Consider the following 51,149-nt stretch of genomic DNA (forward strand, 5'->3'; position numbering starts at 1 on the left):
CACCGGGGACGCTTCAAGTCACGTCCGGTGACTCCGAAGCCGCCCCACGTCGTGGGTATCAACCTGCCGGAGCACGAAGCAGTCAGAAACTAGCCCGAGTGACTCCACACAGCTTGACACAGAGCGGCCCTGCAGGTTTCCGTATGCGATGTGGAGAGGCCTCGGTCGAGGCTGGTCCTCGCTCAGCCCTGTGGTACGTCCAGCCCGTTCTTCTTCTTGGGCAGGGCACCCAGAGCGATGACGATGATCGCAGCCATCAGCATGGCGGCGCCGATCACCCACATGCCGCCGTTGGACGAGCCGGTGGTCGTCTTGACGAAGCCGGTGATGTAGGGGGCGAAGAAGCCGGCGGTGTTGCCGATGGAGTTGACCAGGGCGACGCCGGCGGCGGCTCCGGCCCCGGACAGGAAGGCGGTGGGCAGCGGCCAGAAGGTCGCCAGGCCGCACATCACACCCATTGCGAAGATCGACACGAGCACCATGGTGGTGAACGGCGAATTCATGAACGTGGTGATCGGGATGGCCACCGCCGAGATCAGCGTGGGGATGGCCACGTGCCAGACGCGCTCACCCGTCTTATCGCCGTGCCTGGCCCAGAACCACATGACCAGCGCACCACAGGCGAAGGGGATCGCGTTGATCAGCCCGACCTCGACGATCGAGAAATCGGTGTTGAAGCGGTCTTTGAAGTCCGAGATGATCGAAGGCAGGAAGAAACTGATGGCGTAGAGGCCGTAGACGATGCCGAAGTACACCAGGGCCAGTGCCCAGACCCGACCGCTGGCCAGGGATTTCCAGGCCGGAACGTGGTACTCGGAGGCGGTCAGGGCCTCCTCATCGTCCATCTGGCGCTGCAGCCATGCGCGCTCATCGGCGGCCAGCCATTTGGCCTCGCGCGGCCGATCGGTCAGGAACCACCAGCAGATGATGCCCAGGATGATGGCGGGCACGCCCTCGAGGAGGAACATGAAGCGCCATCCGGCCAGGCCGAAGAAGGCCTCGTGGCCGTGGGCCATGATCAGACCGGAGACGGGCGATCCCAGCGCCGTGGACAGCGGGATGGCCAGCATGAACAGCGCGGTGGCCTTCGCACGTTCGCGCTTGGGGAACCAGTAGGTCAGGTAGAGGATGATGCCGGGGAAGAATCCCGCCTCGGCGATGCCCAGGACGAAACGGGCGGTGTAGAGCCAGCCGGCCGAGGGGACGAAGGACATGAGGGCCGCGATGATGCCCCAGCTGACCAGAATGCGCGCGATCCAGCGGCGGGCGCCGAACTTGTGCAGCGCCATGTTCGAGGGCACCTCGAGCAGCAGATAGCCGATGAAGAACACGCCGGAGGCGATGCCGAAGGCGGTTGCGCTCAGCTTCAGGTCCTCGGACATGCCCCCGGGCCCGGCGAATCCGATGTTCGTCCGGTCGAGGTAGTTGATGAAGTACAGCAGGCCCAGGAACGGCACGAGCCGCCATGTGACCTTTTTCAGAGTGCGTTTGCGCAGAGCGTCGTCTGTGCTGATCGCCGTCGCCATTGAGAGCTCCAGATCTAGGGGATGTGATCCTGACAATGCGCTTCATTAGATCACAGAAATCCCTGGGCGAAGCTATTCGAGCCCGCAAATCTCACAGTTCGGACTGCTGTGGAACGCCCGAGGCGACCGGCCCGCCAGGGGGCCGGTCGCCTCGGGCGGAACCGGGGGCTCAGACGTCCGGGGTGAACCGGCCGTCCTGGGCCATCCAGCCACCGTCGACCAGCAGCGAATGACCGGTGACGTAGCTGGCGGCATCGCTGGAGAGGAAGAGCACGGGGCCGGCGATCTCGTGCAATTCGCCCCAGCGGCCCAGGGCCGCCTTGTCGGCATAGGCGTTCCACCACTTGGCATCCTGCTTGATCTGCGCGGTCAGCGGTGTGTCGAAGGGACCGGGCAGGATCGCATTGGCGCGCACTCCGGTGCCGCCCAGCTCGCTGGCCAGCGTCTTGACCAATTGCACGACACCGGCCTTGGCCGCGGCGTAAAGGCCCTGCCCCGGTTCGATCACGAGCGCACGGAAGCTGGCGAAGGCGATGAGCGAGCCCCGTCCGGCTGCGGCCATATGCGCGCCGAAGGCCTTCATCAGGCGGTAGGTGCCCTTGAGGTTGATGTCGATCACCCGGTCGAACTCATCGTCGACGGTGTCGAGCACGCGCTTGCGGACGTTCAGGCCGGGCGTGGTGACCAGGATCTCCGCCTGGGAATAGGTATCGGCCAACTGCTGGACCTCGGCGGTGTCCGTGACGTCGACGCCCGCGTAGTGGGACTTACCGCCGCGGGCGGCGATGATTCCGGCGGTCTCCCTGGCGCCCTCGGCGTTGAGATCGGCGCAGACGACCTCGGCCCCGGCGTCCGCCAGTCCGATCGCGGTCGCCTGACCCAGTCCGGAGGCCGAGCCGACGACGACCGCCAGCTTGCCCGTGAGGTCGAAGAGTCCGTGGATGTTGGGAAGATCTGAGGCCGACTGGCTCATCTGCATGCCTTTCGTTGTCTAGCGTCTTTGCCTGTTCTCCGCCAGCCTAGTGCCCGCAGTTGCGGGCAGGACAGCGGTGTCGTGTCCTGAGACGATCCGGCCGGAGTCCAGGTGCACGATCCGACCGCCCAGGGCCAGGGCCTCTTCGGCATCGGTCGTGGCGTAGACGGTGGTCAGGCCCATCCGGCGCAGGATGAGCGCCAGCGTCTTTGCGGTCCGGCTCCGTTCGTCCGGCGCCAGATTGCGCAGCGGATCGTCGGCTATCAGTATCCGGGGGCGGGCGACCAGGGCACGGGCGGCCGAGACGTGGGGCAGCAGCTCCGGGCCCAGACCCGAGGCCCGCTGGTCGAGGTGCTCGACGATTCCCAACCGGGTGGTGGCCGCCAGGACCCGTTCCCTGGCCCGTTCCCGGCCGACTCCGTAGAGCAGGAGGGGAAAGGAGAGGTTCTCCGCCAGGGTCATATGCGGATAGAGGCGGTGCCGGTCGAAGACGCGGTTGACCCCGCGGTGTTCGGCGTCGAGGCCGGTGACGTCCTCCCCGTCGATGAGCACCCGGCCGTTGTGCCGGGGTTCGGCCCCGGAGAGGATGCGCAACAGGGTGGTCTTGCCACTGCCCAGCGGGCCCACGACGCATACCGTTTCCCCCTCGGCGATGTCGAGGTCCACCCCGGCGAGGCCGGGTGCCGGCTGATGGGGGTAGCGGTGCTCCAGGGCTCTGGCCAGCAGCGTCGCCATCGACCGACCTCCCATCCAGGCACGTCTTGAAATGTTATCTATATCTCATTTTAGGGGTTCATCCGTCTTGTACGTCAACACCCGCCGGTCGGCCCGCCCAGGCGACCCGCGCGGGTCGCCAGGGGCTCCGTAGACTTAGAGCATGAGGGTCGGATTGGAAGACGTCGCACGCGCCGCCGGGGTGTCGGTGACGACCGTTTCGCGCGTCCTCGGCGGGCGCGGCACCGTCGCGGCCGGCACCCGTGAGCGGGTCATGGCGGCGCTTACGGCGACCGGCTACCACCGCTCGACCCTGCTCGAACCGAGCGTCGCCCGACTCGTGGCGGTTGCAGCCCCTGCAGCCCCCGAACACTGGCAGTCCGAGGTCTGCCGTACTGTCTCAGCCCATCTGCAGGGCGCCGGCGCCGCGGTGGTGCCCGTCTTCCTCGACGCCGAGGACAGGGGGCTGCAGCAGGCGATCGCCGCAGGGGTCGTTGCCGTGGTCACCCCCACCTTCACCAGTCTGGACGTCGACGTGCCCGTCATCCGGCTGAACGAATCGCGTCAACCCCTTCTCCCGCCCGGGCCGGGAGCCGTCGACGCCGATCTGGTGGCCGCCAGGCTGGACCTGACCGGCGGGCTGAGCCTGGCCTTCGAACACCTGGGAGCATTGGGCCACCGGCGGATCGGCCTGATCTGCAATGACGCCGGAGACCTGGCCGAACTGCTGGCCTCCCGCTTCGTGGCCGAACATCCGGTGCGCGGATACAACGCGGATGCGCCCACCTGGATCGCACGCGCGCCCCGGTCGTTCTCCGGCGGGATCGAGGCGGCCACCCGGCTGCACGCACAGCGCTGTACGGCCGTGATCGTGCAGGGGTCCCTCCAGCTGCACGGCACGCTCGAGGCGATGCGGCGCCATCGCCTGCGAGTGCCCAGGGACCTGTCGGTGGTGGGTTTCGGGGACGCACTGACCAATCGCTTCACGGGCCCGGCGACGACGATGCTCGCCTTCGACATCGCGGGGCTGGCGGGGGCGCTGGCCGGCAGCACCGGCCGGCTGCTGGGTCTGCCCGGGCTGTCGGCGGCCACCGTGCCGCCGAACTTTCGGCCCCAGTTGATGGCGCGCGAATCCTCGGCGGCGGTGCTGCGCGGATGAGCCCGGCCCAGACCAATCCGTCGCAGGGGGCCGGGGGAGGGGGCCCCCGCGCAGGCCGACCCACCCTGGCCGCGATCGGCGCAGCCTCGGGACTGTCGCCGGCCACCGTGTCGCGCGTGCTGCGAGGACTGCCCGGGCCCAGCGAGCGGGCCCGGCGGGCCGTGCACGTGGCGCTGGGCGCTCTGGGCGTGGCCGAGGGCGCGCCGGCCGCGGCGACCGGTCCCGGCCCCGTCGCACTCGTCCAGCGGCGCCCGCTGGCAGCCGAGGTCGACGCCTATGAGCAACTGCAGCAGGAGCTCGTGCGGACCCTGTCCGTGGCCGGCCGGATCGCCCTGCAGGTCTACATCGGCACGGATCTTCCCTGGCGGCCTGGGATGTTGCGCGAGGCGGGTGCCACAGGGGCGATCCTGATCGGCGATGCGGTGCCGCCGGAGTACGCCCTGCAGGTGCGAGAGCTGGGAATCCCCACGGTGCGCATCGGTTCGGCCGGCGAGGAGGGGGATACCGAACAGGCGGGGACGCCCAGCGCCGGGGCGATCGCGCTGGACCGGGCGGCCGGCGTCGCCACTGCGGTCGGTCACCTGATCCAGCTGGGGCACACCCGGATCGGCCTGGCGGTGCCGGAGGCGCCCGGGTCGGCGACCCTGGTCGGGGCGTTCAGGCGGGAACTGGCCGCGGGGCTGCACATCATGGCCTCGCGCGATCAGGCGCCCGTCACCCGGGCCCAGCCCATTCTCCTGGCCGGAACCCGGGCGGCCGATGAACTGCTGGGCGGCGGAGTCAGCGCCATCATCAGCTGTGCTCCGGCCCTGAGCTTCGGCGTGCTCGAGGCCGCGCGGCGGCGGGGCCTGCGGGTGCCCGAGCACGTCTCCGTGGTCACGGTGGGGGAGATGCCCGAGGCCGCGGTGCTGGACCCGCCGATGACCCAGCTGGCGTTTCCCTGGAGCATCATTGCCGAGTCCGCGGTGCGCGAGCTCAGCGCAACGACTCACACACGACCGCTGGTCGTCATCCCCGACCTGGTGCTGCGCCGCTCGGAGGCGCCGCTGCGCAGACGCTGAGCCGGTTGTGGGCTCAGCCGACGCGCTGCGCCCTGAGGCGGGCCAGATCCCCCAGGAACCCGGCGACGGCCGGCGGGTCGGCCAGTCGGCGCCCGGCCGCGCTGGGGCCAGGCCCCACCTTGATCGACACCCCGAGGCGCACCGGCAGATCCGAGCCGGCCACGGCCCGTGACAGATGGGCGAAGGCGTCCTCGTCCGTCACGTCGTCTCCCGCGTAGAGTGCGCCGGTGGCGCCGGTGGCCGCGATGACCCGGTCGAGCCCGCCGCCCTTCGTGCTGTGGCGGACCGCGTATTCGACGATGTCGTGGCCCGGCACCCGGCGCAGGGGCAGGCCGTCCAGCCGCTCGCTGAGCCCGGTGTGGAGCCAGCGGGTCTGCGCGGGGTCGACACCCCGGGTGTGGAACACCCGGGAGAGGGGTTTGACCTCGACCCGCCAGTCGGCGGACAGACCGGCGCGCAGCCGCATGCCGACGAGCTCGTCCTGTACTTCGTCGAGCTGGGCGAGGAGTCCCGCCTCGCGGTCCTGGGGCAGCTCGCCGGAGCCCTCCGGCCCGCCGGCCCCGGACGCCGTCGCGCCGCCGGTCCCGGACGTTGGGGCATCGGCGGGTTCGCCCAAGCCGCTCAGATCGGTCTGGGCGCCATGGGAACCGATGAGCAGGGCGGCCGGATGCGGATCGGCCACCCGGCGCAGACCGGCCAGGTCACGTCCGGTGATGTAGGCGGTATAGGTGTCGTCGAGTTCGGCCAACCGGGCCAGGGCCCGGTGTGCGCCCGGCAGCGGCCGGCTGTCCAGGGGGTCGTCGACCAGTTCCGCCAGGACCCCGTCGAAATCGAGGGCGACCAGCAGCCGCGGGGTCGTGGCCAGCGCGTTCAGTGTTCGGGACCTGAGCGTCGTTCCCGCGGCGTCGAGCGCGAGGGGTTCAACCGCGGCGGTCATGCAGCCGCTCCGAGAGCTCGTCCTGGGTGTCGGCGACGGTGTCGAGTGCGTCGAGGAATTCCTGGGACCAGGCCTGGACGTTCTCGTGGCCGAGCTTGGCGCGCATCGGCTTCATCCGCTTGCGCTGTTCCTTCAGGGGCATCTCGGTGGCCAGCTGGATCGCGTCCTTGAGGCCTGTGATGTCGTGCGGATTGACCTGCACGGCCTGTCGCAGCTGGTCGGCGGCTCCGGCGAACTCGCTGAGCACCAGCACCCCGTCGTTGTTCGTCCGGCACGCCACGTATTCTTTGGCGACCAGGTTCATGCCGTCGCGCAGAGCGGTGACCAGCATGACATCGGCGGCCAGGTAGAAGGCGGTCATCTCCTCCCGCGGATAGGAATGGTGGAAGTAGTGGACCACCTGATTGTCCAAGGAGGAGTACTCCCCGTTGATCCGGCCGACGGCCAGCTCCACGTCCGTGCGGATCTGCTGGTATTCGTCGAGTCTTTCCCGGCTGGGCGTGGCGATCTGGATGAACGTGATGTCCTCGTTCGAGATCCGTTTATCGCCCAGCAGCTCCTCGAGCGCCTTGAGGCGGTGCCGGATGCCCTTCGTATAGTCCATCCGGTCCACCCCCAGCATCAGGATCCGGGGGTCGCCCAGCTCCTCGCGGATCTGCGCGGCTCTGGCGATGGTCGCGGGGTCGGCGGCCTGGGCCTCGAGGTCGGCGGTGTCGATCGAGATCGGGAAGTGCCTGGCCACGGCATAGCGGATGGGTGTGCCCGGATCGTCCTCATCGGTGCCAGGGACGGCCGGGATCCGGATGACGTCGTCCTTCGTCGTCATACCCAACTTGATGCGCACGGCACGGCGGAAGTTCGCGGCATCGGCCGGGCGCTGGAAGCCCACCAGGTCCGCGCCCAGGATGCCGCGCAGGATCGCCGAACGCCAGGGCAGCTGGGAGAAGATCTCCCAGGGTGGGAACGGGATGTGCAGGAAGAAGCCGATGCGCAGGTCCGGCCGCATGGCGCGCAGCATCTGCGGGACCAGGAAGAGCTGGTAGTCCTGCACCCACACGGTCGCCCCGCGCGCGGCCTCGAGCGCCACCCGGGCGGCGAAGCGGTGGTTGACGCGGACGTAGGAATCCCACCAGGTGCGGTGATATTCCGGGGCGACGATGACATCGTGGCACAGCGGCCACAGAGTGGCGTTGGAGAAGCCCTCGTAGTAGTTGTGGATGTCCTCGGTGCCCAGCCGCACGGGCACCAGGTGCATATCGTCCAAGTCGAAGGGGTCGAATAGTTCGTCGGCGGTGCCCGCCCAGCCGATCCAGGCGCCCTCGCGGGCCCGCATCACGGGCATCACCGCGGTGACCAGGCCGCCGGGGGAGGTGCGCCAGACGGGACCGTCTGCGGGATCGGCATCCGCCGATGTGTCGCGGTCGACCGGGAGCCGGTTGGCCACGACCACGAAGTCGGCGCCCTGGGTGGGCGGGTCGACGCGATGTGGCTCGGTGGTGTAGCTGTCTGTGGGACGGACCATGTGTGCACCTTTCGTCTGTGACCATTATCTCCTGTCGGCGCCCGGAAGTCCCGCGCCGGTCGCAGCCCGGCGGGCCGGGTCTAAGAGTCGTGTCAGACTTCGCCGGTAGCGTATGTGGAATGGTACTGACAGAAATCGGCGGATACCGCCTGGAGCGCGAATTGGGCTCCGGTGGCATGGGCGTGGTGTACCTGGGCTACGACCGGGCCGGGCAGCCGGTGGCGATCAAGGTGCTGCACCCCTATATCGCCGGAGACGTGGCCGCCAGGGCACGTCTGGCCCGCGAGGTGCGCACCCTGCGCCGCATCCGTCATCCCCGTATCGCCGAGGTCTACTATGCCGAACTAGACGCGGAACGGCCCTTCATCGTCACCCAGTACGTCGCCGGCCCGACGCTGTCGGCCGATGTGCGGTCCCACGGACCCTTCGACGAGGCGGAACTCGTCCACTTCGGCCATGCCCTGCTCGACGCCCTGGAGGCCGTGCACGCGGCCGGGGTCGTCCACCGCGACCTCAAACCCGCCAATGTCATGATCGCAGACGGCGAACCGATGGTCATCGATTTCGGCATCGCCCAGGCCGCCGACGACGTCCAGGTCACGGCGACGGGCCTGGTGATGGGCACACCCGGCTATCTCAGTCCGGAACTGGCAGACGGGCACACGGCCACCCCCGCGACGGACTGGTGGGGCTGGGGTGCCACCGTGGCCTTCGCCGCGAGTGGTCGCAATCCCTTCGGATCCGGACCCTTGGAAGCCGTACTGGGGAGAGTGGCGATGGGCCGTGCCCAGCTCGACGGCGTGCCCGCGCGCTTCGTGCCGCTGCTCACCGCATGCCTCGACCCGGATCCGGCCGCCCGCCCGGCCGCCGCCCAGATTCTTTCCGCACTGGTCGACATCGAGGCCGGGCAGATGCCGGTCCTCCCGGTCGCCGCGGATGCGCCCACCACTGTGCTGCCCGGGTCCGGGGCCGGATCCGGGGTGCCGGGGAACACGGCCGCGACCCGTGTCGTCCCCGCCGCCACCCGGGTGATGCCGGCCGAACCGCCCACCCGGGTCGCACAGGCGCCGGTCGGGCCCGCGTACCATCCGACCGGCCATGCCGAGCCCGTAGCCCGTGCCGAACCCGGGGGACCCGTCGAACCCGGACGATGGGGCGCGCCGGCACCCGGGATCGAGCCCTACCGGACGGTTCCGGTGTCCGATCCGAGCCGGCCCTGGCCGGGGGAGTCCGAGCCGTATCGCCGGGGCGAACCCTATGGCGCCGGGCAGCAGTACCGGCCGCAACCGCGCCCCTCCAGGGCCAGCGGGGGCTGGATGGTCTTCGCCCTGGCCGTGCTGGCCGTGTGCCTGAGCGCCACGGCGCCCGTCATCGTGCTGCTGGCCGCCTACGCCTGGCAGCTGCTGGCCCGGCCCGCCGCCGGAGTGGTGGCCCGCCGGATCAGGCGCGCATCCTTCTACGGCCCCCCGGGGCGCACCGGGATCGGCGACTTCGTAGGGGTGCCGGGCGGGTTCGTCGTCGCGGTTCTCACCTCGGCGCTCAGTATGATCCTGCCCGTCCTGGCCGCCGGCGCGGTGACCGTACTGGTGAGCTTGGGAATAGTCGACTGGCTGCCCGGCGGCACGGGGGAACACGCAGCACTGCTGGCCGGTGGGGTGACCGGCGGGGTGGTGCTCTGGTTGGGACCCGGTGGCAGGAATCTGCGCAGCGGATCCGCGGGCCTGGCGCGCGGGATAACCGCCGGCAACCCCTGGGCACAGGGGATCGTCACGGTGGTGCTGCTGGTGCTCGCGCTGGTCGCCGCGGTCACCGGGCTCAGCGATGAGACCGTGTACTGGTGGCCCCTGACCGTGGATCCGCTGGAATGGGCGAATCTGGCACAGGGCGGCTTGCGGTAGAGGCACGGGCCACAAAATGATTGCAGGTTCAACAAGTATGAGTATTCGCTGATCCTCGGGCCCACCCGGCCCCCGTATGATGGTGCGCGGACGGTTCCGGCCGTCCACCGATCAAACAACCACTCATCGTGAGGGACAATGGCAAAGAACTCCTCGGCCGACGATCGTCGCAAGGCCGCGCGTGAAAAGGCACGGCAGATCGCCGCGGCCCAGGCGAAGCGGGACAAGACCGCGAAGACACTCCTGTACTCCGGCTTCGCCGTGGTCATCGTCGCGGTGATCGTCGTCGTCACAGTCCTGGTCGTGCGCTCGAACGCCCCGGTCGACTCGCCCAAGGCGATGGCCGGCGGAATGATCGCGGTCGCCCCCGACGGCAAGGACACCTTCAAGGCCGTCGCCCCCAAGGATGCCGACGGCAAGGACGTGCCGGAGGGTCTGACCCCGTTCAAGGACAGTGGCATTCCGGATTCGGCGCCCACGGTCAAGGTCTTCATGGACTTCCAGTGCCCGGCCTGCAACAGCTTCGAGCAGACCAATGGCGCCAACCTCATCAAGTGGGCCGGCGAGAAGAAGATCGCGCTGGAGTACTACCCGCTGGGCCTGCTGGACGACCAGTCGCTGGGCAATAAGTACTCGACCCGCGCCACCAACGCCGCCTACTGCGCCGTGGACTCCGGTCAGGGCGGGAAGTTCCCTGAAATGGCCCAGGCGCTGTTCGCCGAACAGCCGGAGGAGCAGAGCAACGGCAAGACCGATGATGAGCTGAAGGCCATGGTCAAGAAGGGCGGCATCGACTTGGACGCCAAGCTGGCCACGGACCCGGAGAAGACCGTCTCCCAGTGCATCACCGACCAGACCTTCGGCAAGTACGTCGGCAAGGCCACGCAGGACGCCCTGAACGATGGGCTGACGCAGACCCCGCGGATCCAGGTCAACGGCAATGACATCAGCGACTGGTCCGACCCCTCGAAGTTCGCCGAGGCCGTGGCCCGCGGCTGAACCACCCCGGTCGTGCGGGCACTGGGCGGGTCGGGCCGAATGGCGTCCGGCCCACCCGGTGCTCTATGATCGTTTAGTCGGTGCGCTTCCGGTTATCCGGCAGCGCCCCGCCTCCATAGCTCAGTTGGCCAGAGCACCTGTCTTGTAAACAGGGGGTCGTCGGTTCGAATCCGACTGGGGGCTCCACCTCGCACCTGTGCACACAGTGGCAGAGTGCGCACCCGCGCAGACATGGGGCGGCCTTTCCCGTAGGGTGGATATACGACAGTCCGCCCAATGCAAAGGAGCCGGTCATGGACCCGTTAGCCCTACTCATCGTCATCCTGGTCGTCATCGTCGTCGTCGTGGTGGTGCTGGCGATCCTGTTGTTCAGCGGCCTGCGCACCAGTATCTTCTTCACGGTGCACACGCAGGAGAATGTCATCGTCGAGCGCTTCGGCAAGTTCCAGAAAGTCGCCAAACCGGGCCTGAACACCAAGATGCCCTTCGTCGAGACGACCACCCGGCCCATCTCCCTGCGGGTCCAGCAGCTGGAGGTCAACATCGAGACGAAGACGAAGGACAATGTCTTCGTCATGGTCCCGGTGGCCGTGCAGTACGTCGTGGCGGAGGAGAGCGTCGTCGACGCCTACTACCGCCTGGCCAACCCGGAGGAACAGATCCGCTCCTATGTCTTCGACACCGTGCGCTCCTCGTTGTCGACGCTGACCCTGGACACCGCATTCGAATCGAAGGACGATATCGCCACCAGCGTCGAACACCGGCTCTCGGAGTCGATGGCCCGCTACGGTTTCCGGATCGTGAACACCCTGGTCACCGACATCTCGCCGGACTCGCGGGTGCGCGATTCGATGAACTCGATCAACGCCGCTCAGCGCGACCGCGTGGCCGCCCAGGCCCTGGCGGAGGCCGATAAAATCAAGCGGGTGACACAGGCCGAGGCCGAGGCGGAATCCAAGCGGCTGCAGGGCGAGGGCGTGGCGGCCCAGCGCAAGGCGATCGCCATGGGCATCGCCGAGCAGTACGAAATGCTCAAGCAGGTGGGTATCGAGGACACCGCCGAACAGCTGTTGCTGATGACCCAGTACTTCGACACGATGCAGGACGTGGCCCGCAATGGGAAGTCGAATGTGCTGTTGCTGCCGTCGAACCCGGGTTCGTTGGGCGAACTGAACAAGGAGATCCGCAACACCCTGCTCACGGCCCAGGCCGCACGCGAATCCTGAGGTGATGGGGCCCCGGAGGGCGAATCCCATCACATCCGGGGACTTGCAGCTGACAGTCAGTCGGCGCACATGGTATTCCTGAGGAATGATTCTCGACCGTTTCTTCGCGATCACCAAGCGCGGATCGACCGTCGGCCAGGAACTCCGGGGTGGTCTGGCGACCTTCCTGGCGATGGCCTATATCGTCGTTCTCAACCCCATCATCATCGGCACAGCCCAGGATTCCACCGGCGCCTACTTAGGCGGTGGGAGTGAGCCGAACACCGTAGCGGTCGCCGCCGCGACATCCCTGGTGTCCGGGGTGCTGACCATCCTCATGGGGCTGCTGGGGAACTTCCCGATGGCGGTCTCGTCCTCGCTGGGGATGAGCGCCTTCATCACCTACGGGGTCGTCACGATCCCCGGGATGACCTGGGCCGATGCCATGGGCCTGGTGGTCATCGAGGGCGTCATCCTGCTCATCCTGGTCCTCACGGGGTTCCGCAAGGCGATCTTCGACGCCGTTCCCGCACAGCTGAAGACCGCGATCAGTGTGGGTATCGGTTTGTTCATCGCGCTCATCGGGATGATCAACGCGGGCTTCATCCACAAGGGCAGCGGAAACGGCCTGGAGCTGGGACAGGGCGGCTTCCTGTCCGGCTGGCCCATCCTGGTCTTCGTCCTCGCACTGCTGGCACTGTTCGTCATGTGGGCCGCCAAGGTCCGCGGTGCGATCCTGTACTCGATCCTCGGCGCCACCGTGCTGGCCATCGTGCTCCAGGCGGTCTTCTCCATCGGGCCCAAGACCGGCGACGACGGTGAAATCGCCAACCCGACCGGATGGGGCCTGACCGTTCCGGCACTGAACCAGAACTGGTTCAGCCTGCCCGACCTGTCCGTCCTGGGGCGGTTCAACCTGCTGGGGTCCTTCGACCACGTGGGTGTTGTGGTGACGATCCTGACCGTGTTCACCCTGCTGCTGACGAACTTCTTCGACCTGTTGGGCACCATGGTGGGCGTGGCCAAGACCGGGAAGATCTACGATGAAGTCGGTGAGATCCCACGCACGAAGCGGATCCTCGTGGCCGATGCGCTCGGCGCGATCGGCGGCGGGCTGGGCGGGACCAGCGCGAACTCCGCCTTCGTGGAGTCGACGGTGGGTGCCGGCGAGGGCGCCCGCACGGGCCTTGCCAATATCATCACAGGCGGCCTGCTGCTGGTGACGATCGTGCTGGCCCCGCTGGCCGGCATCATCCCCTCCGAGGCCGCGGCCCCTACCCTGGTGCTCGTCGGCTTCCTCATGATGCAGCAGGTCACCGACATCGACTGGACCGACGTGGAGATCGCGATCCCCGCGTTCATGACGATCGTGCTCATGCCCTTCAGCTACTCGATCACGAACGGGATCGGGGCGGGCTTCATCAGCTACTCGGTCATCAAACTCCTGCGCGGGCACGGGCGCGAAGTCCACCCGCTGATGTACGTCACCGCCGCGATCTTCGTCGTCTACTTCGTCTCCGGTCCGCTGGAGGCCGTTCTGTCCTGAGCCCGGGGCCGGTCCTGGCAGGGGAAACACCCCGGCCATGCAGGCGCCACCCCGACTGACTCGTTATCGTAGTGCTGGGCGGGACCTCGCTCCCGTCCGGCAGAAGGTCCGTCCGCGGCCGTTCATCTACCAAGGAGTTCACATGTACAACCCGGTTCCGGTTCCTTCCCGCACACCCGTCCTGCTCACCGGCGCGACAGTCCTGCCGATCGCCGACCGCGCCGGCCGGCCTGTCGAGGCGCTGGCAACCGGCGATGTGCTGCTCGTCGACGGCCGCATCGCCGCTTACGGCCCGGTCGGTACCCTGAGCGCACCGGAGGGCACTCAGACGATCGACGCCACCGGCAAGTACGTGACGCCCGGCCTGTTCGAGGCCCACGGGCACATCGGCATCGACGAGGACGGAGTGCCCGACGCCGGTGACGACACCAACGAATCGATGACCCCGGACGGTTCCGGACTGCGCGCGCTCGATGGGATCAACCCCGATGACATCGGCTTCAAGGACGCCCTGCGCGGCGGGGTGACCGCAGCTCTGATCAAGCCGGGTTCGGCCAATCCGATCGGAGGGCGCTCCGCGGCGGTCAAGGTCTGGGGCCGGATCGTCGACGAGATGCTCATCAGCCAGGACCTGTCGGTGAAGTCGGCGCTGGGGGAGAACCCCAAGCGCTTCTTCGGCAACCAGGGTAAGGAACCCTCGAAGCGCACGGGCGTGGCGCGCGAACTGCGCAGGGCGTTCACCGCCGCTCAGGACTACAGGGCCGCAAAGGAGTACGCAGAGGCCGAGGGCAAGCCCTTCACCCGGGACCTGGGCAAGGAAACGCTGGTCCAGGTACTCGACGGCGAACTCGCCTGGGACCAGCACTGCCACCGTGCCGACGACATCGCCACCGCCATCCGGCTGTCCAAGGAATTCGGCTACCGGGTCGTGATCAACCATGCCACGGAGGGCCACCGGATCGCCGACTTCCTGGCCGCCGAGGGCGTCGACTGCATCGTGGGGCCGCTGATGACCAGCCGGTCGAAGGTCGAACTGCGCAATCGGACGCTGTCGACGCCGGCCGCGCTCGCGGCCGCCGGCGTGCGGATCGCGCTGACCACCGACCACCCGGTGATCCCCATCAACTTCCTCATCCACGAGGCGTCCCTGGCGGTCAAGGAGGGACTGCCACGCGACACGGCGCTGCAGGCGCTGACCATCAACCCGGCGCTGATGTTCGGCCTGGAGGGCCGACTGGGTTCCCTGGCACCTGACACCGATGCCGATGTCGTCGTCTGGTCGGGCGATCCGCTGGACGTGCTCTCGCGCGTCGAACGGGTCTTCATCGACGGCCGGCAGGTCTACACGCACAACGACGCCACCGGCGCCGCCGATGTCGCAGATCCCTACGGTCCCACCCTCGTGAACGTGCCGTGACCGACCGGCCGCAGTCAGAAGCCGGTGAGACGGCGGCCGAGCGGGAAGCAGAGCGTCAGGCCAGGGCAGAGCGGGCGCGCAGCAGGAAGCGCGTTCAGCAGCTGCTGCGCGGCTCGGCCCAGGCCCATGCTGCCCCGCAGACCGCCGGTGGCAAACGCCGTGCCGCCGAGCGGATAGCCCGCCGGGCGGTGGACCGGATCGTCACCGATCCGGACCCCACCACCCAGCCGATCCCGCTGGTGGCCCGGCTCAAGGGGACCGCCTATCAGGCTCCGGTGCAGCCACAGGCGAAGAACGAGGACGAGGCCAGGATGATCCTGGACTTCGCCGTCGACACCGGCCGGATGCTGTTGCGCGCGGGTGCGGGCTCCAAGGACGTGGAGATCGCGGTCATCGCGGTGTGCACCGCGCTGGGCCTGCCCAATGTCGAGATCGACCTGACCTCGGGGGCGCTGACGGTCCACTACGCGGACCCGGAGGGCCGACTGCTGACCGTTGTGCGGGTGACCCGCGACGAGTCCCTGCACTATGCGAAGATCTCCTCCCTACACGCCCTGATCGCCGATATCGTCGATGGCAAGGTCGACTTCGATACGGCGCGCTCCCGCCTCGATGCCATCCGGCGGCAGCCGCGGCCGTATCCGGAATGGTTCATCACCGGTGCCTGGGCGGCCCTGGTCGGGGCGTTCACCATCCTGGTGGGTGGCGGACCGATCTCGATGACCCTGGGCTTCATCATGGCCATCGTGTTCGACGGGGTGGGCAAGCTGTTGGGCCGGACCGGTGTGCCCGGCTTCTTCATCACCGCGGGGCAGTCCCTGTTGGCGACCCTGGTCGCGACGGTCGCCTGGAACTTCGGTCTGGTCTCCAGCCCGCAGTATCTGGTGGCGGCGGGCATCGTCCTGCTGCTGCCCACTCAGAGCCTGCTGGCGGCCGTCGAGGACGCCCTGACGAGTTTCCCGCTGACCGCTGCGGGCAAGTTCGTGGGCGTGTTCATGACCTTCGCGGGAATCGTCTCGGGGATCGCCGCAGGGCTGTCCCTGGCCGCTGCCATGAACCTGCGCGATATCGACGTGCTCATCGACTCGAGTGCGCTCACGGGGCTGGGCACGGTGCTGGCCTCTTTGGCGGCCTCGGGGGTCGTCGCGGCAGCCGGAGCGGTGGGCATGCAGGCCTCCAAGCGGGTGATCCTGCCCGCCGCGGCCATCGGCATGGTCGGATTCCTGTGCAATTGGGGTCTGGGCGGCCTGGGCATCACCGGCGTGGCGAACTCGTTCATCAGCTCGCTGGTCGTCGGTGTGTTGGCCTATCCCGTGGCGATCTGGAGGCGCACCGCTTCGATCGTCTACCTGATCCCCGCGCTCTACCCGCTGCTGGCCGGCCTGTCGATCTTCTCTGCCGCCTACAACATGGTCGGCAGCGATTCGGTCACGGTCGCCTCGGGGTTGTCGGCGCTGTTCCTGGCAGTCGCCACGAATGCGGCACTGGCGGTGGGCGCCGTGCTCGGCGGCTTCATCTGCGCACCGCTGCAGAGTCATCTGCGCAAGCGGATCACCGAATACCGGCAGCAGGCAGCGGAACCGGCCACCTCGGCCTGAACGGCGCATGCGGGCCCGCAGCGGCGTCCGGCACGGGCCTCAGCCCCTGTCCACCCGCCAGTCGATCGGCGCGCTGCCCTGCTGCTCCAGCAGTCCGTTCGCCCGGCTGAAGGGCCGAGAGCCGAAGAACCCGCGGGAGGCCGACAGCGGCGAGGGATGGGGCGAGGTGATGGTCGGGACGCCCGGTAGCTGCGGGGCCAGGGACTGTGCATCGCGTCCCCACAGGATCGCCACGAGTGGGCCCCCGCGCTCCACCAGCGCGGCGATCGCCGCATCGGTGATCGCCTCCCAGCCACGGCCCCGATGAGACGCGGGCTTACCGGGGCGCACGGTCAGGCACCTGTTGAGCAGCATGACGCCCTGCTCGCTCCAGGCGGACAGATCGCCGTGTGCGGCCGGGGCGATACCCAGATCGTCGTTCAGCTCCCGGTAGATGTTGTTCAGCGACCGGGGGATCGGCCTGACGTGTGGATCGACCGCGAAGGACAGGCCTATCGGATGGCCCGGGGTCGGATAGGGGTCCTGCCCGACGATGAGCACGCGGACGTCCGCCAGAGGAGCGCGGAAGGCGCGGAACACGTTCGCTCCCGCCGGCAGATAGCCCCGGCCGGCGGCGTTCTCGGCGCGCAGGAAGTCGCCCATCGCATGGATCCGCTCGGCGACCGGGGCCAGTGCACGGGCCCAATCGGGGGCCATGATGTTGTCCAAGGGGGCATCGTCCATACGCCCAGCCTACTGGCCGTGTGCACAGGCCGTGTGCGCCGGTGCCGTGTCGTGGACGGGCCCGCGGCGTGGCGCGGGCCACTGTGATCCGGCTAGTCTGAGAGGTGGGTCCCATCCCCGGCCCCGCCGGGTCCGGACGGGCCCGCTCACAGAACATCCGGGCGCACGGGCGCCCGCTGAGAGGAGACGAGTCATGGCCGACTTCCCGGTCAAGCAGGACTGGCAGATGTACATCGGCGGCGAATGGGTCGACGCGGTCGACGGCACCCGGGCCGATGTCATCACCCCGATCGATCGCACCGTCGTCATCGCGACGGTCCCCGAAGGCAAGGATGCCGACGCGGACCGGGCGGTCAAAGCGGCCAGGGCGGCATTCCCCGCCTGGTCCGCCCTGCATTTCAAGGAACGCCAGAAGCTGTTGGTGCGCGCCGCCGACGCGCTCGAGGCGCACGCCGAGGAGCTGGCACAGCTGACCTCGGTCGACACCGGCAACGCACTGCGCACCCAGGCGCGCCCGGAGACCACCATCCTGGTCGACCTGTTCCGCTATATGGGAGGTGTCGCGGGCGAGGTCAAGGGCGATGTGCTGCCCACGGCGCCGGACCAGCTGCACTTCACCCGCCGGGTGCCCCTGGGCGTCGTCGCGGGCATCCTGCCGTGGAATTCGCCGCTGATGATCGCGGCCTTCAAGACCCCGGCCGCCCTGGCGGCGGGCAATACGCTCGTCCTCAAATGCGCCGAGGACGCACCTCTGACGATCCTCAAGATGGCCAGGATCATCGGCGACATCTTCCCCGCCGGCGTGCTCAACGTCGTCACGGGCAAGGGCTCCGTGATCGGCGAGGCCCTGACCACCCACCCGGACGTCGACAAGGTCTCGTTCACCGGTTCGACCCGCGTGGGCAAGCACGTGGCGGAAGTCGCCGGCGCCCGGCTGGCGCACTCCTCGATGGAGCTCGGCGGCAAGAGCCCGAATATCGTGTTCCCCGATTCGAACGACGACTACACGCTGTCCCAGGTGCTGTTGTCCACCCGCTTCGCCCGCCAGGGACAGTCCTGCACCATGGGCTCGCGGCTGTTCCTGCACGAGGACATCTACGATGACTTCCTGGCCAAGCTGGTCGCCGAGGTCGCGCAGATGAAGGTCGGCGATCCGCGGGAGGAGTCCACGGACATCGGCTGCGTGATCAACCAGAAGCAGTTCGACCAGATCACGAACTACATCGAGATCGGCAAGTCGATGCCCGGCGTCGACATCGCCTATGATGGCGAGGCCGACATGGAGGTCGGCGAACCCGGCTTCTACCATGCGCCGGTCATCTTCTCCAAGGCCAAGAACGACTGGCAGACCAGCCGCGAGGAGATCTTCGGCCCGGTCCTGTCGGTCATCCCCTTCTCCACGGAGGAGGAGGTCGTGGCGATGGCCAACGACTCCGATTACGGCTTGGCGGCCTATGTGTTCACCCACGATGTGGACCGCGCCCTGCGTGTGGCGGATGCGATCGAGTCCGGCTGGGTGCAGGTCAACCAGGGTGGCCCGCAGATCGTCGGTCAGTCCTACGGCGGGATGAAGACCTCGGGCTTCGGCCGCGAGGCATCCCTGGAGGGCATGTTGGAGGGCTTCACACAGATCAAGCAGATCAACGTCCACATCGCACCCCGGGACTGAGCGTAGGGAGTTCGAGCCCCGTCGTTACTGGCAACAGCTGGTAGCGGCGGGGCTCTTTCGTTCCTGATGCCACCCAGCGCATCTGCTACCACCGAAACAGACGAGCGCTACTCAACAAACATCGGAAACCAGTTTCGAATAAACCCTTCCCTTCATGAGTGACTCGCGCTACACTTGAGGTAGGTCAGGAAACCCGAATCGGACAGCAAAGTCCCGTCAGGTTTTACGGCTCGTCTTCCCCGACACAGTCACAACACGCGTGCGCTGAATACTCAGTGCGGCTTATGACAGCAACGTCCGGACCCGGGTCCGGTACAGGAGGAGGGGAGAGAACATGACCATCGATTCCACCCTCCCACGCGCTGGCTCCCCCGATCCGGATGAACCCGTAGGCTCGTCCGGAAACCGTCAGGGCCTGTCGGGAGGTGGTCCGGCTCAGGAACAGGACTCGGTCGATGGTACCGGGGTGTTCGCCCGTCCGGCTGACCCCTTTTTGACTTCTGAAGATTGGGAGCGTCTACAGGAGATCGCTCCGGAACTCGCTGTTGCGGCTGAGGCCCTCACTGGTCTGGGTGCCGGTGTGGGCACGGATCCCAGCCTTGACGCTTCCGACCTGCTCCTGGTGCTCAAGGGAATCGAACACCTCACCCGCGTGACCACCTCGACCGAGGCTGCTGTTCTGGCGCGGGCCGAACACGAGGTGCCCACTGTTGATTATGGTGCGAAGACTCTTCCTGCCCTGTTGACTCGCCTATTGAGGATTGATGGGGCGACCGCGAGGCGGCGGGTGCGGTTCGCACGCGCGATCGGTGCCGGCCGGTCTCTAACGGGTGCCCGCCTGGAACCGGCCTACCCCCATGTTGCCCTCGCCCTGGCGGACGGGGGTGTGTCGGTGGATCAGGCGCAGGCGGTAATCCGGGAGATCGAGAAAATCCCCCGCCAGGTCCGGCACGTCCACCACGCCACGGCCGAGAGACTACTCGTGGACACGGTGCCGAGTGTTGATGTGGACCAGATTCGTGTCCTGGGTACGCGGATTCGAGCCTACCTGGATCCCGATGGACGCTTCGCCGAGGTTCCACCGTTGGTTGATGAGTATCACGTGACCGTGACTCCGCGGAGGAATGGTGCGTGGAATCTGACGGGTCTATTGGATCCGGTGACGGGTGGGAAATTGCATGGGCTCTTGACGAATCGGCAGGAACCCGGAGCGCCGGTGGAGGACGCGACGGGAGCGGGTGCGGGCACGGTTACTGAGGTCGGTGGACTGGATGCGGTTCTTGCCGACACGGTTTGGGGAGAGGGCGCGGGGGTGCCCGGTGGCGGAGCTGAACCCGGGGCTGGGCTCGATGAACCCGGCTGTGACCTGCCGGCTAGCGCGGTGACGGTTGATGGCCGGCCCACGACGCGGGCGGATCATCCGTTTGGGTATCGGGAGCGGCCCGATGGGGCCAGGCGGCATGACATGTTCGCGACCTTGATTGATCGGGCTGCGGGTTCGGGTCCGCAGGGTGCGGGGATGGCTCTGGTGGTTACGGCGACTGCTGAAGAGTATGCGCAGGGGAAGGCGGAGGTGGAGTCCACTGCCGGTCCCATCCAGATCAAAGATCTGGAGTCACTGTCTCCGTGCGCGCTCGTGTATTTCCAGGCCAACCAGCCGGGTGCCCGGGAAGTCACGGTTCGGAGTGCTAGTCGGTTTGCTACGCGGCGGCAGGTTGAGTTGATTGCTGCTCGTGATCGGGGGTGTACGTTCCCGGGGTGTGATATGCCGGTGGGGTGGTGTGATGCCCACCATATGATCCCCTGGTCCACTGGTGGACCCACGACGGTGGCGAACCTGACGTTGGCGTGCCGGTTCCACCATACGTGGCATGACCAGCATGGGTGGAGGGCCGAGTTGATTGGTGGTTTGCCGGCGTGGATTCCACCCCGGCATATAGATATCGAACAGCGACCCCTATTCCATTCCCGGTTCACGGCTGCCCTGACCGATATCAGTGCCGCACGGAATGCGGAGGGTCTACCGCCGGTGTGGGTGCCTGCGGATTTCTCCCCACCTGACTGGAATGCAGCAGCAGATCCACCCGATCCACCCGATCCGTCGGGAGCATCGGATTCACTGGGCTTGCCTGGTTCGTCCGGGGCACCGGGTTCTGGCACGCCGTGGGGCACTCACGGGTCCTACACTGCCTCAGACAAGGACACGGACAACACCGACGTCCCACCCTTCTGAACTGGGTAAGCAGGCTGTCTCAAACGGGCAGCTCGCAGAAATCAACCTGGAATAGACAGCACAGGGGTTGCCCGTCAGCTCCGTGGTCTCTTTATTTCATGACTAGTGATTTCACGACTAGTGCAGGTTACCCCGACTTCTTCTCCAACCTTCCCCTGGCTGTGGGTACTTTCCCTGATCGTTGGCTGATGGACATTCCCAGAACCGTGTGGTTGAGGGGCGGGCAGCCTCGGGCCGGTTAAACTATCGGGGACGAAGGAGGAAGGTGTGATGGTCGAAGCCGAGAACACTCAAGCCGAGAGCACCCACGGCGCGGCAGCGTGCAGTGGGCTGACGGACTTCGAAGCCGCGGTGCTCGAGTTCGAAGCGCAGTGGCCCGTGTACTCCGGAGCTAAGGACAGGGCCATCCGGGAAAGTTTCGACCTGGGTGCGGCCGACTACTTCCAAGCCCTGGGCGCACTGCTCGACGACCCCCGCGCCTACATCGCAGATCCCATTCTGATCAAACGGCTGCGCCGGATCCGTGACACCCGACAGCACGGCCGTGCCGCCCACCGAATCGCAAAGTAGGAACATGACGCATCAGTATCCCGAGGACGAGTTCGACAACCTGCAACCGGTGTCGAAGAAGGGTGCGCACCGCCGCCCCGCAGGCCCCCTGAGCCAGGGCGCGGCGATCACCCTGGTGACCGTCCTGGCCATCGTCGCCCTCCTGCTGGTCGGCGGGACGATCAACATCATCAAGCGCTCCGCCGGTGATCCGGAGACGGTCGCGGAACAGGGCGCCGCCGCCGATGCGACCCAGGGCGATGACGGCAAGGACGGCGACGGTAAGGACGAGAAGTCACAGGGGGGATCGGCATCGAGCGCGCCGACCTCCGGTGAGTCGTCCGAACCCACGGCGACCGGGGACTCGGACGTCGACAAGTCGGATATCGAGGTCGGGGTGTTCAATGCCTCGGGCAAGACCGGGGCTGCCGCCAAGCTCAAGTCGACCCTGGAGAACCGGGGGTGGACGGTCACCTCGACGGGCAACCAGTCCTCGGCGTCGAAGAGCACAACCGTGTACTACAAGGAGTCCTCGAACGAGGAGGCCGCGCAGACCCTGGCCGAGGAGATCGGCGCCACGGAGACCAAACAGTCGACCCGTTTCAGCACTGATCTGGCAGTTCTTCTCTGTACCGATCTGGCTGAGTGACAGGGCGGCTCCCACACGATTTCGCAACAATCCGGCAGTCTCATTGCAGCTTTGTCATAAAAGCCGCCACCGACGGGTAATGGCCCTACGGGTGAACTATGGTGGACACCGTCGTGCGGCCGATCCTGACCGTGCGGCTTGTATCAGAGCAATAATGGAGTCATCATGACGCAAGGCACAGTCAAGTGGTTCAACGCCGAAAAGGGCTACGGTTTCATCACCGTCAACGGCGCTGACGACGACGTTTTCGTCCACCACACCCAGATCCAGATGGACGGATACCGGTCGCTTGCCGAGGGCCAGGCCGTTGAGTTCGAGATCGGTGAGGGCAGCAAGGGTCCGCAGGCGGAGAACGTCACGCCGCTGTGATCGACGGTCGATCACCGGACTTTCGGTCCCGCTGAACCGTGTGGGGCGGAACATCCTGGGGATGTTCCGCCCCACTGGTCATTCACGCTTTCATCCCGCGGCGAAATCGAGCGCGTTCCGCGGCCAGGATTTTGCACTCTCCCGGTGAGAGTGCTAAATCTATAGGTGGTGAAAGCCATCATCGTGGGTAGTGGCTGCGGGTGTCTGTGGAAGGGAAACAGGCATTCAGTAGTCGGCCGTCGCGGGCGCCGGCGATGAGGGTTCAACAATCCACCCCGTACAGGGAGGACGCTAGCCACCATGGCAAAGCTCATTGCATTCGACGAAGAAGCGCGTCGTGGCCTCGAAACCGGTCTGAACACCTTGGCTGACGCAGTCAAGGTCACGCTCGGACCGCGCGGCCGCAACGTCGTGCTGGAAAAGAAGTGGGGCGCACCGACCATCACCAACGATGGTGTGTCCATCGCCAAGGAGATCGAGCTCGAGGATCCGTACGAGAAGATCGGCGCGGAACTCGTCAAGGAAGTCGCCAAGAAGACCGACGACGTCGCAGGTGACGGCACCACGACCGCCACCGTCCTGGCCCAGGCGCTGGTCCGCGAGGGCCTGCGCAACGTCGCAGCCGGAGCCGATCCGGTCGGCCTGCGCCGGGGCATCGAGAAGGCTGTCGCGGCCGTGACCGCGACCCTGCTCGACTCCGCCAAGGAAATCGAGACCAAGGAACAGATCGCAGCCACCGCGGGCATCTCCGCCGGCGATCCGGCGATCGGTGAGCTGATCGCCGAGGCGATCGACAAGGTCGGCAAGGAAGGCGTCGTCACCGTCGAGGAGTCGAACACCTTCGGCCTGGAGCTGGAGCTCACCGAGGGCATGCGCTTCGACAAGGGCTACATCTCCGGTTACTTCGTCACCGATACGGAACGCCAGGAGACCGTTCTGGAGGATCCCTACATCCTGATCGCCAACTCGAAGATCAGCAATGTGAAGGACCTGCTGCCCGTCCTGGAGAAGGTCCAGCAGTCGGGCAAGCCGCTGCTGATCATCGCCGAAGACGTCGAGGGCGAAGCCCTGGCGGTTCTGGTGGTCAACAAGATCCGTGGCACCTTCAAGTCCGTGGCCGTCAAGGCACCGGGCTTCGGTGACCGCCGCAAGGCGCAGCTGGCCGATATCGCCATCCTCACCGGTGGCCAGGTCATCGCCGAAGAGGTGGGCCTGAAGCTCGAGAACGCCACCGTGGATCTGCTGGGCACCGCCCGCAAGGTCGTCATCACGAAGGACGAGACGACGATCGTCGAAGGTGCCGGCGACTCCGAGGAGATCGCGGGCCGCGTGGCCCAGATCCGTGCGGAGATCGAGAACACCGACTCCGACTACGACCGTGAGAAGCTCCAGGAGCGCCTGGCCAAGCTGGCCGGCGGCGTGGCCGTCATCAAGGCCGGTGCCGCCACCGAGGTCGAGCTCAACGAGCGCAAGCACCGCATCGAGGACGCGGTGCGCAATGCGAAGGCGGCTGTGGAAGAGGGCATCGTCGCCGGCGGCGGCGTTGCCCTGATCCAGGCGGGCGCCTCGGCGTTCGACACGCTCGAACTGACCGGCGACGAGGCCACCGGTGCTGCGATCGTCAAGGTCGCCATTGAGGCCCCGCTCAAGCAGATCGCGACGAATGCGGGCCTGGAGCCCGGCGTCGTGGCCGAAAAGGTCCGCACGCTGCCCATCGGACACGGCCTCAACGCCGCGACCGGCGAGTACGTGGATCTGCTGGGAGCCGGCATCAACGACCCGGTCAAGGTCACCCGTTCCGCGCTGGAGAACGCGGCATCGATCGCAGGCCTGTTCCTGACGACCGAGGCCGTCGTGGCCGATAAGCCGGAACCCGCGGCCCCCGCCGCGGATCCGACAGGCGGCATGGGCGGCATGGACTTCTGAGTCCGATCCACCCAGTACCGACAACCGGCGGCGCACCCCGATCACAGGGTGCGCCGCCGGTTGTCTTCCAGGGCTCTACCCGGTCCGGGGACAGCAGGGTTTCAGTGCGCGCACAGACTCCCACTCCATAATTGAAGGCGTCGGATCAATCAGCTTGTATCGGGAGTAGTATCCATGGGGTTTGTCTTTCTCCTCATCCTCGCCATCATCGGCGTGGGGTTCTTCTGGTCGTCGCACAAGGAGAAGCAGCGCCGGGTGGCCCAGCAGGCCGAAGAACTCGACATGGTCAGGCGGACCGCTGAAGAGGATGTCACCCAGTTCGGCGAACTAGTCGCAGATCTTGACATCGTCACCGCGGGCGTCCAACTGGACGAAGGTGGCAGGCAGGACTACAAGCGGGCTCTGGAAGCCTACGACACCGCCAAGAACACTCTGGAGGCGGTACAACGGCCCGAGGACATCGCGCATGTGACGCAGGCGCTGGAGGACGGCCGCTACGCCGCCAGCTGCGTGCGCGCCAGGGTCGAGGGCAGGCCACTGCCAGTGCGTCGCCCACCCTGTTTCTTCAACCCCCAGCACGGCCCAAGCGTCGAAGACGTCGACTGGGCTCCGGCGGGTGGGCGGTTGCGTCCCGTGCCGGTATGCGCGGCCGATGCCGAACGCCTGGCAGTGGGCGCCGAACCCGCCGTGCGCAAGGTACCGGGGGCGGATGGCTATTCCCGGCGCGCCTACTGGGAGGCGGGCCCCGCCTACGCCCAGTACAACCGCGGCTACTTCAACGGCTATGCCGGTTCGGGCATGCTGCCAGGGGTACTGATGGGCGCGATGCTCATGGGCGGTATGGGACACGCCTTCGGCCCGATGGGCTGGGACCAGCAGGAGATGATGGCCGACGGTGACTTCGGTCAGGACATCACCGGCGGAGCCGATATGGGCGGAGACCTCGGCGGTGGGGACTTCGGTGGGGATATGGACTTCGGAGACTTGTTCTAGCCCCTCTGCCCGGTCTGGGATCTTCGCCCCGGCCCCTTTGGACTTGTTGTGCCGGCGGCGGACTAGACTGGAGGACCATGGAAACCGTAGAGATCCGCGATGACAGTATCCGCCTGGGCCAGCTCCTGAAACTCTCCGGCATTGTCGAGGACGGGGCCATGGCCAAACAGCTCATCGCCGATGGGCAGGTCAGCGTAGATGGTCGCACGGAGACCCGCCGGGGTGCGACGATTCACCCGGGCGCCACTGTGGAACTCATGGGGGAGTCCTTCACCGTGGCCCGCGCCTGACACCGGCCCGGGCGCCGCAGAGGACGCACCGGGCCCCGTTGTGACGGAGATCGGGAACCTTATAGTGAGTCGGTCAGTCCCGGAGCGTCCCACACCGGTGACCACTTGGACAGATCGTCCTCGAATCGCAGATCGGCGCCGATGGCCGAACGGATGTTGAACTCCACTGCCGTATCGCGCCGGTTCGGTCCCACCTGGACGAAGGGGTAGAAGGTACCGCGCTTGTACAGGTAGACCAGTGCGGCGTTGACCCCGGCAGAAGACCGGAAGTACAGGGTGGAGCACAGCAGCATGGGTCCGAATCCCTGGGCCTCGAGGCTGGAATTGACCGCGTGCATATTGGTCACCAGTCCTGGCACGTCGATCTCCGAGGAGGACACGACCTGCCACGTGAAACCGTAACCGTCGTTGACCTGGTGGACGGCCGCGGTCGGGTCGGATTCGATCAGTGCCCGACTCTCTGCTTCGACCTGGGCGAAGGCGCCTCCCTCCACTTGGCGGAACGCCACCCCGGCGAAGCCGGTCGGGGAGAAGTCGGTGGCGGCCTGCAGGGTCAGCGCCGCCGGTGGCAGAGCGAAGAGGTCGTCGAGGTTCGACTGCTTGGGCTTGGATCGGCCCAGCAGTGCGTCGAAGAATCCCATGGGGAGGTCTCTCTTTTCCTACGTCTCGTGTGGTCGGTGTCGGTGCGCGGGCGGTCGGCTCAGCCGCGCTGCGAGAGCTGGCCGGCGATCCGCTGCAGCTGATCGAGCCGCTGCTGCAGGGTGGGGTGGGTGGAGAACAGCTGCTTGACCGAGGAACCGTTGATGGCCGGTGCGAAGGCCAGGTGGTTCGCCGCGGAGACATCACGTAGATCCTGCTGGGGCACCCGCCCCATTTCCCCGGTGATCTTGACCAGGGCCGAGGCCAGGGTGGACGGCTGCCCGGTCAACAGGGCACCGGCCCGATCGGCTGCGAGCTCGCGGTAGCGTGAGAGCACGCGGATGAGGAAGAAGGACAGCGCGTAGACGACCGCTCCGACGACGGTCATCGCCAACATGACGATGGCGGCGTTGTTGTTGCGATCGCCGCCGCGCGATGGTGAGAACATCCAGGCGCGCATCATCAGTCCTGCGACCACGCCGGTGACTCCGGCGACGGTCATCACCGTGACATCGCGGTGGGCCACATGGGACAGTTCGTGGGACAGCACGGCCTCGACCTCGGCCGGTTCCAGGGTCTCCAGCAGCCCACGGGTCACACAGACGACCGAGTGGTTGGGGCTGCGGCCCGTGGCGAAGGCGTTGGCGACGGGCGAGTCGGAGTACGCCACCCGGGGCTTGGGCATATCGGCCAGTTGGCACAGGCGATCGACCATGAGATGGAGTTCAGGTGCCTGCTGCTGGCTGACCTCGTGGGCGCCCATGGAGCGCATCGCGATGGAGTCGGAGAGATACCACTGGAAGAAGAAGGCGCCGCCGCTGATGAGCACGGCGATGATCACCCCACCGGTGCTGCGTCCCAGGATCGCCCAGATCGCCAGGATGAGGATGACGTAGATGAGTCCGTTGAGGAACAGGCTCAGCCCCATGCGGAAGCTCAGTCCGCGGTCCTTGACGAAACGATTGGCGGCCATGGTGGTTGCTCCCTGTGCTGCGAGGTGGTGCGAAATGGGGTGCCGACGGCCCGGCGGGACGAACCCGCTGGGCGGCCGGCCCCGACTCAGACGATGTTGGGGATGAAGCCCTCACCCGTGAGGAGCTCGCGGATCTGCTCCAGGGTGGCGTCCGGGAACGGGATGACGATGTCGGAGGGCCCCAGGTAGTCATCGGGGACCGGCTTGGCGTGCTCCAGAATGAAGGTGCGCAGGGCGTGCAGGGTGTCCGTCACGGCCTGTTCGTCTCCGGAGTCGACTGCGGCCTCGACCCGGTCGTCATAGTTCTGCAGGGCGGCCTGTTCGACTTCCGCAACGTCGAACTGTCCTTCGCCCATGATGCGCACGATCATTTCGCATCCCCCTGCGCCGGTGCATCCTGTGCGGCCTCGTCGGTCAGCTGTCCCTGGCCGGCAGAGCCCCCGCCGGGCAGGGATTCGCGCATCCGGGCGAGCTCGGTCTCCACATCCGAGGCCGAGGACATGGCCTCGAGCTGGGATTCGATGTCATCGCGCGGCGCGCCGCCGACCGAATCGTCGAGCACGCCGGAGGCGATGAGTTCGTCCACGGCGCCGGCCCTGGCCTGCAGCTGCTGTGTCTTGTCCTCGGCGCGCTGGATCGCCATGCCCACATCGCCGAATTCCTCGGAGATACCGGAGAAGGCCTCCCCGATCTGCGTCTGCGCCTGGGCCGCGGTGTAGTTGGCCTTGATGGTCTCCTTCTTCGTCCGGAAGGAATCGACCTTGGCCTGCAGGCGCTGGGAGGCCAGCGACAGCTTCTGCTCTTCGCCCACCAGCTGTTCGTGCTGGGCCCCCAGATCCGCGATCTGAGAATCCAGTCCCGACTTGCGGGTCAGGGCTTCGCGGGCCAGATCCTCGCGGCCCATCTCGAGTGCCTTCTGCGCCTGCCCCTGGAGCTTGGACTGCTGTGCCTGCAACTGGTTGATCTGCAGTTCCAGGCGCTTACGGCTGGTGGCCACATCGGCTACGCCACGGCGTACCTTCTGCAGCAGTTCGAGCTGCTTCTTATACGAGTAGTCAAGGGTTTCATTGGGGTTCTCGGCCTTGTCGAGGACCTTGTCTGCCTTGGCCCCGAAGATCGTGCCGATCCGCTTGAAAATGCCCATGGGTGCGAGTCTCCTTTGGCGGGTGGACCGGCCGGGACGCGGAATTCCCGCACCCCGGCCGGAGTGCTTTGCTCAAGCCTACTGGCCCACCCTGGAAATTTCCCGCAGGATCAGCCGGTGAACATCCGGGCGGTGGCCAGTTCGACCTCGGCGTATTGTCGCCCGGCCTGTTGCAGTGCCGCCTGAATGCGCTCGAGCGAACCGTGCACCTGTTTCTGCACCCCCTCCCACTCGTGTGCCAATTGTTGGAAATTCGCCGCCGCGCTGCCCTGCCAACAGTCGCCCAGGGCATTCAACTGCCGCATCAGCGCATCCACCTGGCCGCCGAGGTTACCTGCCGTTGTGGTAGCGATCCCGGCCGCCGCGAGTACTCTGTCCGAATCGACCTGGAATGTCGACATGATCCGCTCCTTCCCCTTTGAGTCGTCCCGTGAAACGGGGCGGGCGGGTATCCCCACCGATTCCATCCTGTGGGCCGGCCGACGGGCGGACAAGACACAGCTGCCCGCCTGTGGACAAGATCTGCCTGTCCACAGGCGGGCCGCTGCACGGTCGTGCCGGCATCCACAGCCTGCGGCTCGGCGGTCGGGGCGGCTGCGGGCCGGCTGTGATCCGTGGCCGGTGTGCCTACTGCATCGCCAGCTTCACGGACACCTGCCGGGTGGAGTCACCGCGGATCACCGTCAGCTCCATCGGCCGGTCGGTGCCGTGCGCGCGCACCAGGGCCTGCAGGGAGACGTTCGAGTTCACCGGGGTGCCGTCGGCCGCGATGATCGAGTCGCCCTTGCGCAGCCCGGCCTTGGCCGCGGGAGAGCCCCCCTGGACCGATTCGACATTGGCGGCACCTCTGCCGATCCCGCCCTGTTTGACCGTTCCGTTGACGATGGTCACGCCCAGGAAGGGATGTTTGGCAGAACCCGTGGAGATGAGCTGATCGGCGATACTGGTCGCCTGGTTGATCGGCACGGCGAAGCCGATGCCGATCGAACCGCTCTGTCCGGACGATCCCGCCCCGGCGTTCAGCGAGGCCGCCGCGGAATTCACCCCCACCACTCTGCCCGCTCCGTCGACCAGGGGCCCGCCGGAGTTGCCCGGGTTGATTGCGGCATCGGTCTGGATGGCGTTGGAGATGGTGGTCTCCGAATCCTGCGACCGGGACTGCGGGTCGTCGTTCTGGCTCGTGGCCACCGGGCGGTTGAGCGCTGAGACGATGCCGGTGGTCACGGTATCGGCCAGACCCAGCGGGTTGCCCAGCGCCATCACCGGTTGACCGACCTTGAGGGAACCGGAATCCCCGACATTCAAGGGCGCGATGTCTTTGGGCTTGTCGGCGATGGCGAGCACGGCGATATCGGTCAATGGATCGCGGCCCACGATCTTGGCTCCGACCGTGTCCCCATTGGTGAAGACGACCTGGACTTCGCCACCGGGGCCGGCGGCGTCTGCGACGACGTGGTTGTTGGTGATGACGTGGCCGCCGTCCTTGTAGACGAAGCCGGAGCCCAGCCCGGAGAGCTGGCCGTTCTTGCCGACCTGGATGGCGACGACGGATTTGGAGGCGTCCTGGGAGATCTTCGTCCAGTTGGGCGTCTCCACGGTTGCCGACTGGCTCTCGGCCGTGTTGTCGGTGGTGAGCTTGTCGATGCCCACTGCACCGGCTCCGCCGACCAGGGCGCCCAACACCGCTGCGGCCGCGGCGATTCCCAGGACCGCGCCCCAGCCCGGCCCGCGGCGCGGCTTGCGCGGGGGCGTCGGCGGCATGCTCGGCGGCGACGAGGGGGGCGGTGGCACCTGTGCGGGCGGCTGCCCGCCGTAGGGCTGGGAGCCGTAGGCGTATCCGCCCTGCCAGTCCTGGCCGTCGCCTCCGAAGTATTGCTGGCTCATGCCTCGTCCTTTCTCATGGTGTCGTGTCCGCCGCCCACCGGCAGGTCGACGCGGAAGGTGGCGCCGCCGCCCGGGGTGTCGAGCACCGAGATCCGGCCCCGGTGGTTCTCCACGATCGCCTTGACGATCGACAGGCCCAATCCCGACCCTCCGGTGTCGCGGGTGCGTGAAGCGTCCACCCGGTAGAAGCGCTCGAAGATCTTCTTGGCGTCCTCCCGGCTGATTCCCTCGCCATGGTCGCGGATCTCCAGCCGGGCCCAGCCGGCCGGGATCTGTGCGGCCGGGGTGGCTCCTCCGGCCGGTCGCTGATCGCCGGTGCCCTGCTTGCCCGTATTCTGCCGAGAGCCCCACTTGCCCAAAATGGCGGTGTTCTTCGAGCCCTGCTTGGGGGCCTTCGGCTTGGCGGTGGGCCGGGGCGGAGCCTGGACGGCTGGCGCGCCGGCCCCGCCCCGGGGTCCGGCGGACCCTGGGCGCGGCCCGGATCCATCCGCCGGCCCCCGGCCCGTGGGGTCGAGGGTGCCGATGGCGAATTCGATGGCGGTTCCGCCGGGGGTGTGCCGGACGGCGTTGGCGGCCAGATTGACGATGACCTGCCGCAGTTTGGCCTCATCGCCGAGCACCGGCGGGATCGGCTGGGCATCACCGCCGTCGAGGCCGATGAAGCTGATATCGCGGTCCGGCGCCTGGGCCACGGCGTCCGCTGCGGCGTCCTGCATGATCCGACCCACGTCGACGGGGCCGGTCTCCTGCGGCCGGTGTTCGTCCAGCCTGGCCAGTGCGACCAGGTCCTCGACCAGTACGCCCATCCGCTTGGCCTCGGATTCGATGCGCTCCATGGCCATTCCGACCTGTTCGTCCGTGCGCAGTGCACCCTGTCGGTACAGTTCGGCATAGCCGCGGATGGTCACCAGCGGGGTTCGCAGTTCGTGCGAGGCGTCGGAGACGAACTGGCGCATCTTCTTCTCGGACTGGGTTCTGCCGTCGAATGAGGTCTCGATCTGGCCCAGCATCGTGTTCAGCGATTTGGACAGTCGGCCCAGCTCCGTACCGGGTGGATACTCCGTGACGCGCTGGGTGAGGTCTCCTGCGGCGATCCGACCGGCGGTGGTCTCGATGTCCTTGAGTGGCCTGAATGTGTTGGTGATGGCGAAGTACCCCACCCCGGCCACGATCGCCATGGCCAACAGGCCTATGCCCAGACTGGAGTTGCGTGCATAGGTGGTGATCTGGTCGACGTCACGGTCGAAGGGGATCGCCACCGCCACGTTGAAATCGGTCTTGTTCACCCCCAGGGCCACAACGCGCCACTGCCCCCTGCTGCCGTTGACGGTGAAGGGACGCCCGCCCTGCGACTCGACGGTCTTGTCGTCGACGGCCGGTAGGCTGGGCACATTGTCGCTGTCCGGGCCGACCGGTTTGAATGCCCGCTGCCCCCGTGCATCGTAGAACTGCACATAGTAGTTCGCCGGCAGCAGCTTGCGCAGCGAGTCGGCCGTGACCCCGTTCTGCGAATCCGCGGCGGCCAACGGGGGATTGGCGAAGACCTCGTTGGCCGCCTGCTGGGCCAGAGCCTGGGCGGCTGACTGCAGGCGGTCGTCCGTGCGACTGATGAGGCTGCCGCGCAGGTTCTCCAGAACCCATGCGCTGGTGCCAGTGAGCACCAACAGCAGCAGCGCCATCATGATCGTCAGGAGCTTGGCCGTGAGCGACCAGTCCTCCCACACGACGGATCTGCGGCCGCGTGTCTGTCTGACCGGAGAAGAGATGATGGGCCCCGCTCTTCGTTACTTGTCGGTGGTGCGCAGCATGTAACCCACGCCGCGTTTGGTCTGGATCATCGGCGTCCACGTCAGGTCGAGCGGATTGCCCGCCTCATCGGTGGCCGGTGCGGTGTCGACCTTGCGGCGCAGATAGGAGATGTACGATTCGACGATGCCGGTGTCACCGCCGAAGTCGTATTCCCATACGTGGTCGAGGATCTGCGACTTCGACAGCACCCGGTTGGCGTTGAGCATGAGGTAGCGCAGGAGCTTGAATTCGGTGGGGGAGAGGTCGATGAGGATCCCCGCCCGGCGGACCTCGTGCGTGTCGTCGTCGAGTTCGAGTTCGCCCACCGTGATGACGGCCGACTCCTCTTCCTCGATCGAATGGGTTCGGCGCAGCACCGCGCGGATGCGGGCGACGACTTCCTCGAGGCTGAAGGGCTTGGTGACGTAGTCGTCGCCGCCGACGGTCAGGCCGGTGATCTTATCGGAGGTGTCGTCGCGGGCGGTCAGGAAGACCACGGGGATGTGGCGGCCGGCCTGGCGCAGGCGGCGGGTGACCGTGAAGCCGTCCATATCGGGCAGCATCACGTCGAGGACCAACAGGTCCGGTTCGGTGGTTTCGGCCAGCCGCAGGGCCTCGGCGCCGTTGGCGGCGGATTCGACTTCGAATCCTGCGAAGCGCAGGCTGGTGGACAGGAGTTCGCGGATATTGGGTTCGTCGTCGACGACCAGCAGGGTCGCCTCGGGTACCTGGGGGTCTGTTGAGGTGCTCATGCCTCCATGGTGCTCCCTTAGTCTGGAAGTCCCCTGAATGTGATTGTGATCTAAATCATATTATCCGGGCGGTGTTTCCGCGGCGAGCGCCGGTCCCGCCGCGGTCACCGACCGTGGCCTACTTCCAGGCCCAGGTGTTCAGAATCGACTCGGACAGTTCCGCGCGTTGCTCGGCGGAGAAGCCGGTGGGGGTGGAGATCGTGAGGATATGGGCCTTGTCGCCGTGGACCAGGTAGAACTGATCGGCGGCGTACTCGATTCCGGAGACATCCATATTCGCGGAGATGTGGGCGACCTGCTCACCTGCCACGGTGGCGCGCTCGCCGACCTTGACGTCCTTGCCGCCGCCGGCCTGCAGCTGGCCGGGGGCCTGGGACTCGACGTCGTCGGCGGTCAGCTTGGACATTCCGCCGGTGGAGTTGATGTTGAGGTTCGACGCGAAGCCGTCGGTCTTCTTCGAGTCGGCGAAGGCGATATCCGCATTCGCGTTCTTGGCCTTCTTCCAGCCCTTGGGCACGTTGAAGCTGTATTCGGAGCCCTGGTACTTCTCGCCCTCGGCCGTGGCGCCGCCCTGGTCGCCGGCCTGCTGCGAGGCCGCGCCCGCGGGAGCCTGCGAGGCCGCCTGCTCGGCGGGCTTGTCGTCGGTGCCCCCACATGCGCTGAGCAGGAGGGTGGCCGAGGCCAGCAGTGCCGATACCGTTGTCAGTTTCGAATGTCTCAACAATCGACGGTAGCAACGGGCGGCGTACGGCGGCAATGCGGGAACCACGTGATATACGGACGCGCCGGAGGCGAGAGGTTACTCACACCGCGGGGGATTCCCCGCCCCGGGGATTGCCCGTGCCACGGCGGCGGGACTTCAATGGAGGTGACCCCTCCGGCGCCGGTACGACACCGCGTCCATCCTCCTCGTGAAAAGGCCCGCACTCCATGAAACACGGCTTCGCCACCGGCGTGGTCCTGACCCTGTTGTCGAACCTGTGCTTCGCCTTGGCCGGGCCGATCGCCAAGGCCATGTACGCCACGGGATGGACGCCCGGCCCCGTGGTGTTCCTGCGGTTGGCCGGCTGTGCCGCGGTGCTGGCGGTCCCCACCCTGGTGGCCATGCACTCCCGCTGGCACCTGCTGGGCCGTTACTGGAAGGACGTCGTGTCCTACGGGGTCATCTCGATGGCCGGGGTTCAACTGCTGTTCTTCCTGGCCGTCGAACGCATGCAGGTGTCCATCGCACTGCTGTTGGAGATGACGGCGCCCCTGCTCATCGTGTTCTGGCTGTGGATTCGCACAGGGGTGCGGCCGGCGGTGCCGACCCTAGTCGGCATGGTCTGTGCGGTGGCCGGCCTGCTGGTGGTGCTCGACCCGCGCGGCGCCGATCTGAACCTGGTCGGTGTGCTGTTCGCCCTTGGCGCGGCCTGCTGCCTGGCCAGCTTCTTCATGGTCTCGGCCAAATCCGATAATCCGATCCCGCCGATTCCGCTGCTGGGCCTGGGCATGTTCACCGGTGCTCTGCTGGTCCTGGTGGTGTGCCTGAGCAGGGTGATCGACGTGGACTACACGACGGCGCCCGTGCACGCGGCGGGTTATGCAGTTCCCTGGTGGCTGGCGATGGCGGCGATCGTCGGGCTGACGGTGGGTGCCTACGCCTTCGGCGTGTGGGGCCTGCGCTACGTCGGCGCGAGCCTGGGCGCCTTCATCAACCTCCTCGAGGTCCCGATCTCCGTGCTGGCCTCCTGGTGGCTGCTGCGTGAACTGCCGCACGCCATCCAGGGCCTCGGGGGAGTGCTGATCCTGGCCGGGGTCGTGTTCATCAAGGTCGGCGAGAACCGGCAGGCCCGCCGGGCGCGCATCGTCGACCTCGGCGATGTCGAGGCGCCGGCCGCGGTCCGTGCCCCCGCCGAGCACCCTGCCCACCGCTGAGCAGACCCGCGGACCGGCCACAGCGGCCGGGCCCGCGGACCGGCCGGAGTCAGCGCAGATTGTCGATCGTGTAGAGATAGCCCTGTTCGGTCAAGAACCGGCGGCGGTGTTCGGCGAAGTGCTCGTCCACGGTGTCCGAGGTGACCACCGTGTAGAAGGTCGCCGCCGAGCGGTCGGCTTTGGGGCGCAGGATCCGGCCGAGTCGCTGGGCCTCCTCCTGCCGGGACCCGAAGGATCCGGACACCTGGATGGCGACCGAGGCGCTCGGCAGGTCCACGGAGAAGTTCGCCACCTTGCTGACCACCAGGACGGTCAGCTCGCCCGACCTGAAATCGGCGTACAGCCGCTCGCGTTCGCCCTCCGGGGTCCGCCCGGTGAGCACCGGGGCGTCCAGTGCCCGCCCCAGCTCCTCCAGCTGGTCCAGATACTGCCCGATGACCAGGATCTGACTGCCGGCGTGGCGCTTGACCAGGGAGGTGACCGCTTCGATCTTCGACTCCGAGGTCGCCGCCAGCCGGTAGCGGTCCTCGCCGTCGGCCCTGGCATAGGTCGCGCGCATGTCCCGCGGCAGCCGGACCCGCACCTCGTGGCAGGAGGCGGTGGCGATGAAGCCCGCCGCCTCGATCTCCTTCCACGGGGCCTCGAACTGTTTGGGTCCGATCAGGCTGAAGACCTCGTCCTCGCGACCGTCCTCGCGCACCAGGGTGGCGGTCAGGCCCAGTCGACGGCGCGCCTGCAGGCTGGCCGTGAGCCGGAAGACCGGCGCCGGCAGCAGGTGGACCTCGTCGTAGATGACCAGGCCCCAGTCGCGCGCGTCGAGCAGTTCCAAATGCAGATAGGAGCCGCCCCGTCGGGTCGTGAGCACCTGGTAGGTGGCGATCGTGACCGGACGGATCTCCTTGACCGCGCCGGAGTATTCGCCGATCTCGTCCTCGCTCAGGCTGGTGCGCCGCAACAGTTCGGCCTTCCACTGCTTGGCGGAAACCGAATTCGTCACGAGGATCAGGGTGGTCGTATTGACCCGGGCCATGGTCGCGGCCCCCACGATCGTCTTGCCGGCTCCACAGGGCAGCACCACGACACCGGACTCCCCGGCCAGGAAGGAGGTGACGGCCCGCTCCTGGTAATCGCGCAGGTGCCAGTCGCCGGAGTGGGCGTCATCGGACAGCCCGATGCTGTGGGCCTCACCGTCGACGTAGCCGGCGCGGTCGGCCACCGGATGCCCCAGCTTGAGCAGCCGGTGCTTGAGTTCGCCGCGTTCCGAGGGGAACACCGTCGCGGCGCCCTCGTCGATCCGTTTGCCCAGTGCGCCCTGCATATCGGGATGGTCCACCAGGCGTCCCAGCAGTGCCGGGTCGGTGCTGGTCAGGGTCAGGCCGTGCACGGGCGACTGGATGAGCACCAGCACGCCGAAGCGCTCCATCGTCGTGACGATCTCCAGGAGGAGTTCGTGCGGCACCGGGTACTTCGCATAGCGCAGCAGGGTGTCGATGACGGACTCGGCGTCATGGCCCGAGGCCCGCGCATTCCACAGGCCCAGCTGGGTGATCTCGTAGGTGTGCACGTGCTCCGGGGTCTTCGTCAGCTGCGCGAAGGGCGCGATCGAGATCGCAGCCTCCGTGGCCAGCCGGTGGCCGGCCTCCAACAGCAGTGTGCGGTCGGACTGGACGATGAGCGGGCCGTTCACTTCTCGGTTCCCTTCGCAGACGGATTCGGTGTTGTGCCCCCGGGCTCGCCGGCCGGGCGCACCGAGCGGATTCGGGCCAGGGGCAGTGAGACCTCGGAGAGGCCCGCGGCGCCCGCCCGCAGCGGTGCCGGTGCCGCTCCGCGGTGCCCGCGGACCCGCAGGCCGCGCACCCGTCCGGCAGTCACCGCGGTGGGGTACAGGCGCAGCTGGGAGACCTCGCCGGTGTGCGAGACGGTCTCGAGGACGACCTCGGCGCCGGTCGCCGAGGCCTCGCGCAGTCGATCGGCCACCGTCACCGGTGCTGCCGGAGTCCCCGGGGTGCCGGTCGCCCGCTCGGTCAGCAGGGCGGCCTCGAAGTCGCTGAGCTCTCGGTCGCCCACGCGCAGGCTGCGGCGCTTGATCGGCGCGACCGCGGTGATCGGTGCGGGCAGCGTCGTTGTGTGTTCGCTCTGCGCGCCCAGGGTGTGGATGTCGGCGGCGGCCAGCAGCTCGGCCAGTCGTTCCTGACTGACCCTGGCGGTGGCCACCGTCGAGGTGAGCTGTTCGATGCCGGCGGTCAACAGGATCGGCTCGTTGACGATCTGCGTCAGGTCGTCCGGATCGTCGACGACGATGACCGAACGAGCCGGAGCCAGGCGCACCCGGTGCATCCGTGCGGCGGTCTCCTCGATCAGGAACTCCAGGGTCGGGACCAACGGGCCATCCGCGGCCCCTGCGATGAGGGCGAGCACGTCCGCGGCGCTCAGCCCGTCCTCCAGCCCCCGCCGCAGGCTGGCCTCGGTGAACCTGAACACGGTGCCCTGTCCGCGGGTCTCGACATCGGCCACCCGCTCCAGTGCGGTCGCCACGGTGGGTTCCAGGGGCCCTGTGGCGACTGCGGTCAGGTCGGACTGCAGGACGACGGTGCGCTCGAGGGGCGGCAGGAGGCCGGCGACCAGGTCGGTCCAGCCCTGCGGCACCGTGAGCCGCTCGAGGTCGAAGGGCAGCGGGTTGCCCGAGCGCGGCATCGCACCGGCCAGGTGCGCGGCCAGCCGCACTCCCACCGGGGTCAGCCCGAAGGAGTCCGGTCGGGCCAGGGGAGTGGTGACCAGGCCCAGGTACTCGGCCTCGGCCAGGATCTCGGTCAGGACCGGTTCGTCGGCGCTGGGCAGCAGTGGATGGTGCCACGTGAAATCCTCGACGATCGCAGCCGCAGCGGCCGCGAAGCCGCCGCGCGCGCCCAGGGCGTCCAAATCCGTCAGCAGCAGGTACCGGGTCAGTGGCATCACCGGCTGCGAGATCGGGAAACCGGAGAAGGGCGAGGTGGGGCTGTGCCCCAGCGACGATAGCGCGTGGACCACTGCACCGGTGCCATCGCGCCCGGCTACCACCTGGCCCACCTCGACGGGCAGGGCCAGCCACGCCTCGACCACCCGGGCGTAGGCGGCTGCCCGGTCGCCGGCTGCGAAGGACTCGAACACGTTCGTCGGCAACCACACGGGGTCGGCATCGGGTCCGCCGACGCCCAGCAGGCCCAGCCGGCCGGCCAGTTCCAACAGGAGCACGCTGCGGTGGGCCCCCGCGCCGGTGCGCGAGGCGTAGGACATGAGGTCGCGTTTGCCGATCCCGCCCTTGACCAGTTGGGAGGCCGGGCGGGCTGCGACCTCGCGGACCAGCGCCACGATATCGCCCACCACCTGGGCTGCGGCACCGGCCTGCGCGTTGCGGGCAATCGCCTGGGAGACCGGCGCCATGACGGGAGCCCTGGGTGGTTCGGCGTGCAGCCAGGCCGGGGGATTGGACTGGTCCCGTGCGCTCGTGGGCAGCAGGGAGACCGCCTCCGACTGGATGCGCCAGCGCATGGAGGCCGGCTCGGCCGAGTCCTGGGATTCCGCCCCGGCGGGCCAGATCAACGCGGTATCGGCCAATGTGTCGAAGGCCCGCGGATCGAGCCCGGCGGGCAGTTCGTCGAAGGAGACAACGGGCGTCACCCGGGAGCGCACGGCCAGCGCGCAGGCCAACTGGAGGGCTCCGGTGTCCAAGGACTCCAGCCCCCTGGCAACCCCGGCACGGGTTCCGGCGGCGCCGGCGATCCGCTGCGTGTTCGCGGCATCGCGGCGCAGCAGATCGCGCCGCGTGTTCAGGATCGCGCGGAGTCGGGGTTCGGGGCAGTGGGCCAGCCAGGCATTGAACGATTGGAGCGAGGGCACTCGTGACATTTTAGTGCCGCCCGGCCGGATGCGGGATGTGAGATGGCAGGTACGCCCGTACCCGCGGCGGCGGACACCGGGTCCAACCGGTAGACTCGTCTGCGTTGGGACGATGCTGCCAGAAGGGGCGACGGTGGACAAGACTGAATCGACACGGGTGGACGCGGTGATGCTGGGCATCGGCGTGGTGCTGGCCGTGATCGGCGGCCTGTCGATCGTGGTCGTCCTCATCATGGCGCTGGCCGGGGCCACACCGTCGCGGACGCTGACCTGGATCGGAATGATCACGCTGCCGATCGCGTTCATCCTGTTGATGGTGGAGTTCCTCCGGCTGATCCGGGCCCGTCGGGCCTGAACCGGGGACCGTCCAGCGGCCCACAGCGGGGAGCGCCGTCGGAGTCTCCATATTTCGCAGGTCCCTCCATCAACTCATTCTCCTCCGCTCATCGGCGGATCACGCGTTCGCGCGGGTGGTCGCGCGCGGTGCGGAGCACACAGGGGCGGGCGCGCAGCGCCGGTACCCCACCACTACGAGGAAAGGAAGTCATGCCCACCGGTCGAGTCAAATTCTTCAACGCCGACAAGGGTTTTGGTTTCGTCACCACCGATGACGGCGAACGCGTGTTCCTACACGCCTCCGCGCTGCCGGCCGGCGCAGAAGTCCAGCCGGGCACCCGCCTGGACTTCGACGTCGTCGACGGGCGCAAGGGCAAACAGGTGCTCAAAGCGCGGGTCGTCGAACCCACCCGCCGGGTGCGGCGGGATCCCGAGAAGACCGCCGCGATGATCGATGATGTGATTAGATTGCTGGAGGACACTTCCGCCGGCCTTCACCTGGGACGCTTCCCCGAAGTGGGGCATTCCAAGAAGGTCGCAGAGGTCCTGCGGCACATCGCCGACGATTTGGAGGGTTGATGAGCGGGTTATTCGCCGAATGGCAGACCTCGCTGCGCGCCGGAGCCCCTGCCCCGGTCAAGACACCGCGGCGCCGTACAACGGCACCGGACAAGGTGCTGGCCGCGGCCGTCGACGTGGCGCGCGAGGCGATCGTCGAGGTCGCGGGCGCCGCCCACATCGGGGAACACCTGGGGTGCGTGGAGGAATCGCCGCGCCTGGTCACCCACACCTTCGCCTGCACCGACCCCGCATATCGGGGCTGGCACTGGATCGCGGTACTGGCCAGGGCCCCTCGTTCGAAGAAGGTCACGGTCTGCGAGACCGCACTGCTGCCCGGTGACGGCGCCCTGCTGGCGCCGGACTGGGTGCCCTGGCGCGAACGTGTGCGCCCAGGCGATATGGCGCCCAAGGACGTGTTGCCCAAGCTCGACACCGATCCGAACCTGCAGCCGGGCTATCAGCAGGTGCCGGTGCGGCAGGACGAGGACAATACGAGCGGGGACAACGTCGACCAGATCGCGAACTTCGAGTTCGGTCTGGGCCGCGAGCGGGTGCTGTCGAACGAGGGCATTTCGAACGCGGCGGCGCGCTGGGCCGGGGCGGAATCGGGTGCGGACGGCGAATTCGCCCGCAACTCCACGGCACACTGCGGCAGCTGCGGCTATCTGCTGCCGATGGCGGGGGCAGTGCGCACCCAGTTCGGTGTGTGCGCCAACGAATGGTCGCCCTTCGACGGCCGGGTGGTCGCCCTGGCCGCCGGCTGCGGAGCGCATTCGGAAACCGCGCCGAAGGAACGACCTGTCGAACACGCCGAACCGGTCGTCGACGACCGGGCCGAGGTGTTCGAGATGATCCCGGCCGGTTCGGACGGCGGTCATGCCCGACCCGAGGACACAACAGTCTGATACGACGCAGCGGTTCGGCGGCGTACGGGCGCTGCGGGGCCGGAAGGAGAGCGCTACACCTTGAGCTCGATGTTCCAGTCTCTCCACGAGCGCAACTACCGCAATTGGTTCTCCGGCGCCCTGGTGTCCAATACCGGCACCTGGATGCAACGCACGGCACAGGACTGGATCGTCCTGACCGAACTGACCGATAACGATGCGACGGCCCTGGGTGTGGGGATGGCCCTGCAGCTGGGGCCGCAGCTCATCATGTTCCCCTTCGCCGGGTCGATCGTCGACCGCTTCGACAAGCGCAAACTGCTTATCATCACCCAGGCGCTGATGGGGATCAACGGCTTCATCCTGTTCGGGCTGATGCTCTCCGGGGTCATCCAGCTGTGGCACGTCTACGTTCTGGCACTGGCCCTGGGGCTGGTTTCCACGGTCGATTCGCCGGCGCGCCAGTCCTTCGTCTCCGAACTGGTCGGCGAGAAGCTGGTGCCCAATGCGGTGTCGCTGAACTCGGCGTCGTTCAACGGGGCGCGCATGGTGGGACCCGGTATCGCCGGTGTGCTAACCGCGCTGATCGGCGCGGGTCCCATCTTCCTGATCGCCGGGCTGGGCTTCGCCGCGACCATCCTGGTGCTGGTTACCCTGGACACCTCGAAGCTGCATCCGGCGGCCCGCCGGCCCAAAGGACAGGGGCTCAAGTCGATCACCGGCGGATTCTCGTATCTGCGCACCCGGCCCGACATCGTGGTCGTCCTCAGTGTGTTGTTCGTCGTGTCGACCTTCGGATACAACTTCAACATCTTCACCTCCACGATGGCCAAGCTGGAGTTCCACCACGATGCCAGTGGGTTCGGACTGCTGAACTCGGTGATGGCGATCGGTTCGCTGGCCGGAGCCCTGACGGCTGCCAAACGGGAACGTCCCAGACTGCGCTTCATCTTCGCAGCGGCAGGCGGATTCGGCCTGGCCACCGTCAGTGCCGCGCTGATGCCCACCTATTCCGCATTCGCCGTGACGCTGATCTTCGTGGGCTTCGCCTCGATCACGATGTCGACCGCGGCGAACGCCTACGTCCAGACCACCACACCGGGCGCGGTGCGCGGCCGTGTAATGGCAATCTACATGGCGGTCGTGATGGGAGGGGCCCCGATCGGCGCGCCGTTCGCCGGCTTCATCGCCGACTGGCTGGGGCCACGGGCCGCGGTGCTGGTCGGGGGGATCTCGGGAGTCATCGGCATCCTGATCGGCGTGACCTGGATGGTCTTCGCGAAGAACATGCGCGTGCACAGAGCGCGGGTCCATCCGCGGCGGATCATCCACTTCACCTATGACGGGCATCAATGACGCCGGAGCTCATCACCACACTCATCGTCGCCGTGTGCATCCTGGTCGGCTGTCTGGGCATCATCGTGCCGGTCCTGCCCGGCAGCATCCTCATCCTGGTGTCGACCCTGGTGTGGGGATTCGTCCTGAACAGCCCCGGCAGCTGGGCCGCCACCGCGGTGGCCGGGGTGTGCGCGGTGGCCGGGATGACCTCGTCCTGGGTGCTCACCGGGCGCCGGCTCAAGGACCGGGGGATACCCGGTAGGTCACAGCTGGTGGCCGGCCTGCTGGGGATCGTGGGATTCTTCGTCGTCCCCGTCGTTGGGCTGCCCCTGGGCTTCGTCGCGGGCCTGCTGCTGATGGAGTATCTGCGGTTGCGCGACTGGGGCCCGGCCTGGCAGGCGACCCTTGTGGTGCTCAAAGCGCTGGGCATCGGCATCATCATCGAGTTCGGATGTGCCGTGGTGGCCGCAGGGGCGTTCGCGGTCGGGGCGCTGGTGTACTTCCTTTAGTACCCGTGTCGCCGGGTTCCAGGCGGGCGTCCGGGCCCGCCACCGGGCGCAGTCGGACGAGGCCGCCCCTCCCGTTGCGGGAAGGGCGGCCTCGTGTGTCGGGGGCCTACACTTCGCTCAGAGGCGCTCGAGCACGTAGTCGATGCAGGCCAGCAGTGCTTTGACGTCCGCCGGTTCGACTGAAACGAAGGTGGCGATGCGCAGCTGGTTGCGACCCAGCTTGCGGTAGGGCTCGACGTCGACGATCCCATTGGCTCGCAGAGCCGCTGCGAGGGCCTTGGCATCGACGGTGTCGTCGAAGTCGACGGTGGCGACGACCGCCGAACGGTCGGCCGGCTCGGTCACGAAGGCCTGGGCGTGGGCATTGGTCCGGGCCCAGTCGTAGATCATGCCGGAGGATTCCGCGGTGCGCGCAGTGGCCCAGTCCAGCCCGCCGTTGCCGTTGATCCATTCGAGCTGTTCGGCCAGCAGCAACAGGGTCGCCACGGCCGGGGTGTTGTAGGTCTGGTCCTTCGCGGAGTTGTCGATCGCGGTGACCAGGTCGAGGGAACCGGGGATGTAGCGGCCGGAGTCCTTGATCTCCCTGGCCCTCTCCAGGGCGCGCGGGCTCATGATGGCGACCCACAGGCCGCCGTCGGAGCCCATGTTCTTCTGCGGGGCGAAGTAGTAGACATCGGTCTGGGAGATGTCCACGGGCAGGCCGCCGGCCGCCGAGGTCGCATCGATCACGACGAGGGCGTCCTCGGCGATCCCAGCGGGGCGCACGATGTCCGTGGCCACACCGGTGGAGGTCTCGTTGTGGGGCCAGGCGTAGACGTCGGCACCGTCGACCGCAGTCGGCACGGCCGAGGTCCCGGGTGCGGCATCGACGATGACCGACTCATCGAGCCAGGGCGCGGTCCGGGTGGCCTTGGCGAACTTCGAGCCGAACTCACCGAACTGGGCGTGTACGGCCTTCCGGCGGACCAGGCCGAAGGTCGCGACATCCCAGAACACGGTGGACCCGCCGTTGCCCAGGACGACCTCGTAGCCGGCGGGCAGGGAGAAGAGTTCGGAGACGCCGGCACGGATGCGGGCGACCAGGTCCTTCACCGGCTTCTGCCGGTGGGAGGTGCCCAGCACGGTGCGTCCCGCGGCGCTCAGGGCGTCGACCTGGGATTGACGGATCCTGGCCGGTCCGGAGCCGAAGCGTCCATCGGCCGGCAGGAGGTCGGAGGGGATGGTGATGGTGTCTGCTGTATCAGTGCTCACCCAGACCATTCTACGGCGTGTGAACCGGGGCCGGGTAGGCTGGACATATGGCGGACATTCCCAAGGCGATCCTGGATCTGGCGGCACAGCGTGTCGAATACCATCGTGGCATCACGGACGATCTGGCGGCCGATCCGGCCGCCCAGTTCACCGATTGGTACACCGCCGCGCAGGCGGAACTGGCCGAACCCAATGCGATGCTCGTGGCCACAGCGGATGCGGCGGGCCCGGATGCCAGGATCGTGCTGCTCAAGAGCTTCGATGCCGCCGGCTTCGTGTTCTTCACCAACTACGACTCGGCCAAGGGCCGCCAGATCGCCGGGAATCCCCACGTGGCGCTGGTCTTCCCCTGGCACGAGATGCAGCGCTCTGTGCGGGTGCGCGGAATTGCGGAGAAGATCACCGCGGAGGAATCCGACGCCTACTTCGCCAAGCGCACCCGGGGGTCGCAGCTGGGTGCCTGGGCGTCACGGCAGTCGTGCCCGGTGGCGGACAGGGACGGCCTGGAGGAGCAGTACGAACGGGTTGCCGAGCGCTTCGCGGGGGTGGACGTGCCGCGGCCCGAACACTGGGGCGGTTACCGGGTGCGGCCGGTGGACATCGAGTTCTGGGCGGGACGGGATAACCGGTTCCACGATCGTTTCGTCTACACCACGATCGACGGGGAATTACATCCCTTGGACAGCGGTGCGGACTGGAGTGTCGTGCGTTTGAATCCGTGATTTTATGTAGGCTGACCTAAACGATAGCCGGGGACGGGAATGAATCGGGGAATCCGGTTGCTCTTCCCAGTAGGATTAGGGCAGGGTGGATAGCCGGAGTGGCTATCGAGTCTGCAGACACGACAAAGTAGGGGACTGTGAACGATCTCGTCGACACGACTGAAATGTATTTGAAGGCCATCGTCGAACTGGAGGAACAGGGCATTACGCCGCTGCGCGCCAGGATCGCCGAACGCCTGGACCATTCGGGGCCGACCGTGTCCCAGACCGTGGCGCGTATGGAGCGCGACGGGCTGCTCATCGTCGACCCCGACCGCAGGCTGGAACTGACCGAAGAGGGCCGTGAGCACGCCATGTCGGTGATGCGCAAGCACCGCTTGGCCGAGCGCCTGTTGGCCGATGTCATCGACCTCGACTGGGTGCTCATCCACGATGAGGCCTGCCGGTGGGAGCACGTGATGAGTGATCAGGTGGAGGAGAAGCTGGTCAAGCTGCTGCCCAACCTGCAGACCGGGCCCTATGGGAACCCGATCCCCGGCCTGGACAAGCTGGGTGTCGAAGCCGCGGCACCCGAACCGGTGATCTCCCTGGCGGCGGCCTGTGGCCGCACCGGTGCTGATGTGGAGATCGCCTGGTTCGCCGAACCCCTGCAGGTCGACCACTATCTGTTGGAGAAGTTCAGGCAGACCGGCGTCATGCCCGGAGCCAAGGTCTCTTCTCGGCCGGAGGGCGAATACATCACGCTGAGCGCGCCGGATGTGGAGGATGTGCTGGATCTGCCGGTGGAGACGGCGACGCACGTGTTCGTCCGCCCCGTCACCGCCTGAACGGCGCTCTGCACGTTCCACGACGCACTGGACCCCCGGCGGATCATCCGCCGGGGGTCCAGTGCGTCGTGGAACTCGGAGGGCCGAATCTGAGTCCCAGCTGGGAATCGTAACCAAAACGTGACTTACCGTGATCATTTCGTTAGGGTTGATCTCGGTCGCCCGGACCGGGCGCCCCGCATACTTTGGAGGACATTCCCTTGGCGAACAAGACGCACGGTCGCCGCCGCGCAAACACGCGAGCGAAGACCCCGCTGACCGAACTTGCCGACGCTCTCAGCGCCAACACCGGAGTGGTGGGACGCAGGGCCGCTGTTGTCGCGGCCGCAGGCGGTCTGGCAGTGGCTGCCGGCCTACCCACCGCGATGTCGGGAACGGCCAAGGCCGACGATGCCGGAGCCTCCACCGCCGCGCAGAAGGTTTCGGCGGACGCCACCGACTTCCAGAGCCAGGATGCGCTGAAGGTCGCCCCGGCGGCGAAGGCCGCGTCCAAGGCCGATAAGAAGGACTCCGATAAGAAGGACGCGGTGCAGGCCGGAGCCGTGACGCTCAACGTCACCGCCAAGAAGGCACCCAAGCCCGCACCCGTGGTCACCCCGTCGGCCACCGACAATGGTTCTTCGTCCTCCGGTTCTTCGTCTTCTTCGTCCTCGGGCAACGGTGACTCGGGCAAGAAGTCCTCTTCGGGCTCGAAGCACGTCTCCGTGCCCTCCAACGGCTCGCGCGGTGAGAAGGCCGTGGCGATCGCCAAGGGCTATGTCGGCGCGCCCTACTCCTGGGGCGGCTCCTCGCCCAGCGGCTGGGACTGCTCGGGCTTCGTGTCGTATGTCTACAACAAGGTGGGCGTGAGCCTGCCGCGCACCTCCGGGGCGATCAAGTCCGCCGGTACCGTGATCCCCAAGTCGCAGGCCCAGCCGGGCGACATCATGTGGCATCCGGGCCACGTCGGCATCTACGCCGGCGGCGGCAAGATGGTCGACGCCCGCAACAGCCGGGTGGGCACCGTTTACACCTCCACCGCCTGGATGAGCGACGCGGTCTACGTGCGCGTGGGCTGATAGCCGCTGTCGGCGGACCGGCGGCGACCGGTCCGCCGACAGCGCGTACAGGCGCTTTCGGGGCCACGCGAGCACTGCTCGTGTGGCCCCGAATGTATGTTGATCTGTGATCCTCGTGACCGAAACGTGACAATTCGGTTCGGATTCGTTACGGTAGAGCCTGTCAGTTTTTGTAACGAAACGATTGCGATCGATCCACGGAAACGCGGCGCCGGATCACCGGGCCGGTTGTGATGATCGCGGAGGAACCCCCCTTGACTCAGAAGCAGCACGGTCGCCGTCGCGCGGATACCCGCGTGAAGACCCCCCTGACAGAACTCACCGCAGCCCTCAACGCCAACTCGGGCGTGGTTGGACGCCGCGCGGCCGTTGTGGCCGCCGCCGGTGGTCTGGTCGTCGCTGCCGGCCTGCCCAGCGCAGTCGCCAGCACGGACAAGGACAATGCGGACAAGGCGACCAGCTCGCAGCAGACCGAGTCGTTCGAAGCACAGAAGTCGATCAGCGTCGAGCCTGCGGCGAAATCGGCGAAGGATTCCTCCACCGCGGGGGTCGTCAACCTCAGCGTGAAGGCCACCAAGGCGCCGAAGAAGGCTGTTGCAGCCGGAGGCACCGCCACCGGGAAATCCGCGGGGAAGTCGGCCGGGAAGTCCGTTTCGATCCCCGATGGTTCGAAGGCCCAGAAGGTCATCGGCATCGCCAAGCAGTATGTGGGCGTGCCCTACGTCTCCGGCGGCACCAGCCCCTCGGGTTGGGACTGCTCCGGTTACACTCAGTTCGTCTTCGCCAAGGTGGGCGTGAGCCTGCCGCGCACCTCCGGAGAACAGCACGGGGCCGGCCATATCGTCAGCCGTTCCGAGGCCAAGCCCGGTGACATCATCTGGAGCCCTGGCCACGTGGGCATCTACGCCGGTGGCGGCATGATGTACGACGCGGGCAATCCCCGGGTCGACACCAGCTACCGGTCGATCAACTGGATGGTCTCGGCGGGTGCACAGTTCGTTCGCGTTCTCTGAGCCACCGCGCTCCAACTGACACTGGGCACTGGTGACGACGGGCTTCCTCCTCTTGGTCGTTCACTGAGTGTTCGCTTAATCTTGAATGATGTCCCCTGTGGTTTTCACCACAGGGGACATCATTGTCTGTAGGCTGGAAATGAGTGTGCCGCACAGCCGGTGCGGCACTGGACAGCGACCGCGCTGGGGACCGTCCGCATCCGGCGGACCGGTTCTGCGTGGGGAAGCGGGTGTCATGGCCATGAGGACCAGCGGGATAGACCACATATTCGGTGGCGGTGGGCGAATAGCCCCTGCCACTCACGGCGCGTCTGCGCGCCGGACGAAGGGCGCCGTGCGTGTGCACGGCGCCCTTCGTCGTCCACGGGCACTGGATCGGCAGGAGGCCTCTGCGGTGGGAGTGGGCGCATGAGCCGGGCGCACAGCAGCCTGCGCACACTGGTGCTCAACGCCGGTTACGAGCCCATGTCGGTCGTGCCCTACCGCCGGGCGATCGTGCTGGTGCTGGGGCAGAAGGCCAGTGTGCTGGCCGTAGAGCCCGGGCGCACCATTCACAGCGAGCGGTTGACGGTCGAACAGCCCGCCGTCATCCTGCTGCGCAGGTATGTCCGGCAGCCCACCGGTTCGACCACCGTGGTCTCCCGCCGCGGGGTGCTGCGCCGGGACCGTCACCGGTGCGGCTATTGCGGTCATGCGGCGAATACGGTGGATCACGTCCTGCCGCGCTCCAGAGGCGGGCAGAACAGCTGGCTGAACCTGGTGGCCTGCTGCCGCGCGTGCAATAACCGCAAGGGCGATGCGCTGCCCGAGGAGATCGGCTGGCGGTTGCTGTTCTCCCCGTTCGTTCCGGGAGGGCAGGCCTGGTGGTTACCGGATCTCGACGATCCCGCCCCGGCCTGGCGTCCATTCCTTGAACTTTCGTCAGCCGCATGACGGAACGCGGACTCAACCACTCCTGTAGGCGTTAGGCTGGTCATGTCAGCCCGCAAAGCATTGATGCCAGTGGAGACTGGCCCTAAGTGAGGAGAATCGAATGAGCGATCAGAAGACCCCGGAGGTCGCAGACGCCCAGGCCGTTGTCGTCGGCATCGACGGTTCGGATTCCAGCAACAACGCCCTGTCGTGGGCGATCGAGTACGCGCAGGCGACGGATCGCTCGATTCGCCTCGTCGGCGCCTATACGGTGCCCAGCGTTGCAGCGGCGTCCATCGATGTGTCCTATGTGCCGATCGACGATTCCGCCGTGCGCGCCGCGGTGACCGATACGCTCAAGGAAGCAGCCGGCCGGGTCAAGCAGGCCGGTGTCCAGGTCGAGGCCGTCATCGAGATCGGCGATGCCGCGGGCGTGTTGGTCGAGGAATCGAAGCAGGCCACTCTGGCAGTCGTCGGCACCCGTGGCCGCGGCGGATTCGCCGGCCGTCTGCTCGGTTCGGTGCCCAGTGCGCTGCCGGCCCACGCCAAGTGCCCCACTGTCGTGATTCCCACGGCCTTCAGCACGGATTCCAAGCGGGAGGCCCAGCCCACCGCATCGCGGCCGATCCGCAATGCCGCCGGTGATGACTTCAGCGTCCGCGCCGCCGGTGATATCGACCTGCCCGTCGAAGACGCAGCGGGCCTGGACTTCGGTGGTTCCGTGGTCGTGGGCATCGACGCGCTCGGCAAGGAGTCCCCGGCTCTCTGGGCTGCTGCGGAGTACGCGGTGACCCGTGGCCTGCCCCTGCACATCCTGGGCGTTATCACGACCACCGTGGTCGGCCCCGAATGGCTGCCCAGCACCACCGATCTCAGTGAGTTCGTCGGCAAGGGATCCGACAAGCTGAAGCTGGCCCAGGCCGCGGTCAACGAGAAGTACGCCGACCTCAAGGTCGATTGGACCCTGTTCGACGGGCAGCCCTCGGAGGTCCTGGTACGCGCATCGGACACCGCCGATCTGCTCGTCCTCGGCTCGCGTGGCCGCGGCGGGTTCGCCGGTCTGCTGTTGGGATCGACCTCGCAGTCCGTGTTGCCCTATGCCAAGTGCCCGACCATGGTCGTGCGCGTGGCGGGCGAGAAGCTGTTCAAGTGAGGTAGGACGGCACGCACGGTGTGAGTCAAAGCACCCATCCCTGCGAACTTCGTCAAGCGTGAAGGTATTAGGGTGTTGAGTGGCCCGGGGTTCGGAATGATCCGGCCCCGGGCCATTGGTTTGTTGCGTGGTGGACAAGGAAGCGGGATCAGCAGTGGGAATTCCTAGTGGATCGGGGCCGAGGCGCGGCCTGGGCCGAAATACGAAGGTGGGCGCTGCCCTGACCGCGGTGGCGGGACTGTTGCTGGCCGGCTGCACCTCGGGCGGCGGCGGTGGCATCGGGGGCGACTCGGTGCACTACGGCGGCCTGCCCCAGGGGGTGGAGAAGAGCCTGCAGAGCTACGCGATCGTCGACGACGGCGAGTCGACGAAGGTCCCCGTGGACGCCCACTTCTTCGGTCTGCGCGGAACCTCCAGTCTCAATGAGGAAATGGAGAAGGCGATCCTCGCCGACCTGAAGTCCGGTGGGGCCTTCGGGACCCACAAGGGTTTCGACCCGGTGACCACGAAGCCGGGCGAACGCTGGGACGAAGCCGACTTCACCTCGGGCGGGGCCGCCGGGGCCACCGCGATCCCCACGGCATCCGCCCTTGCCTCGGACCAGGCCAAGGGCGTGACGGTGAGCAACCGGGTGATCGCAGCCGGTGGGGACTACATTCTGTCCACCGTGGACGCCACGGTCAAGGGCCAGACCGGCCACACGTCGTTCGTCACGAACGTCAAGGACGATAAGACCCAGCCGGCCTCGGCGCTGTTCTCCGATGCGTCCAAACTGGGCGAGGGCGCGGCGCTGGGAGTCGACGACAAGGCCCTGCCGACCATCGACGGCCAGGCCGTGGACAAGGGCGATCTGTCCGAACTGGGCCAGCAGGTGCGTGAGGCCCTGGGCAGTGGTTCGTTCACCCCGGCCAAGGACTCCAAGACCTGGCTGCCGGACTACACCTGTGGTCTGCTGCCCTGTGTGGGCGTGACCTATGACGACGGCCCTGGGAATGCTGAACTGACCGATGAGATCATGGAGGCGCTCGAGGACAACGATGTGCGCGCGACCTTCTTCATGATCGGGCAGAACGTGGCCAACTTCCCCAAGGAGGCCAAGAAGCTCTACGACCAGGGCAATGAGATCGAGAACCACTCGTGGAGCCATCCGCAGCTGTCGGCCATGTCGGCGGCGGGGGTGAAGGAACAGATCGACAAGACGAACAAGGCGATCGTCAAGGCCGGTATCCCCAAGCCCACTCAGATGCGCCCGCCCTACGGTGCGAAGAACCGGATGGTCGAAAAGGCCTCGGGGATGCGCCTGATGATCTGGGACGTCGACACCCTCGACTGGAAGACCAAGTCGAAGCAGAAGACCATCGACTCCGCGGTGAACACCAGCAAGCCCGGCTCGATGTTCCTCATGCACTCGATTCACAAATGGACCGTCGACGGGGCCGATGCGACTTTCAAGGGGCTGAAGAAGCGCGGCCTGTATCCGGTTCCCTCCGGCTACCTGTTCAAGGGCCTGCCGTTCAAGAAGGACGCCAGCTACTTCTGCCGGGCCTACCGGGTCGACTTCAGCTGCTCGAATCCCGAACACCCGCAGGTGATCACCAACCGCTGAGTGGCGGACTTTCGCGACCGGGGCCGGGGTCCCGCCACTGTGGCGGGACC

Annotated in this window: 46 protein-coding genes, 1 tRNA gene and 1 pseudogene; 30 read left to right on the forward strand and 18 right to left on the reverse strand. The window is 67.3% G+C overall.

The window, feature by feature from the left end; genetic code table 11:
* Nucleotides 1-182: 182 nt before the first annotated feature.
* The 3 genes from NQ036_RS12505 to NQ036_RS12515 all read right to left on the reverse strand — a co-directional run bounded on the left by NQ036_RS12505 (nucleotide 183) and on the right by NQ036_RS12515 (nucleotide 3,234).
* Nucleotides 183-1,526, reverse strand: coding sequence for an MFS transporter (locus NQ036_RS12505; RefSeq protein WP_257059439.1), 1,344 nt, complete (start codon nucleotides 1,524-1,526; stop codon nucleotides 183-185).
* A gap of 169 nt (nucleotides 1,527-1,695) precedes the next feature.
* Nucleotides 1,696-2,499: an SDR family NAD(P)-dependent oxidoreductase gene (locus tag NQ036_RS12510; RefSeq protein WP_373456773.1), complete on the reverse strand. Its 804-nt coding sequence runs from the start codon at nucleotides 2,497-2,499 to the stop codon at nucleotides 1,696-1,698.
* An 18-nt stretch (nucleotides 2,500-2,517) separates the two neighbouring features.
* Entirely contained in the window at nucleotides 2,518-3,234 is a 717-nt protein-coding gene (locus tag NQ036_RS12515; protein WP_257059442.1) for an ATP-binding cassette domain-containing protein, read from the reverse strand.
* Nucleotides 3,235-3,376: 142 nt separating this feature from the next.
* Between NQ036_RS12515 and NQ036_RS12520 the strand changes: the two genes are divergently transcribed.
* Both NQ036_RS12520 and NQ036_RS12525 read left to right on the forward strand, forming a co-directional pair.
* Complete coding sequence (locus NQ036_RS12520; RefSeq protein WP_257059445.1) at nucleotides 3,377-4,372, forward strand: LacI family DNA-binding transcriptional regulator; 996 nt, start codon at nucleotides 3,377-3,379, stop codon at nucleotides 4,370-4,372.
* On the forward strand, nucleotides 4,369-5,433 hold the full coding sequence (locus NQ036_RS12525) for a LacI family DNA-binding transcriptional regulator (RefSeq protein WP_257059448.1): 1,065 nt from the start codon (nucleotides 4,369-4,371) through the stop codon (nucleotides 5,431-5,433). Before NQ036_RS12520 ends, NQ036_RS12525 begins: the two co-directional genes overlap by 4 nt.
* A gap of 13 nt (nucleotides 5,434-5,446) precedes the next feature.
* On the opposite strand, the gene NQ036_RS12530 is transcribed toward NQ036_RS12525, so the two are convergent.
* Together NQ036_RS12530 and NQ036_RS12535 are read right to left on the reverse strand one after the other, a co-directional pair.
* Complete coding sequence (locus NQ036_RS12530) at nucleotides 5,447-6,370, reverse strand: trehalose-phosphatase (RefSeq protein WP_257059450.1); 924 nt, start codon at nucleotides 6,368-6,370, stop codon at nucleotides 5,447-5,449.
* Nucleotides 6,354-7,892: a trehalose-6-phosphate synthase gene (locus NQ036_RS12535; protein ID WP_257059453.1), complete on the reverse strand. Its 1,539-nt coding sequence runs from the start codon at nucleotides 7,890-7,892 to the stop codon at nucleotides 6,354-6,356. The genes NQ036_RS12530 and NQ036_RS12535 overlap by 17 nt, the downstream gene beginning before the upstream one ends.
* A 119-nt stretch (nucleotides 7,893-8,011) precedes the next feature.
* Here NQ036_RS12535 and NQ036_RS12540 point away from each other — a divergent pair, with 119 nt between their 5' ends.
* The 7 genes and pseudogenes from NQ036_RS12540 to NQ036_RS12570 all read left to right on the forward strand — a co-directional run bounded on the left by NQ036_RS12540 (nucleotide 8,012) and on the right by NQ036_RS12570 (nucleotide 16,555).
* A complete protein-coding gene (locus tag NQ036_RS12540) occupies nucleotides 8,012-9,790 on the forward strand; it encodes a serine/threonine-protein kinase (protein WP_257059456.1) in 1,779 nt (592 codons plus the stop codon).
* 138 nt (nucleotides 9,791-9,928) lie between these two features.
* Nucleotides 9,929-10,789 (forward strand): DsbA family protein, encoded by an 861-nt coding sequence (locus NQ036_RS12545; protein WP_257059459.1) that lies wholly within the window; start codon nucleotides 9,929-9,931, stop codon nucleotides 10,787-10,789.
* A 109-nt stretch (nucleotides 10,790-10,898) separates the two neighbouring features.
* Nucleotides 10,899-10,975 (forward strand) — tRNA-Thr (locus NQ036_RS12550).
* A 107-nt stretch (nucleotides 10,976-11,082) separates the two neighbouring features.
* Nucleotides 11,083-12,012 (forward strand): annotated as a pseudogene (locus NQ036_RS12555) (SPFH domain-containing protein); the annotation flags it as partial.
* An 88-nt stretch (nucleotides 12,013-12,100) separates the two neighbouring features.
* Nucleotides 12,101-13,540, forward strand: coding sequence for an NCS2 family permease (locus tag NQ036_RS12560; RefSeq protein WP_257047581.1), 1,440 nt, complete (start codon nucleotides 12,101-12,103; stop codon nucleotides 13,538-13,540).
* A 142-nt stretch (nucleotides 13,541-13,682) separates the two neighbouring features.
* Nucleotides 13,683-14,957: an amidohydrolase gene (locus NQ036_RS12565; RefSeq protein ID WP_257047582.1), complete on the forward strand. Its 1,275-nt coding sequence runs from the start codon at nucleotides 13,683-13,685 to the stop codon at nucleotides 14,955-14,957.
* Nucleotides 14,954-16,555, forward strand: a complete 1,602-nt coding sequence (locus NQ036_RS12570; RefSeq protein ID WP_257059461.1) for a threonine/serine exporter family protein — start codon at nucleotides 14,954-14,956, stop codon at nucleotides 16,553-16,555. The genes NQ036_RS12565 and NQ036_RS12570 overlap by 4 nt, the downstream gene beginning before the upstream one ends.
* Before the next feature lie 39 nt (nucleotides 16,556-16,594).
* On the opposite strand, the gene NQ036_RS12575 is transcribed toward NQ036_RS12570, so the two are convergent.
* Complete coding sequence (locus NQ036_RS12575; RefSeq protein WP_257059463.1) at nucleotides 16,595-17,278, reverse strand: uracil-DNA glycosylase; 684 nt, start codon at nucleotides 17,276-17,278, stop codon at nucleotides 16,595-16,597.
* A gap of 193 nt (nucleotides 17,279-17,471) precedes the next feature.
* Between NQ036_RS12575 and NQ036_RS12580 the strand changes: the two genes are divergently transcribed.
* The 8 genes from NQ036_RS12580 (at nucleotide 17,472) to NQ036_RS12610 (ending at nucleotide 25,956) form a co-directional block, all read left to right on the forward strand.
* Nucleotides 17,472-18,947 (forward strand): aldehyde dehydrogenase family protein, encoded by a 1,476-nt coding sequence (locus NQ036_RS12580; protein ID WP_257047587.1) that lies wholly within the window; start codon nucleotides 17,472-17,474, stop codon nucleotides 18,945-18,947.
* A gap of 334 nt (nucleotides 18,948-19,281) precedes the next feature.
* Nucleotides 19,282-21,180, forward strand: a complete 1,899-nt coding sequence (locus NQ036_RS15860; protein WP_373566593.1) for a DUF222 domain-containing protein — start codon at nucleotides 19,282-19,284, stop codon at nucleotides 21,178-21,180.
* A 270-nt stretch (nucleotides 21,181-21,450) separates the two neighbouring features.
* Nucleotides 21,451-21,750 (forward strand): DUF3263 domain-containing protein, encoded by a 300-nt coding sequence (locus NQ036_RS12585; RefSeq protein WP_257059494.1) that lies wholly within the window; start codon nucleotides 21,451-21,453, stop codon nucleotides 21,748-21,750.
* 4 nt (nucleotides 21,751-21,754) lie between these two features.
* Complete coding sequence (locus NQ036_RS12590; protein WP_257047590.1) at nucleotides 21,755-22,378, forward strand: LytR C-terminal domain-containing protein; 624 nt, start codon at nucleotides 21,755-21,757, stop codon at nucleotides 22,376-22,378.
* Between the two features lie 165 nt (nucleotides 22,379-22,543).
* On the forward strand, nucleotides 22,544-22,747 hold the full coding sequence (locus NQ036_RS12595; RefSeq protein ID WP_257047591.1) for a cold-shock protein: 204 nt from the start codon (nucleotides 22,544-22,546) through the stop codon (nucleotides 22,745-22,747).
* 300 nt (nucleotides 22,748-23,047) lie between these two features.
* On the forward strand, nucleotides 23,048-24,673 hold the full coding sequence (groL, locus tag NQ036_RS12600; RefSeq protein ID WP_257047592.1) for a chaperonin GroEL: 1,626 nt from the start codon (nucleotides 23,048-23,050) through the stop codon (nucleotides 24,671-24,673).
* 174 nt (nucleotides 24,674-24,847) lie between these two features.
* Nucleotides 24,848-25,666, forward strand: coding sequence for a hypothetical protein (locus NQ036_RS12605; RefSeq protein WP_257059464.1), 819 nt, complete (start codon nucleotides 24,848-24,850; stop codon nucleotides 25,664-25,666).
* 77 nt (nucleotides 25,667-25,743) lie between these two features.
* Entirely contained in the window at nucleotides 25,744-25,956 is a 213-nt protein-coding gene (locus tag NQ036_RS12610; RefSeq protein WP_257047595.1) for an RNA-binding S4 domain-containing protein, read from the forward strand.
* 59 nt (nucleotides 25,957-26,015) lie between these two features.
* On the opposite strand, the gene NQ036_RS12615 is transcribed toward NQ036_RS12610, so the two are convergent.
* The 9 genes from NQ036_RS12615 to NQ036_RS12655 all read right to left on the reverse strand — a co-directional run bounded on the left by NQ036_RS12615 (nucleotide 26,016) and on the right by NQ036_RS12655 (nucleotide 33,857).
* Complete coding sequence (locus NQ036_RS12615; protein ID WP_257047597.1) at nucleotides 26,016-26,597, reverse strand: hypothetical protein; 582 nt, start codon at nucleotides 26,595-26,597, stop codon at nucleotides 26,016-26,018.
* 59 nt (nucleotides 26,598-26,656) lie between these two features.
* On the reverse strand, nucleotides 26,657-27,568 hold the full coding sequence (gene htpX / locus NQ036_RS12620; RefSeq protein WP_257047598.1) for a zinc metalloprotease HtpX: 912 nt from the start codon (nucleotides 27,566-27,568) through the stop codon (nucleotides 26,657-26,659).
* 86 nt (nucleotides 27,569-27,654) lie between these two features.
* Nucleotides 27,655-27,939, reverse strand: a complete 285-nt coding sequence (locus NQ036_RS12625; protein WP_257059465.1) for a hypothetical protein — start codon at nucleotides 27,937-27,939, stop codon at nucleotides 27,655-27,657.
* On the reverse strand, nucleotides 27,936-28,712 hold the full coding sequence (locus NQ036_RS12630; RefSeq protein ID WP_257059467.1) for a PspA/IM30 family protein: 777 nt from the start codon (nucleotides 28,710-28,712) through the stop codon (nucleotides 27,936-27,938). The genes NQ036_RS12625 and NQ036_RS12630 overlap by 4 nt, the downstream gene beginning before the upstream one ends.
* A 110-nt stretch (nucleotides 28,713-28,822) precedes the next feature.
* Complete coding sequence (locus NQ036_RS12635) at nucleotides 28,823-29,113, reverse strand: WXG100 family type VII secretion target (RefSeq protein WP_257059470.1); 291 nt, start codon at nucleotides 29,111-29,113, stop codon at nucleotides 28,823-28,825.
* Nucleotides 29,114-29,339: 226 nt separating this feature from the next.
* Entirely contained in the window at nucleotides 29,340-30,596 is a 1,257-nt protein-coding gene (locus NQ036_RS12640; RefSeq protein ID WP_257059473.1) for a S1C family serine protease, read from the reverse strand.
* Nucleotides 30,593-32,320 (reverse strand): ATP-binding protein, encoded by a 1,728-nt coding sequence (locus NQ036_RS12645; RefSeq protein WP_373566594.1) that lies wholly within the window; start codon nucleotides 32,318-32,320, stop codon nucleotides 30,593-30,595. Before NQ036_RS12645 ends, NQ036_RS12640 begins: the two co-directional genes overlap by 4 nt.
* A gap of 60 nt (nucleotides 32,321-32,380) precedes the next feature.
* Nucleotides 32,381-33,136: a response regulator transcription factor gene (locus NQ036_RS12650; protein ID WP_257047603.1), complete on the reverse strand. Its 756-nt coding sequence runs from the start codon at nucleotides 33,134-33,136 to the stop codon at nucleotides 32,381-32,383.
* 118 nt (nucleotides 33,137-33,254) lie between these two features.
* Nucleotides 33,255-33,857 carry a hypothetical protein gene (locus NQ036_RS12655; RefSeq protein WP_257047604.1) on the reverse strand — a complete coding sequence of 201 codons (603 nt, stop codon included), beginning with the start codon at nucleotides 33,855-33,857 and terminating at the stop codon, nucleotides 33,255-33,257.
* 209 nt (nucleotides 33,858-34,066) lie between these two features.
* Between NQ036_RS12655 and NQ036_RS12660 the strand changes: the two genes are divergently transcribed.
* On the forward strand, nucleotides 34,067-35,053 hold the full coding sequence (locus NQ036_RS12660) for a DMT family transporter (protein WP_257047605.1): 987 nt from the start codon (nucleotides 34,067-34,069) through the stop codon (nucleotides 35,051-35,053).
* Between the two features lie 49 nt (nucleotides 35,054-35,102).
* Here the strand turns inward: NQ036_RS12660 and NQ036_RS12665 are convergent, their stop codons facing one another.
* Nucleotides 35,103-36,740, reverse strand: a complete 1,638-nt coding sequence (locus tag NQ036_RS12665; RefSeq protein ID WP_257059475.1) for a DNA repair helicase XPB — start codon at nucleotides 36,738-36,740, stop codon at nucleotides 35,103-35,105.
* Complete coding sequence (locus NQ036_RS12670; RefSeq protein ID WP_257059477.1) at nucleotides 36,737-38,929, reverse strand: helicase-associated domain-containing protein; 2,193 nt, start codon at nucleotides 38,927-38,929, stop codon at nucleotides 36,737-36,739. The genes NQ036_RS12665 and NQ036_RS12670 overlap by 4 nt, the downstream gene beginning before the upstream one ends.
* A 133-nt stretch (nucleotides 38,930-39,062) precedes the next feature.
* Here NQ036_RS12670 and NQ036_RS15865 point away from each other — a divergent pair, with 133 nt between their 5' ends.
* The 5 genes from NQ036_RS15865 (at nucleotide 39,063) to NQ036_RS12695 (ending at nucleotide 42,557) form a co-directional block, all read left to right on the forward strand.
* On the forward strand, nucleotides 39,063-39,284 hold the full coding sequence (locus tag NQ036_RS15865) for a hypothetical protein (RefSeq protein WP_257047609.1): 222 nt from the start codon (nucleotides 39,063-39,065) through the stop codon (nucleotides 39,282-39,284).
* A gap of 191 nt (nucleotides 39,285-39,475) precedes the next feature.
* A complete protein-coding gene (locus NQ036_RS12680) occupies nucleotides 39,476-39,844 on the forward strand; it encodes a cold-shock protein (RefSeq protein WP_257047610.1) in 369 nt (122 codons plus the stop codon).
* Nucleotides 39,844-40,731: a DUF3027 domain-containing protein gene (locus NQ036_RS12685; protein WP_257059480.1), complete on the forward strand. Its 888-nt coding sequence runs from the start codon at nucleotides 39,844-39,846 to the stop codon at nucleotides 40,729-40,731. Before NQ036_RS12680 ends, NQ036_RS12685 begins: the two co-directional genes overlap by 1 nt.
* 69 nt (nucleotides 40,732-40,800) lie before the next feature.
* Nucleotides 40,801-42,066: an MFS transporter gene (locus NQ036_RS12690; protein WP_257047774.1), complete on the forward strand. Its 1,266-nt coding sequence runs from the start codon at nucleotides 40,801-40,803 to the stop codon at nucleotides 42,064-42,066.
* The gene (locus NQ036_RS12695) at nucleotides 42,063-42,557 is read left to right on the forward strand and encodes a DUF456 domain-containing protein (protein WP_257047612.1); all 495 of its coding nucleotides are present in this window, start codon (nucleotides 42,063-42,065) and stop codon (nucleotides 42,555-42,557) included. The genes NQ036_RS12690 and NQ036_RS12695 overlap by 4 nt, the downstream gene beginning before the upstream one ends.
* A gap of 117 nt (nucleotides 42,558-42,674) precedes the next feature.
* Here NQ036_RS12695 and serC read toward each other — a convergent pair whose 3' ends face one another.
* A complete protein-coding gene (gene serC, locus NQ036_RS12700; RefSeq protein WP_373566595.1) occupies nucleotides 42,675-43,817 on the reverse strand; it encodes a phosphoserine transaminase in 1,143 nt (380 codons plus the stop codon).
* 38 nt (nucleotides 43,818-43,855) lie between these two features.
* Here serC and pdxH point away from each other — a divergent pair, with 38 nt between their 5' ends.
* The 7 genes from pdxH to NQ036_RS12735 all read left to right on the forward strand — a co-directional run bounded on the left by pdxH (nucleotide 43,856) and on the right by NQ036_RS12735 (nucleotide 51,099).
* Nucleotides 43,856-44,530: a pyridoxamine 5'-phosphate oxidase gene (gene pdxH / locus NQ036_RS12705; RefSeq protein WP_257047616.1), complete on the forward strand. Its 675-nt coding sequence runs from the start codon at nucleotides 43,856-43,858 to the stop codon at nucleotides 44,528-44,530.
* Between the two features lie 137 nt (nucleotides 44,531-44,667).
* Nucleotides 44,668-45,357 (forward strand): metal-dependent transcriptional regulator, encoded by a 690-nt coding sequence (locus NQ036_RS12710; protein WP_257059486.1) that lies wholly within the window; start codon nucleotides 44,668-44,670, stop codon nucleotides 45,355-45,357.
* 200 nt (nucleotides 45,358-45,557) lie between these two features.
* Nucleotides 45,558-46,415, forward strand: a complete 858-nt coding sequence (locus NQ036_RS12715) for a C40 family peptidase (RefSeq protein WP_257059488.1) — start codon at nucleotides 45,558-45,560, stop codon at nucleotides 46,413-46,415.
* 254 nt (nucleotides 46,416-46,669) lie between these two features.
* Entirely contained in the window at nucleotides 46,670-47,428 is a 759-nt protein-coding gene (locus NQ036_RS12720) for a C40 family peptidase (protein ID WP_257059490.1), read from the forward strand.
* Nucleotides 47,429-47,857: 429 nt separating this feature from the next.
* Nucleotides 47,858-48,361: an HNH endonuclease gene (locus tag NQ036_RS12725; RefSeq protein ID WP_257059496.1), complete on the forward strand. Its 504-nt coding sequence runs from the start codon at nucleotides 47,858-47,860 to the stop codon at nucleotides 48,359-48,361.
* Between the two features lie 100 nt (nucleotides 48,362-48,461).
* On the forward strand, nucleotides 48,462-49,493 hold the full coding sequence (locus tag NQ036_RS12730; protein WP_257047620.1) for a universal stress protein: 1,032 nt from the start codon (nucleotides 48,462-48,464) through the stop codon (nucleotides 49,491-49,493).
* Nucleotides 49,494-49,701: 208 nt separating this feature from the next.
* Nucleotides 49,702-51,099: a polysaccharide deacetylase family protein gene (locus NQ036_RS12735; protein WP_257059492.1), complete on the forward strand. Its 1,398-nt coding sequence runs from the start codon at nucleotides 49,702-49,704 to the stop codon at nucleotides 51,097-51,099.
* Nucleotides 51,100-51,149: the final 50 nt, after the last annotated feature.

The organism is Brevibacterium sp. 91QC2O2, assembly GCF_024580695.1.
Lineage (GTDB): Bacteria > Actinomycetota > Actinomycetes > Actinomycetales > Brevibacteriaceae > Brevibacterium > Brevibacterium moorei.

What these genes read in the sequence shown, in the direction of transcription:
- NQ036_RS12505 (WP_257059439.1), bottom strand. Translation starts at nt 1,526, where the DNA reads ATGGCGACGGCGATCAGCACAGACGACGCTCTGCGCAAACGCACTCTG.
- NQ036_RS12510 (WP_373456773.1), bottom strand. Translation starts at nt 2,499, where the DNA reads ATGAGCCAGTCGGCCTCAGATCTTCCCAACATCCACGGACTCTTCGAC.
- NQ036_RS12515 (WP_257059442.1), bottom strand. Translation starts at nt 3,234, where the DNA reads ATGGCGACGCTGCTGGCCAGAGCCCTGGAGCACCGCTACCCCCATCAG.
- NQ036_RS12520 (WP_257059445.1), top strand. Translation starts at nt 3,377, where the DNA reads ATGAGGGTCGGATTGGAAGACGTCGCACGCGCCGCCGGGGTGTCGGTG.
- NQ036_RS12525 (WP_257059448.1), top strand. Translation starts at nt 4,369, where the DNA reads ATGAGCCCGGCCCAGACCAATCCGTCGCAGGGGGCCGGGGGAGGGGGC.
- NQ036_RS12530 (WP_257059450.1), bottom strand. Translation starts at nt 6,370, where the DNA reads ATGACCGCCGCGGTTGAACCCCTCGCGCTCGACGCCGCGGGAACGACG.
- NQ036_RS12535 (WP_257059453.1), bottom strand. Translation starts at nt 7,892, where the DNA reads ATGGTCCGTCCCACAGACAGCTACACCACCGAGCCACATCGCGTCGAC.
- NQ036_RS12540 (WP_257059456.1), top strand. Translation starts at nt 8,012, where the DNA reads ATGGTACTGACAGAAATCGGCGGATACCGCCTGGAGCGCGAATTGGGC.
- NQ036_RS12545 (WP_257059459.1), top strand. Translation starts at nt 9,929, where the DNA reads ATGGCAAAGAACTCCTCGGCCGACGATCGTCGCAAGGCCGCGCGTGAA.
- NQ036_RS12560 (WP_257047581.1), top strand. Translation starts at nt 12,101, where the DNA reads ATGATTCTCGACCGTTTCTTCGCGATCACCAAGCGCGGATCGACCGTC.
- NQ036_RS12565 (WP_257047582.1), top strand. Translation starts at nt 13,683, where the DNA reads ATGTACAACCCGGTTCCGGTTCCTTCCCGCACACCCGTCCTGCTCACC.
- NQ036_RS12575 (WP_257059463.1), bottom strand. Translation starts at nt 17,278, where the DNA reads ATGGACGATGCCCCCTTGGACAACATCATGGCCCCCGATTGGGCCCGT.
- NQ036_RS12580 (WP_257047587.1), top strand. Translation starts at nt 17,472, where the DNA reads ATGGCCGACTTCCCGGTCAAGCAGGACTGGCAGATGTACATCGGCGGC.
- NQ036_RS15860 (WP_373566593.1), top strand. Translation starts at nt 19,282, where the DNA reads ATGACCATCGATTCCACCCTCCCACGCGCTGGCTCCCCCGATCCGGAT.
- NQ036_RS12585 (WP_257059494.1), top strand. Translation starts at nt 21,451, where the DNA reads ATGGTCGAAGCCGAGAACACTCAAGCCGAGAGCACCCACGGCGCGGCA.
- NQ036_RS12590 (WP_257047590.1), top strand. Translation starts at nt 21,755, where the DNA reads ATGACGCATCAGTATCCCGAGGACGAGTTCGACAACCTGCAACCGGTG.
- NQ036_RS12595 (WP_257047591.1), top strand. Translation starts at nt 22,544, where the DNA reads ATGACGCAAGGCACAGTCAAGTGGTTCAACGCCGAAAAGGGCTACGGT.
- groL (WP_257047592.1), top strand. Translation starts at nt 23,048, where the DNA reads ATGGCAAAGCTCATTGCATTCGACGAAGAAGCGCGTCGTGGCCTCGAA.
- NQ036_RS12605 (WP_257059464.1), top strand. Translation starts at nt 24,848, where the DNA reads ATGGGGTTTGTCTTTCTCCTCATCCTCGCCATCATCGGCGTGGGGTTC.
- NQ036_RS12610 (WP_257047595.1), top strand. Translation starts at nt 25,744, where the DNA reads ATGGAAACCGTAGAGATCCGCGATGACAGTATCCGCCTGGGCCAGCTC.
- NQ036_RS12615 (WP_257047597.1), bottom strand. Translation starts at nt 26,597, where the DNA reads ATGGGATTCTTCGACGCACTGCTGGGCCGATCCAAGCCCAAGCAGTCG.
- htpX (WP_257047598.1), bottom strand. Translation starts at nt 27,568, where the DNA reads ATGGCCGCCAATCGTTTCGTCAAGGACCGCGGACTGAGCTTCCGCATG.
- NQ036_RS12625 (WP_257059465.1), bottom strand. Translation starts at nt 27,939, where the DNA reads ATGATCGTGCGCATCATGGGCGAAGGACAGTTCGACGTTGCGGAAGTC.
- NQ036_RS12630 (WP_257059467.1), bottom strand. Translation starts at nt 28,712, where the DNA reads ATGGGCATTTTCAAGCGGATCGGCACGATCTTCGGGGCCAAGGCAGAC.
- NQ036_RS12635 (WP_257059470.1), bottom strand. Translation starts at nt 29,113, where the DNA reads ATGTCGACATTCCAGGTCGATTCGGACAGAGTACTCGCGGCGGCCGGG.
- NQ036_RS12640 (WP_257059473.1), bottom strand. Translation starts at nt 30,596, where the DNA reads ATGAGCCAGCAATACTTCGGAGGCGACGGCCAGGACTGGCAGGGCGGA.
- NQ036_RS12650 (WP_257047603.1), bottom strand. Translation starts at nt 33,136, where the DNA reads ATGAGCACCTCAACAGACCCCCAGGTACCCGAGGCGACCCTGCTGGTC.
- NQ036_RS12660 (WP_257047605.1), top strand. Translation starts at nt 34,067, where the DNA reads ATGAAACACGGCTTCGCCACCGGCGTGGTCCTGACCCTGTTGTCGAAC.
- NQ036_RS12680 (WP_257047610.1), top strand. Translation starts at nt 39,476, where the DNA reads ATGCCCACCGGTCGAGTCAAATTCTTCAACGCCGACAAGGGTTTTGGT.
- NQ036_RS12685 (WP_257059480.1), top strand. Translation starts at nt 39,844, where the DNA reads ATGAGCGGGTTATTCGCCGAATGGCAGACCTCGCTGCGCGCCGGAGCC.
- NQ036_RS12690 (WP_257047774.1), top strand. Translation starts at nt 40,801, where the DNA reads ATGTTCCAGTCTCTCCACGAGCGCAACTACCGCAATTGGTTCTCCGGC.
- NQ036_RS12695 (WP_257047612.1), top strand. Translation starts at nt 42,063, where the DNA reads ATGACGCCGGAGCTCATCACCACACTCATCGTCGCCGTGTGCATCCTG.
- serC (WP_373566595.1), bottom strand. Translation starts at nt 43,817, where the DNA reads ATGGTCTGGGTGAGCACTGATACAGCAGACACCATCACCATCCCCTCC.
- pdxH (WP_257047616.1), top strand. Translation starts at nt 43,856, where the DNA reads ATGGCGGACATTCCCAAGGCGATCCTGGATCTGGCGGCACAGCGTGTC.
- NQ036_RS12730 (WP_257047620.1), top strand. Translation starts at nt 48,462, where the DNA reads ATGAGCGATCAGAAGACCCCGGAGGTCGCAGACGCCCAGGCCGTTGTC.